The organism is Pseudomonas sp. 22490 (genome assembly GCF_052044465.1).
In the GTDB taxonomy this organism is placed as follows: Bacteria; Pseudomonadota; Gammaproteobacteria; order Pseudomonadales; family Pseudomonadaceae; genus Pseudomonas; species Pseudomonas aeruginosa.
The window spans coordinates 57672-113166 of sequence record NZ_JBQENS010000003.1 but is presented as its reverse complement, the minus strand read 5'-3'; the positions used below and the strand labels follow the sequence as shown (position 1 = coordinate 113166).

Genomic DNA, 55495 nt, shown 5'->3' with positions numbered 1-55495 from the left:
TCGACCATGGCGTCGGCCGCTACCTGGGCCTGATCACCCTCGAGGTGGACAACCAGCAGGCGGAATTCCTCATGCTGCAATACGCCGAGGACGCCAAGCTCTACGTGCCGGTCGCCAACCTGCACCTGATCGCCCGCTACACCGGCGCCGACGACGCCCTGGCGCCGTTGCACCGGCTCGGCTCGGAAACCTGGCAGAAGGCCAAGCGCAAGGCCGCCGAGCAGGTCCGCGACGTCGCCGCCGAGCTGCTCGACATCTACGCCCGCCGCGCCGCCCGCGAAGGCTTCGCGTTCAAGGATCCGCAGGCCGACTACGCGACCTTCTCGGCCGGCTTCCCGTTCGAGGAGACGCCGGACCAGCAAAGCGCCATCGAGGCGGTGGTCGCCGATATGCTCGCGCCCAGGCCCATGGACCGCCTGGTCTGCGGCGACGTCGGCTTCGGCAAGACCGAAGTGGCGATGCGCGCGGCGTTCGTCGCCGTGCATAGCGGCAAGCAGGTGGCGGTGCTGGTGCCCACCACCCTGCTCGCCCAGCAGCACTACAACAGCTTCCGCGACCGCTTTGCCGACTGGCCGGTGAGCGTCGAGGTGATGAGCCGCTTCAAGAGCGCCAAGGAAGTCGAGAACGCTGCGCGGCTACTGGCCGAAGGCAAGATCGACATCCTCATCGGGACCCACAAGCTGCTCCAGGAAGACGTGAAGTTCGCCAACCTGGGGTTGGTCGTGATCGACGAGGAACACCGCTTCGGGGTGCGCCAGAAGGAGCAGCTCAAGGCCCTGCGCAGCGAAGTGGACATCCTCACCCTCACCGCCACGCCGATCCCGCGGACCCTGAACATGGCCGTCTCCGGCATGCGCGACCTGTCCATCATCGCCACGCCACCGGCGCGCCGCCTGTCGGTGCGCACCTTCGTCATGGAGCAGCAGAACGCGGTGATCAAGGAAGCGCTGCTCCGCGAACTGCTGCGCGGCGGCCAGGTGTACTACCTGCACAACGAAGTGAAGACCATCGAGAAGTGCGCCCGCGACCTCGCCGAACTGGTCCCGGAGGCGCGCATCGGCATCGGCCACGGACAGATGCACGAGCGCGAGCTGGAACAGGTGATGAGCGACTTCTACCACAAGCGCTTCAACGTGCTGGTGGCCTCGACCATCATCGAGACCGGCATCGACGTGCCCAGCGCCAACACCATCCTCATCGAGCGCGCCGACAAGTTCGGCCTGGCCCAGTTGCACCAGTTGCGCGGCCGCGTCGGTCGCAGCCACCACCAGGCCTACGCCTACCTGCTGACACCGCCGCGCCGTCAGATGACCCCGGACGCCGAGAAACGCCTGGAAGCCATCGCCAACGCCCAGGACCTGGGCGCCGGCTTCGTCCTCGCCACCCACGACCTGGAGATCCGCGGCGCCGGCGAGTTGCTCGGCGACGGCCAGAGCGGGCAGATCCAGGCGGTCGGCTTCACCCTCTACATGGAAATGCTCGAACGGGCGGTGAAGGCCATCCGCAAGGGCGAGCAACCGAACCTCGAGCAGCCACTGGGCGGCGGGCCGGAGGTCAACCTGCGGGTGCCTGCGCTGATCCCCGAGGATTACCTGCCCGACGTGCATGCCCGGCTGATCCTCTACAAGCGCATCGCCAACGCCCCTGACGAGGAAGGTTTGCGCGAGTTGCAGGTGGAGATGATCGACCGCTTCGGGCTCCTGCCCGATCCGGCGAAGAACCTGATGCGCCTGACCCTTCTGAAACTGCAGGCGGAAAAACTTGGAATACTCAAGGTCGATGCCGGACCGCAGGGCGGTCGTATAGAATTCGCCGCCGATACCCAGGTCGACCCGCTGGTATTGATCAAGCTGATCCAGGGCCAACCGAACCGCTACAAGTTCGAAGGCGCAACCCTGTTCCGCTTCCAGGTGCCCATGGAACGACCGGAAGAACGCTTCAATACCCTGGAGGCGCTGTTCGAGCGCCTGACACCGCAAACCACCTAAGGATTAGCCTATGCGCTTGTTCCGTTGCCTTGCCCTGCTGCTCTCACTGGCCGCCCCCGCGGCATTCGCCGGCGGTCCCTACCAGGTGGAACTGGTGGTGTTCCGCCAGGCCGGCGATGCCGTGCCGTCCAGCCAGCCGGCCCCGGACGACTGGGCCACCGGCGCACAGCCGCTGGCCAGCGACGCCCTGCGCGCCACCGCGCTCGACAACCAGCTCGCCAAGCTCAGCCAGGACAACGGCTACACCGTGCTGCTGCACAAGGCCTGGCGCCAGGACATCGGCGAGACCCCGGTGAAGATCGCCCTCAGCGAAGGCCAGGAACAGGATCATCATTTCCCGGTGGAAGGTACGCTGACCCTCAGCCAGGTGCGCTTCGTCGACATGGAGGCCGATTTCTGGGTCAATCGCTTCGGCGACGACGGTTTCCTCGCCGGCAGCCAGCACATCAGGCAGGGCACGCGGCTGAAGAATGGCGAACTGACCTATCTCGACCATCCGAGCCTGGGCATCCTGATCAAGGTGGTGCCGGTCGGCGCCCGTCCCGCCGCCCCCAATCCCATGGAAATGGAAGAACAGCAGGCACCGGCGGACGCGCCCCCCGTCGAAGGCGGCTTCGACGCCGCACCTCCTGCGCAATAGCGAAAAAGGCCGCAATAGCGGCCTTTTTTTCGTTGCGATGGCCGCCTAGCCGGCCAGGACCCGCGCCAGCACCTCGCGCACCTTGCCGATGCCATCGTGCAACGCCTGTTCGATTTCGGCCATGGTGATGATCCCCGCCGACTTGCCCGCCGCGGGATTGACCACCAGCGCCAGGCAGGCGTAGGGCAGGTCCAGCTCGCGGGCCAGTGCCGCCTCGGGCATGCCGGTCATGCCGACGATATCGTTGCCGTCCCGCTCCAACCGGGCGATTTCCGCCACCGTTTCCAGGCGCGGCCCTTGGGTGCAGGCGTAGACCCCATGGCTGCTGTGCGCCAGCCCCAACGCACGCAACGCCTCGATCAGGCGCTGGCGCAACGGCTCGTCATAGGGGTGGCTGAAGTCGATATGGGTGACATGCTCGATATCGCCGGCGAAATAGGTGTGCTCGCGTCCCGAGGTGTAGTCGATCAACTGGTGCGGCACGCACAGGTGCCCCGTTCCCATCGCCGCATGGATGCCACCCACCGCGTTGACCGCGATCACCGCCTCGGCACCCGCCTGCTTCAGCGCCCAGAGATTGGCCCGGTAGTTCACCTGGTGCGGCGGGAAGCGGTGCGGATGACCGTGACGTGCCAGGAACAGCACCTCGCGCCCGGCGTAGCGGCCACGCTGGAGCGGCGCGGACGGCGCGCCATACGGCGTTTCGATCGGCAGGGACTCGCTCAGCGTCAGCCCTTCCAGCTGGGTCAGGCCGGTTCCTCCGATAATCGCGTAGACACTCATCGACAGCTCCCTCAATCAATCAGTTGCGCGGCGCGCAACGCGGACAGTGCTTCCAGCCAGCGCGGCTGCTGGCGATAGTCGGTATTCGCGTAGCCCTTGCCACGCATGCGTTGCAGACGCGACGGCGGGGTCACCTTCAGGCGTTGCAGGGCAGCCAGGGCCAGCTCGGCGGAAGCCCGGTCGTTGCACACCAGGCCCATGTCGCAGCCCGCGGCCAGGGCGGCCTCGATGCGGCTGGCGGCGTCGCCGACCACATGGGCGCCGGCCATCGACAGGTCGTCGCTGAATATCACCCCGTCGAACTTCAGCTCGCCGCGCAGGATCTCCTGCAACCAGCGCCGGGAAAAGCCGGCGGGCTGCGGGTCGACCTGCGGATAGATGACATGGGCCGGCATCAGCGCGTCGAGCTGTCCGGCCAGGCGGGCGAACGGAACCAGGTCGCTGCGCCGGATTTCCTCGAGACTGCGCGCGTCTTCGGGAATCGCCACATGGGAATCGGCCTCGGCCCAGCCGTGACCGGGAAAATGCTTGCCGGTGGCGGCCATCCCGGCGGCATGCATGCCGCGAATGAAAGCACCGGCAAGCAGCGCGGCACGCTCCGGGTCGCCCTCGAAGGCGCGGCTACCGACCACGGCGCTGCGCTGGTGGTCGAGATCCAGCACCGGCGCGAAACTCAGGTCGAGGCCGACCGCCTGCACCTCGGTCGCCATCAGCCAGCCACAATGCTCGGCCAGCTCTTCGGCATTGGGGTTGTCGGCGATCGCGCGCATCGCCGGCAGGCGCACGAAGCCCTGGCGCAGGCGCTGCACGCGCCCTCCTTCCTGGTCGACGGCCAGCAACAGGTCGGGACGGATGGCGCGAATGGCCGCACACAGCTCGCGAACCTGGGCAGGATGCTCGATGTTGCGAGCGAAGATGATCAGCCCGCCCACCTCGGGGTGGCGCAGGATTTGGCGGTCCTCGGCGGTCAGCCAGGTGCCGCCGATGTCGAGCATCAGAGAGCCTTGCATGAAGAGTCCTATGGCCTGGAAATCAGCGAAGCCCGCCGTCACGGGCCTCAGACAGCGCACACTGTACTGCACCCGGCAGAAAGACTTAAGTCCCGGGGCGGTACCGCGCGCCTGCCAATGGAGCCGGCCCGGCGCATGGAGTTCCGCCCGGAGCACAGAGAAAGGAGAAAGGAAAACGGCGCCCTGGGGCGCCGTCTGCGATCAGGCCTTGGCGGGCGTCTTGTTCCGCGGGCGCAGTTGCGCCCCGGCCAGCAGCGGATCGTCGATGCCGCTCTCGGCGCGCATGCCGGCAGCGAAGAACGGCACCATCAGGTGCATCACCTGCTCGGTGGAAGTGTTCACGCCGAAATCGGTTTCCGCCATCGCCCGCAGGGCCTTGATCCCCGACATGCTGAAGGCGGCCGCGCCGAGCATGAAGTGCACGCGCCAGAACAGCTCGATGGGCGGCAGCTTCGGCGCAGCCTCGTTGACCAGCAGCATGTAGCGCCGGAAGACCTTGCCGTAGACCTCCTCCAGGTACTTGCGCAGGTGCCCCTGGCTCTGGCTGAAGGCCAGGCCGAGCAAGCGCATGAAGATCGACAGGTCGTTGCCGCTGCGCGGCTTCACCGCCATCGCCTGGGACACCAGCAGGTGCAGGAGGTCCTCCAGGGTGGCGTGCTGGGCCTCGGGCTTGGCCTGGCGACGATCCAGCTCCTTTTCCAGGCTGGCGCAGAATGGCCCGAGGAAGCGCGAGAACACCGCCTGGATCAGCGCCTTCTTCGAACCGAAGTGATAATTCACCGCCGCCAGGTTGACCCCGGCCTTGCTGGTGATCAGACGCAACGAGGTTTCGGCGAAGCCTTTTTCCGCGAACAGCTGTTCCGCCGCATCGAGAATGCGTTCGACGGTTTCCGACTGGGCCATGGTTTCTCCGCCTGACAAACACTTGTTTGAAACATACGTTTCAGCCACATCCCTTGTCAAGCGGCAGATGACGCACCAGTCAGGAAAATTACAGAGAAGTCCCGAAAAACGGAAGCAAGACACTGGCCAACTTCATCGTGACGCAGGACGAAATGTCATGCGGAAAATCATTGCCACGCCCCGCTCACTGTATATAATCCCAGTCACTGGATAAAAACACAGAGCGACGACATGCAGAAGCTGACGCCCCGCCAAGCCGAGATCCTCTCCTTCATCAAGCGCTGCCTGGAAGACCACGGCTTTCCGCCGACCCGGGCGGAAATCGCCCAGGAACTCGGCTTCAAGTCGCCGAACGCCGCCGAGGAGCACCTCAAGGCGCTGGCACGCAAGGGCGCCATCGAAATGACTCCGGGCGCCTCTCGCGGCATCCGCATTCCCGGCTTCGAACCGCATGCCGCCAACGACGATGAGGGCCTGCCGGTGATCGGACGGGTCGCCGCCGGCGCACCGATCCTCGCCGAACAGAACATCGAGGAATCCTGCCGGATCAATCCCGCCTTCTTCAATCCTCGCGCCGACTACCTGTTGCGCGTGCGCGGCATGAGCATGAAGGACATCGGCATCCTCGACGGCGACCTGCTGGCCGTCCACGTCACCCGCGAAGCGCGCAACGGCCAGGTGGTGGTCGCGCGGATCGGCGAGGAGGTCACGGTGAAACGCTTCAAGCGCGAAGGCAGCAAGGTCTGGCTGCTGGCGGAAAACCCTGAGTTCGCTCCGATCGAAGTCGATCTGAAGGAGCAGGAACTGATCATCGAAGGCTTGAGCGTCGGCGTGATCCGGCGCTGACAGGAGATACCATGCAGACCTCCCACTCGCTGCCCAGCGCCCAGTTGCCACTGTTCCAGGAAGCGTTCTGGGCCAGCAACGGCGCACCCTTGCTCGACGATGTCATCGACAGCCCTTCCAGCGCCTCCATCGAGGAACCCGCTGCCTTTAGCGAACTTTCGCTCAGCGGCCTGCCGGGGCACTGCCTGACCCTGCTCGCACCGATTCTCCGCGAGCTCAGCGAGGAACAGGATGCCCGCTGGCTGACCCTGATCGCTCCGCCGGCGAGCCTGACCCATGAATGGCTGCGCCGCGCCGGCCTGAACCGCGAGCGCATCCTGCTACTGCAGGCGAAGGACAACGCCGCTGCCCTGGCGCTCAGTTGCGAGGCCTTGCGCCTGGGCCGCAGCCACACCGTGGTCAGTTGGCTGGAACCGCTGAGCCGGGCGGCGCGCAAGCAACTGTCCCGCGCCGCCCAACTGGGCCAAGCACAGAGCCTGAATATTCGTCTGGGTTGAAAAAACGGCGGGGGACAGCGTTCAGTGCAGGACGCGGGGGCCTTCGTCGTGTTCCATCTCGCCCTCGGCAAGACGACCGGCCATTTGCACGCCGACATTGAACATGGCCTTGGCCACTTCGACATGCTGGCCTTGCAGGAAATTCTTCGCGTCCCCGGAGAACTCCAGGGTCACCAACGCCTCCTCGTCATCGGCGCGACGCAGCACGATGCGCCCGTCGGGCATTTCTACGATTTCAAGGAAGGATGTTGGCATGACAGACGCTCTCTACGAAGACGCGACATTGTAACAGCCCATCCAGTGCATCCCTAGCCCGCATCCGCCTTCCGGTTCCCCTCTCGCGCCTGTAACGGCGGTTCCAGAGCGCCCGGACGGCATCCGCTAAATTTTTTTGCTGGCAAATCAACCGAGTGGAACGGTAGGAAAATGTCCTACCGCTGATCGGCGAATGACGACGGCGTTACAGCTCCGTCAGGCTCTCGCGAAAACGCAGGACCAATTGCTTCAGCGACTGCCGCCATTCCTCGAGGGTTTCGCGAGAAAGCAAGGGGGCTTCTTCGTCGATACTCACGGCAACGATCAACGGTGTGCTGGGGTCGATCTTCGCTGCCTTGGTCGGTCGCGGCGGCAGGAACAGCTCGGAGTAGGCGCCCAGCAACTGGCCCAGCCAGGTTTCCGGCTGCGACGCCAACTCCACCAGTTCAGCCAGCTCGGGGCTGGGCGCGGCCGCCAGCACTTCGGCATTCAGCAATGCATCCACGCGAGGAGCGGCAGCCTGCGGCAGACGGTAGTAACCGGCGATCTCATGGCATACACCGAGCACTGCGCCATAAAGGTGGAACAGCGCCGACTCGCGCTCCCCCTGGATGATCGCCTGGGCATTCATCGCCCGCTCGGCATCGGCTCGCTTCCAGGCCTCCAGAGCCAACCCGGCGAAATACAGCTTCTGGTTGGTGCGGGTATAAAGCTCTTGGGCCATGCCGGTACTCCCGATTAAAACTGGAAGGAATGCGGAGCGCAGGCCAGGTCAGCGCCCGGCCTTCGCGCAGTATAAGCGCGCCCCATGCAAGCGGGCGCGCCATCCATCAGCGCTTGTCTTCGACCTTCCACTTGCCGCCATCGTAGAAGGCGCGCCAGCCGGTGGGCTTGCCATCGACCTCGGACTGCACGTATTGCTCCTTGGTCTTGCGGCTGAAACGGATCACCGCGGGACGGCCGTCCGGGTCTTTCTGCGGGGCGTCGCAGAGGTAATGGTACTTGGGATCCAGCTCGGCCTTGTGCGGGATGATCTCGCTCACCAACGGCGCGCGGGTCTCGCGGTTCTTCGGGAACTGGCTGGCGGCCAGGAACATGCCCGAAGCGCCGTCGCGCAGCACGTAGATATCGTCCACCTTCTCGCACTTCAATTCAGGCATGCGGATGGCGTCCATCTTCGGCGGCGCCGCCTCGCCATTCTTCAGCAGCTTGCGGGTGTTCTTGCAGGTCGGATTGGTGCAACCGAAGAACTTGCCGAAACGGCCGGTCTTCAACTGCATCTCGCTGCCACACTTGTCGCATTCCAGGCTCGGCCCTTCGTAGCCCTTGATCCGGTACTGGCCTTCCTCGATCTCGTAGCCCGGACAGTCGGGGTTGTTGCCGCAGATATGCAGCTTGTGTTTCTCGTCCAGCAGGTAGGCGTCCATCGCGGTACTGCAGATCGGGCAGCGATGCTTGCCACGCAACACCCGCGACTCGGACTCGCCCTCGTCGTCCGCGGCGATCTCGTCGCCGGGAATCAGGTTGACGGTCGCCTTGCAACGCTCCTTCGGCGGCAGGCTGTAGCCCGAGCAGCCGAGGAACACGCCGGTGGAGGCGGTACGAATCATCATCGGCCGGCCGCACTCGCGGCAGGGAATGTTGGTCAGGGTCGGCTGGTTGGCGCGCATCCCCTTCTCGCTGACTTCGGCCACCTCGAGCTTCTTCTTGAAATCGCCGTAGAACTCGTCGAGCAGGTGCTTCCAGTCGCGCTCGCCCTGGGCCACGTCGTCGAGATGCTCCTCCATCCCGGCGGTGAAACCGTAGTCCATCAGGTTGGCGAAGCTCTCGTTGAGCCGATCGGTGACGATGTCGCCCATCTTCTCCGCATAGAAGCGGCGGTTGTGGGTGGTTACGTAGCCGCGCTCCTGGATGGTGGAGATGATCGCCGCGTAGGTCGAGGGGCGGCCGATACCGCGCTTCTCCAGTTCCTTGACCAGGCTCGCTTCGGAGTAGCGCGCCGGCGGCTTGGTGAAGTGCTGGCTCGGATCGAGCTTGATCAGCTTGAGGTTCTCGCCTTCCTTCATTTCCGGCAGGACGTCGTCCTCGCCCGGCTTGCTCTGCTGCGGCAGTACCCGGGTATAACCGTCGAACTTGAGGATGCGGCCCTTGGCGCGCAGCTCGAAATCGCCGGCGGTGACGCTCACGCTGGTCGAGAGGTATTCGGCCGGGGTCATCTGGCACGCCACGAACTGGCGCCAGATCAGGTCGTACAGGCGCTCGGCGTCACGCTCCATGCCGGACAGCTGGGTCGGCTTGAGGTTGACGTCGGAAGGACGGATCGCCTCGTGCGCTTCCTGGGCGCCCTCCTTGCTCGAGTAGACGTTGGCCTTGCCCGGCAGGTACTTCTGGCCGAACTCGTCCTCGATGAAACCGCGGACCATGCCAATGGCATCGGCCGACAGGTTGGTCGAGTCGGTACGCATGTAGGTGATGTAGCCGGCCTCGTAGAGACGCTGGGCCATCATCATGGTCTTCTTCACCCCGAAGCCCAGGCGGTTGCTCGCCGCCTGCTGCAGGGTGGAAGTGATGAACGGCGCCGAGGGTCGGCTGGAGGTCGGCCGGTCCTCGCGCTTGGCGACGCTATAGGCCGAGGCCTTGAGCTTTTCCAGGGCCGCCATGGCCTGGGCTTCGTTGAGCGGCTTAAAGGCCTCGCCCTTCTCACGGGTAACCTCGAAGCGCACGTTGGCGCCCTTGGCGGTACCGAGGTCGGCATGCACTTCCCAGTACTCTTCCGGGACGAAGGCGCGAATCTCGCGTTCGCGCTCCACCACCAGCTTCACCGCCACCGACTGCACGCGGCCGGCGGACAACCCACGGGCAATCTTCTGCCAGAGCAGCGGCGAGACCATGTAGCCGACCACGCGGTCGAGGAAACGCCGCGCCTGCTGGGCGTTCACCCGGTTGATATCGAGCTCGCCGGGCTGGGAGAAGGCCTCCTGGATGGCCTTCTTGGTGATTTCGTTGAATACCACGCGCTTGTAGCGGCTTTCGTCGCCGCCGATGGCTTCCCGCAGGTGCCAGGCGATGGCCTCCCCTTCGCGGTCCAAGTCGGTCGCGAGATAGACGGTGTCGGCGTCCTTGGCCAGGCGGCGCAGCTCGTCGATGACCTTTTCCTTGCCGGGCAGGATCTCGTACTTGGCCTTCCAGCCATGCTCGGGGTCGACCCCCATGCGCGAGACCAGTTGGCGCCTGGCCTTCTCCTTCGGTGACAGCGCCGGCGCCTCGGAGGCGCTCTTGCGGCCCTTGGCCGCCGGCTCCTTGGAACTCGACGAACCACTGGTGGGCAGGTCACGGATGTGGCCGATGCTCGACTTCACCACGTACTGGCTGCCCAGGTACTTGTTGATGGTCTTGGCCTTGGCCGGGGATTCCACGATGACCAGCGATTTACCCATGGATCGGAAGGTTCCTGCGTCGAAAAGATGAATATAAAGGAGGGAGCGACTAGCGCGGCACCGCTATATATAGTGGCGAACGAGCCAAGGTCAAGCGCGGTCTTCCCCGCCGGGAGCTTTCTGCAAGCCCAGGGGATCGGCCTCGGGACTCACCAGGACGAAGCGCGGCACCCACTCGCCATCGACCTCCACGGCCTCGGTGAACATCTCCAGCGGACGCACCCAGAGACCGAATTCGCCGTACAGCGCCTGGTAGATCACCAGCGCCTCTTCCGTCTCCGAATGCCGCGCGACACCCAGGACCCGGTAGTTCTGTCCCTTGTAATGACGATAGAGCCCAGCCTGCAGGTCCATGTTCCTTACCTTGTCTCGAAAATCGGAAAACAACGGCACAATGCCGACATACAACAGCCCGGTATAGGCACGGATCGCACAATAGGCAAACCCGCGCTCCCGGGGCGTCATTCGCTCGATACAGCCGGAAACGACTGACACTGAAAAACGAAAGCCGGGGCACGAGGCCCCGGCTTTCCCCTTCGACGAACGCTTAGATGCGCTCGAAGACGGTGGTGATACCCTGTCCCAGGCCCACGCACATGGTGGACACGCCAAGGGTACCGCCGTTCTGCTTCATCACGTTCAACAGGGTGCCGGAAATGCGCGCACCGGAGCAACCGAACGGGTGACCCAGGGCGATGGCGCCGCCGTGGAGGTTGACCTTCTCGTCCATCTTGTCGAGCAGCTTGAGGTCCTTCAGCACAGGCAGGGCCTGGGCGGCGAAGGCTTCGTTGAGTTCGACGAAATCGATGTCGGCGATGGTCAGGCCGGCACGCTTGAGCGCCTTGTTGGTCGACGGCACCGGGCCGTAGCCCATGATCGCCGGGTCGACACCCGCCACGGCCATGGAGCGGATCACCGCCATCGGCTGGATGCCCAGGTCCTGGGCGCGCTGGGCCGACATCACGATCATGCAGGAGGCACCGTCGGTGATCTGCGAGGAGGTCCCCGCGGTCACGGTGCCGCCTTTCGGATTGAACGCCGGCTTCAACTCGGCCAGGGTCTCGACGGTGGTTTCCGGACGAATGGTCTCGTCGAAGTCGAAGACTTTCAGGAAACCGTTCTCGTCATACCCTTCCATCGGGATGATCTCGTCCTTGAACTTGCCTTCCTGGGTGGCCTTCCAGGCCAGTTGGTGCGAACGCGCGCCGAACTTGTCCTGCGCCTCACGGCTGATACCGTGCATCTTGCCGAGCATTTCCGCAGTCAGGCCCATCATGCCCGAGGCCTTGGCGGCGTACAGGGACAGGTGCGGGTTCGGGTCGACGCCATGCATCATGCCGACGTGGCCCATGTGCTCCACGCCGCCGATGACGAATACATCGCCATTGCCGGTCTGGATCGCCTGGGCGGCGGTGTGCAGCGCGCTCATCGACGAACCGCACAGGCGGCTGACGGTCTGCGCGGCGCTGGTGTGCGGGATCTGGGTCATCAGCGACGCCATGCGCGCGATGTTCCAGCCCTGCTCCAGGGTCTGGTTGACGCAGCCCCAGATCACGTCTTCCACTTCGGCCGGGTCGACCTTCGGGTTACGCTCCAGCAGCTTGCTGATCAGGTGCGCCGACATGGTCTCGGCGCGGGTGTTGCGGTGCATGCCACCCTTGGAACGACCCATCGGGGTGCGGCCGAAGTCGACAATGACGACGTCTCTCGGATTCAGGCTCATAAATTCACTCTCGCTCTAGTCGTTCCGCGATTAACCGAAGAATTTCTGACCGTTCTTGGCCATTTCACGCAGCTTCGCGGTCGGGTGGTACAGCGCGCCCAGCTCGGCGTACTTGTCGGCCAGGGCCACGAACTCGGCGACACCGATCGAATCGATGTAGCGCAGAGCACCACCACGGAAGGGCGGGAAGCCGATGCCGTAGATCAGGCCCATATCGGCCTCGGCAGCGGTCTCGACGATGCCGTCTTCCAGGCAACGCACGGTTTCCAGGCACAGCGGGATCATCATGAAGTTGACGATGTCCTCGTCGGTCACTTCGCGCTGCTCGACCACGATCGGCTTGAGCACTTCGTAGGCCTGCGGATCGGTGACCTTCTTCGGCTTGCCGCGCTTGTCGGTCTCGTAGGCGTAGAAGCCCTTGCCGTTCTTCTGGCCCAGGCGGTTGGCCTCGTACATCACGTCGACGGCGGTCTTGCCCTCGACCGCCATGCGGTCCGGGAAGCCCTCGGCCATGACGTCGCGGCCATGGTGGCCGGTGTCGATGCCGACCACGTCGGACAGGTAGGCCGGGCCCATGGGCCAGCCGAACTTCTCCATCACCTTGTCGATGCGCACGAAGTCGACGCCGAAGCTCAGCAGCTTGGCGAAGCCGCCGAAGTACGGGAACAGCACACGGTTGACCAGGAAGCCGGGGCAATCGTTGACCACGATCGGGCTCTTGCCCATCTTCTTGGCGTAGGCGACGGTGGTGGCGATGGCGGTTTCACCGGTCTTCTCGCCACGGATCACTTCCACCAGCGGCATCATGTGCACCGGGTTGAAGAAATGCATGCCGCAGAAGTTTTCCGGACGCTTCAGCGCCTGGGCCAGCAGGCTGATGGAGATGGTCGAGGTGTTGGAGGCGATGATCGCGTCTTCCTTCACCGCGCCTTCCACTTCGGCGAGCACGGCTTGCTTGACCTTGGGGTTCTCGACGACGGCTTCGACGACGATGTCGACGTTGCCGAAGTCGCCATAGGACATGGTCGGACGGATGCCATTGAGCGCCTCGGCCATCTTCGCCGGGGTCAGGCGACCCTTCTCGACGCGCTTGCCGAGCAGCTTGGCGGCCTCGTTCAGGCCCATCTGGATACCCTCTTCGCGGATATCCTTCATCAGGATCGGGGTGCCCTTGAGCGCCGACTGATAGGCGATGCCGCCGCCCATGATGCCGGCGCCGAGCACGGCGGCCAGTTTCACGTCCTTGGCGACTTCGTCGTATTTCTTGGCTTTCTTCTTCAGTTCCTGGTCATTCAGGAACAGGCCGATCAGGCTCTGCGCGACCGAGGTCTTGGCCAGCTTGACGAAGCCGGCGGCTTCGACTTCCAGCGCCTTGTCGCGGCCGAAGTTGGCGGCCTTCTGGATGCTCTTGATGGCTTCCACCGGCGCCGGGTAGTTCGGACCGGCCTGGCCGGCGACGAAGCCCTTGGCGGTTTCGAAGGCCATCATCTGCTCGATTGCATTCAGCTTCAGCTTTTCCAGCTTCGGCTGGCGACGTGCCTTGTGGTCCAGCTCGCCGGCGACGGCGCGCTTGGCCAGGTCGAGAGCAGCGGCCTGCAGTTGCTCGGGAGCGACCACGGCGTCGACGGCGCCGACCTTCAGGGCGTCCTCGGCCTTGTTTTCCTTGCCCGAGGCGATCCACTCGACGGCGTTATCGCAGCCGATCAGGCGCGGCAGGCGGACGGTGCCGCCGAAGCCCGGGTAGATGCCCAGCTTGACTTCCGGCAGGCCGACCTTGGCGGTCGCGCTCATCACGCGGAAGTCCGCGGCCAGGCACATCTCCAGGCCGCCGCCGAGGGCGATGCCGTTGATCGCGGCAACGGTGGGTACGTCCAGGTCTTCGAAGTCGCTGAAGATCTTGTTGGCTTCGAGGTTGCCCGCCATCAGTTCCTCGTCGGGCAGCTGGAAGTTGTCAACGAACTCGGTGATGTCGGCACCAACGATGAACACGTCCTTGCCGCTGGTCACGATCACGCCCTTGACCGATGCATCGGCCTTGATCGCATCGACTGCCGCACGCAACTCACTGAGGGTGAGACGGTTGAACTTGTTGACGGACTCGCCCTTGAGATCGAAATTCAACTCGACGATGCCGCCCTCAAGAGGCTTAACCGTGATGGCTTTACCTTGGTAAATCATCAACTGATCTCCACGCTATTATGGAAGCTTGAACTTACACATCGGACGCCGTGTCGGGACCCTTTCGGCAACCGCCGAGCATAGTCCCAAACCCTTCGGCACACCCGCCGACGCGATAACCGGGTCTCTATTGTCGAGGCCTGCGCGAGGCAAACGCTCGATTCATACGCCCGTTTGACTTGGGTGCGCACACATTCCGGCAAAAGCCGGGAATTGTCAATCAGCCATCCGGAAAACACCTGCCCTCCTCCAGGCCCTCTGCGCAGGGCCATTCAGCCAGCCTCTGTCGGACCATTCAGATGTTCGATGATCGGCGCCGTGGGCGCTTGTCCCGGTGCGGAAAGGCAGGCTAGAGTCGCCGCAGATCGCCATGCATGATCGGCCACGGGCCGTTACAAAAGAACAACAAGAAGGCCTCCAGGGCCACATGGAGATGGAACCCATGATCTGCCGTCCGTTCACTCTTTGTCTGGCCCTGCTCGGCCTGCTGAGCCTCCCCGTCTTCGCGGCAGGGACCGCCGATGACCTGCTCGCCCTGCACCAGATGCGGCTCGCCACGCAGAAATCCCTGAACGCCTTCTTCATGTACGTCGGCCAGGAAGGCGATCAACGCTACGCCAGCCTGATCGAAAGCTCGGCGCAGACGGCGGAAGCCCGCCTGCAGCGACTCGACGGCGTGAACGGCAGCGAATCCCGGCGCCTGCTGGGCCAGCTTCGCGAGCAATGGCGGGACTATGCGCAAGACCTCGACAAGCTGACCGGCGCGGTGCGCAACAAGGGCTACAGCGACCTGCAACCGGTCGCCGACCTGGCACGACGCAACCAGCAACTGATGGACCTCGGCGGCCAGTTGTATCGCAGCCTGCAACGGGAAAACGCCGCCACGGTGCCGACGCTCACCGAGCAGAGCCGCGAACAGAGCCTGCTGATGCAGGACATTGCTCTGGACTATGCCTCGCGCAACGCGTCGGTGGGCGCCAGCTTCTTCGGCGGCGGCGAGGAGCGTCCACTGGATGACCTGGCCAGCCGCTTTTCGGTCAACCTGTTGAAGCTGCAGCAGGCGCCGCAGAACGACGAGGAGATCGCCAGGGCGCTGCGCAGCGTGGCGATCAAGTGGCACTACATCGAGAAGTCCCTGCACAACTACAACCAGAACAGCGTGCCGTTCCTGGTCAACAAGAATGCAGACCGGATCATCGATGGCCTGGAGAAGGTCGCCGCGCTGTATGCCGCGCGCAACCAATGAACCTCGGCGCGCCGCCTCAGGCGCGCTGGCGGAGAAACTCGGCGATGCGCCCGAGGTCGGCGCTATCGCCGCGCTCGCCCCAATACAGGGCAAGGAACTGGGCGGTCGCCTCCACCTTGTAGACATCCCCGGGGAGGCTGCGCAGGGCGTCCAGCAACTCATCGTCCGCGCACGGCTCGCGCCACTGGTTCAGCCACTGGCCCGGGGTATTCTGCCAATAGCACCAGGCCTCCCGGCCGCGTCGGCGCGGGCAGTGGAACTGCGCGCAGGACGTCGGCGGAGCGCTCTCCAGCCAATGCGGCCAATCCTGGCGCGCGAGCTGCATGGCCAGGCCGAGACGGCGCGCCTCGAGGCGCAGGGCCATCTTGCCGCGCTGCCTGTTGGACGGCATCAGCCAGGCCAGGGGACTGAGCATGACAGCCAGCAGCAGGATCACCAGCCAAGTGGTCATAAGGAACGGACACTCGAAAAACGGTTAAGGCATTTGCCTCGATCCGCGCGCGCAGGCACGATCGGTCGCAGTCGCCAAGGGAGGCGCAGTTTACAGGCGAATGCGACCACGGCGGAGCAGCTTTTTGCCCAGCGCAACGGAACAGGTTCCACGCGCGGCGCGAAAGTCCATAATGAAAACACTATCCCCTTCTGGGAGGAGACGTTCATGCCCTATCAACACATTCTGGTCGCCGTCGACCTGACCGACGAATGCGACCCGGTGATGAAGCGTGCGGCGGCCCTGGCCACCAGCAACCAGGCCCGGCTCTCGGTGGTGCATGTGGTCGAGCCCATGGCCATGGCCTTCGGTGGGGACGTGCCGATGGACCTGTCGATGTTGCAGCAGCAGCAGTTCGACCAGGCCCGTGAACGCCTGGATGCCTTCGCCGTACGCTATCCGGACCTCGGCAGCGAGCAGCGCCACCTGGTCTACGGGCAACCGCGCCAGGAAATCCACCGCCTCGCCGCGGAACAGGCCTGCGACCTGATCGTGGTCGGCAGCCACGGTCGCCACGGCCTGGCGCTGCTGCTCGGTTCCACTGCCAACGACGTGCTGCACGGCGCGCCCTGCGACGTGCTCGCGGTGCACCTGAAGAAAGCCTGATCTCTCCCCGCTCGGCCGGGGCCTGCGCCTCAGCCGGGCGTTTCCTCGGCGCTCATCACCAGCGGGCGGATCTTCTGCAACTGGGTTTCCAGCGAATAGCTGATGCTCGACGACAGCGAGAAGAAGGTCAGGAACGCCTTCAGGTTGGAATCGCTGACACAGGTGTCGTGGATTCGCTGCCAGAACGCCTGGTTGACCAGTTGCAACTGCTGGAACAGCCGCACCAGCCCTTTCAGTTCCCAATCGGCATGCCGCCCCTCGCGGAAGTTGAAGTACTGGCGCATCAGGTACAGCGGCACCACCCGCAGCACGAACTCCTGGTTGCTGGCGAACGGCAGGTGCTGCATGGCCATCGGCCTCAGCGGCGCCAGCAGCGGACAGGCGCTGCTGGCCATGATCAAGCCGATCAGCGCGCGCAGTCCTTCCTCCAGGCCCGCCTGCTTGATGTACTCGCGCTCCGGCGTGCGCACGCAGATGCCGGCCTTGCGGAACGCCGGCAGGTTGCGGAAATCCTCGATCACCCCATGCAGGTCGACCGCCGCCGGACAATGGCTGTAGCGTTCGCGATCGAGCGGGCAGTTGCTGCAGCGATTGTGTTCCAGGCGCGTCCAGCGCGGCGCTGCGGCAGCCGCCTGCGGGTCGTAGTGCCGCTCCAGCTCGATGCGATAGTTGAGCTGATGCTGGTCGTCCAGCGTGATGCGGTACTCGATTGCCATGGACTGATCCTTTCTCGGGAGACGGCCGGCCCGTCAATGACGCCAGCCAGAGGGACCGACTGGGGACTGCACCCACCGCCGGCAAGGCCCGCAAGGATCATCGAGATGAGCCGCTATCACATTGATGCAGCTCACTTTTTCGAGATGGATCAGTCTTCCAGTTCGGCCCAGCGCTCGAGCAAGGCATCGAGTTCCTGCTGCAACGCGTCCAGCCGCGCCAGGGTTTCGCGCTGCTCGTCCTGCGGGCGCAGATAGAAATCCTGCTGCGCGATGGTTTCCTGGACACCCGCCAGCTCCGCCTCGACCGCGTCGATCTGCCCGGGCAAAGCCTCCAGCTCGCGCTGCAACTTGTAGCTGAGCTTTTTCTTCGCCGGCGCCTCGCTCGGCGCCGCAGCAGCCGGCGCGGGTTCGGCGGCGGGCGCCAGCGCGGTATTCAGCTCGGCCTTGCCGCTCTTCGACTCGCTCACGCCGAGCAGGCGCGGCGTGCCCCCTTGGCGCAGCCAGTCCTGGTAGCCACCGACGAATTCGCGAACCTTGCCCTCGCCCTCGAAGACCAGGGTGCTGGTCACCACGTTGTCGAGGAAGGCCCGATCGTGGCTGACCATCAGCACGGTGCCCTGGAAGCCGAGCAGGACTTCCTCCAGCAGTTCCAGGGTTTCCACGTCGAGGTCGTTGGTCGGTTCGTCGAGCACCAGCAGGTTGGCCGGCTTGCTGAACAGCTTGGCCAGCAACAGGCGCGCGCGCTCGCCGCCGGACAACGCCTTCACCGGGGTGCGGGCGCGCTGCGGACTGAACAGGAAGTCGCCGAGATAGCTGAGCACATGCCGGTTCTGGCCGTCGATGGTGATGAACTCGCGGCCTTCGGAGATATTGTCGATCACCGTCTGCTCGGGTTCGAGCTGATGGCGCAACTGGTCGAAGTAGGCCACTTCCAGCTTGGTGCCCACCTCGATCTTGCCCGAGGTCGGCTGCAGGTCGCCAAGCAGCAGCTTGAGCAAGGTGGTCTTGCCGGTACCGTTGGCGCCGAGCAGGCCGATACGGTCGCCGCGCTGCAGGACCATGGAGAAGTCGCGTACCAGCGGCTGGCCGCCGGGATGGGCGAAGCTGACGTGCTCCACCACGATCACCTGCTTGCCGGACTTGTCCGCGCTTTCCAGCTGGAAGCTGGCCTTGCCCTGGCGCTCGCGGCGCTCGGCGCGTTCGCGACGCATTTCCTTCAGTGCCCGAACCCGCCCTTCGTTGCGCGTGCGGCGGGCCTTGATGCCCTGGCGGATCCACACTTCTTCCTGGGCCAGGCGCTTGTCGAACAATGCGTTGGCAGCTTCTTCGGCGGCCAGTTGCTGTTCCTTGTGCACCAGGAAACTGGCGTAGTCGCCGTTCCAGTCGATCAGGTGGCCACGATCCAGCTCGAGGATGCGGGTCGCCAGGGATTGCAGGAAGGCGCGGTCGTGGGTAATGAACAGCACCGCGCCGTTGAAGCCCAGCAGCGCTTCCTCGAGCCAGGCGATGGCGCCGATGTCCAGGTGGTTGGTCGGTTCGTCGAGCAGCAGCAGGTCCGGCTCGGCGACCAGCGCCTGGGCCAGCAGCACGCGCCGACGCCAGCCGCCGGAGAGTTCGGCGAGGGTCTTGTCGGCCGGCAACTGCAGGCGGCTGAGGGTGCTGTCCACCAGTTGCTGCAGGCGCCAGCCATCGCGCGCCTCGAGTTCCTGCTGGACCCGCGAGAGGCGCGCCAGGTCGTCGTCGGTATGGATGTTCAGGCTCAGGTGGTGGTACTCGGCGAGCAGCTTGCCAACTTCCGCCAGACCCTCGGCCACCACGTCGAACACTGTCCGTTCGTCGGCACGCGGCAGTTCCTGGGGCAATTCGCCGATCTTCAGCGCCGGTGCGCGCCAGACTTCGCCGTCGTCGGCCTGCTGTTCGCCCTTGACCACCTTGAACAGGCTGGACTTGCCGGTACCGTTGCGCCCGATCACGCAGACCCGCTCGCCACGGCCGATCTGCCACGACACCTTGTCCAGCAAGGGAGTGGTGCCAAAGGCAAGGGATACATCGGTGAACTTGAGCAGGGTCATGGGCGCCTCCGGAAACAGGGCGCGCATTTTACGCCGGATAGGCATCGGATGGCACGGCGCTTTCACCGCCATGCCGCAACGGCTAAGCTTAGGCGAGCCATCCGCCCGGCTTCGGGCGCGCCCCGCGACAGCGGTCGCGCGCCAGTCCCGCGAGCGGTCGAAACGCCCGTAGGCAGCCGTTGCGGACCTGCCGACGTTACCCGACATCACCTGCCCGGATAAGTCATGCGCGGTCGCCTGTTCACTCTCGTTTCCTGCCTTTTGCTCAGTATTTCCTCCGTCGACGCGGTCCACGCCGCTTCCCTGACCGAACAACGCCGTCTCTACGACCAGGCCAAGGCCGCCCTGGCCAAGGGCAACAGCGCGCCCTACATGGCCTCGCGCAGCGCCCTGCGCGATTACCCGCTGGAACCCTACCTGGCCTACGACGAACTGACCCACCGGCTGAAGTCCGCCAGCAACGAGGAGGTCGAGCGCTTCCTCACCGAACACGGCGACCTGCCGCAGATCGGCTGGCTGAAACTGCGCTGGCTGCGCCTGCTGGCCGACCGCGGTGACTGGAAGACCTTCGTCAACTACTACGATCCGAAGCTGAACTTCACCGAACTCGACTGCCTGTATGGCCAGTACCAGCTGGGCCACGGCCAGAAGGCCGAAGGCTACGCCACCAGCGAACGCCTGTGGCTGGTCGGCAAGTCGCAGCCGGCTGCCTGCGACACCCTGTTCGGCCTCTGGCAGGGCGAAGGCCAGCTCACCGAGGAAAAGGTCTGGAAACGCCTCAAGCTGGCCGCCGAAGCGCGCAACTACAGCCTCGCCTCGCACCTCGCGCAGCGCCTGCCGACCCTCGGCAACCAGGGCGCGCTGATGGTCAGCGTGGCGCAGAACCCCGCCCAGCTGAGCCAGACCGGCCGCTTCAGCCAGCGCGACCATGCCACCGCCGACGTGGTCGGTCTCGGCCTGCGCCGCCTGGCGCGGCAGGACCCGGAAAAGGCCCTTAGCCTGCTCGACTACTACAGCTCGGCGCTACCCTTCTCCAGCGACGAGAAGGTCGCCATCGCCCGCGAGATCGGTCTCAGCCTGGCCAAGCGCTTCGATCCGCGCGCACTGCCGCTGATGACCCAGTACGATCCCGGCCTGCGCGACAACACCGTCACCGAATGGCGCACCCGCCTGCTGCTGCGCCTGGGCCGCTGGGACGAAGCCTACGCGCTGACCCGCAAGCTGCCCCAGGATCTTGCCGCCACCAGCCGCTGGCGCTATTGGCAGGCACGCAGCCTGCAACTGGCGCAGCCGAACAGCAAGGAGCCGATCGCGCTGTACCAGAAGCTCGCCGGCGAGCGCGACTTCTACGGCTTCCTCGCCGCCGACCGCCTGAGCGTGCCGTACAAGCTCGGCAACCGTCCTGCGCACATCGACCCGCGCGTCCTGCAACGCGTACGCAACGCCGCCAGTACGCGCCGGGCCATGGAGTTCTTCAACCGTGGCGAAGTGATCAACGCCCGCCGCGAGTGGTACCACGCCGCGCGCCTGTTCGATCGCGACGAGCTGATCGCCCAGGCCAGGCTGGCCTACGACATGCAGTGGTATTTCCCGGCGATCCGCTCGATCAGCCAGGCGCAGTACTGGGACGACCTGGACATCCGCTTCCCGATGGCGCACCGCGCCACCCTGGTGCGCGAAGCGAAGAACCGCGGCCTGCACTCCAGCTGGATCTTCGCCATCACCCGGCAGGAAAGCGCGTTCATGTCCGATGCCCGTTCCGGAGTCGGCGCCACCGGGCTGATGCAGCTGATGCCCGGCACCGCCAAGGAGACCTCGCGCAAGTTCGGCATCCCGCTGGCCTCGACCCAGCAACTGATCGTGCCCGACGTCAACATCCGCCTCGGCGCCGCCTACCTGAGCCAGGTGCATAGCCAGTTCAACGGCAACCGGGTACTCGCCTCGGCCGCCTACAACGCCGGTCCGGGCCGCGTCCGCCAGTGGCTGAAAGATACCCGCCACCTGGCCTTCGACGTGTGGATCGAGACCATTCCGTTCGACGAGACTCGCCAGTACGTGCAGAACGTGCTGTCCTATGCGGTGATCTACGGGCAGAAGCTCAATGCGCCGCAGCCCATCGTCGACTGGCACGAACGCTACTTCGACGATTTCTGACCCCCAACCCGGCCCGGACGCCCGGGCCTTTCCAGTACCTTGAAAAGGACCTCAAGATGAACAAGCCCCTCGCCACCGCCCTGCTCGCCACCTCCAGCCTGCTGCTCGCCGACGGCGCCCTGGCCGCCGACGCCTGCGGTACGCCGCGCAACGCCTTCGACAGCGTGTACTGCCGCAGCGGCGAGTTTTCCCAGGCCGACCGCGAGCTGAACCAGCAGTTCGGCACCCTGCGCAAGCACCTGAACGACGGCCAGAAAGCCCTGCTGAAGAAGAGCCAGATCGCCTGGATCAAGGAGCGCGACGCGGCCTGCAGCGAAAGCAAGGACAACGGTTATTTCGTCAACCTCGACTGCGCCACCGAGAAGACCCGCCAGCGCCTCGACTTCCTCCGCGAACGCGAGCGCGAGTGCCTGAGCACCGGTTGCGTCGACGCCAAGCTCTGATCGCCGGCAAGGGCCGCCCGCCGCAACGGCGGGCGACCGTTCCTCAGTCGAGGATTTCCACCGGCATCCCCACCTCCAGGCTGCCCTGTCCCAGCGCAATCAGGTTCTGCCCGAACAGCACCGCGCCATCCTTTTCCCGGTAGGTCTTCAGGGTCGTCAGCGGCTCGCGGTCCTCGTTGCGCTCGCCGGTCGCCGGATCCAGGGTGGTGAGGATGCAGCGGGAACAGGGCTTGGCCACGACGAACTCGACCGAGCCGATGCGGATGCGTTTCCAGCCGTCCTCGGCGAACGCGGCGCTGCCTTCCACCACCAGGTTGGGACGGAAGCGCAGCATCTCCAACGGCCGGCCGACCCGCTGGCTGAGGTCGTCGAGCGAAGCCTGGCCGATCAGCAGCAGCGGGAAACCGTCGGCGAAATGCACCTTCTGCCCCGGCTCGGCGTAGCCGGTATCGACCTGCCGCGCGCGCGCCTCGGGAATGTGCACCAGGCGCGTCGGGCGGCCGAGGAAGCGCGTCATCCAGTCCGCTGCGGCGTCGCCGGCATCCGGCGCCTGCAAGGTATCGCGCCAGACCGTGACGCCACGCAGGTTGGCGTCGGCTGCCGGTACTTCGAGGCTCAGCTCGGACATCCCCGGCGCATTCAGCCGCAGGACCTCCGGTGCCGCCCAGCGCGCCTGGATACGCCCCAGCTGCGGCAGCAGGCGCTGGGTGAAGAAACGTCCGGTTTCGGTGTCCACCGCCATCCAGCGTCGGTCGCCGACCACGCCCAGCGCATCGAGCGCGACGCGCTCCAGGGACTCGGCGGCGGAAGACTTGATCGGATAGCGGTACAGCGCGGAGAGACGGAACATGGAACCAGCATCCTTGGTGGAAAGATGCTGTTATACGGTGTCGCGGGAAAGGCCGACAAGACACAGACGCCACTCCAGGCAGCGGATCAGTCGGCCCCGCCCTCAGTCCTCGCGCGGCGGCTCGCGCAACAACGGCGAGCCGGCCGGCAAGTGCACGCGCAGCGCGCCCGGGGAAACCGAGAAACGCAGCTTGCGTCCTTCCAGCGGCTCGCCGTCGAGATTGACGTCGAGACCTTCCGCCGCCTCCACTTCCAGCCATGGCACCCGCGCGCGGACGAACAGGCTTTCCACTCCGTTGCCACCGCCGAGCAGGGTGCCCAGGGTACCGACCATGTCCTGCGGCGTCGGCAGGATGCTCACGTCCAGCAGGCCGTCGTCCACTCGCGCTTGCGGACACAGTACGTGCCCGCCGCCGGCCTGGCGCCCGTTACCGATGCCCAGGGCGAGGAACTCGCCTTCCCACTGGAAGTCCGGGGCGCTGAAACGGCCCTGGGCGGCATGCACTTCGGAAAAACGGGTCAACCCGGTCAACAGGTAGGCGGCACCGCCGAGAACCTTCTTCAGGTCCTCCGAGGTATTCGCGGTGACCTTCGAACCGAAGCCGCCAGTGGCCATGTTGAGGAACAGCTTGCCGTTCACCTCGCCCAGGTCGATCGGCCGCGCCGTCTGGTCGAGCAGCGCCAGCGCCGCGGCCGGTTCCAGGGGAATCCCGGCGGCGCGGGCGAAATCGTTGGCGGTGCCCAGCGGCAGGATCGCCAGGCTCGCCTCGCCTCGCCCGCGCGCCAGCGCTTCGGCCACCTCGCGCAGCGTGCCGTCGCCACCGCCCGCGACCAGCGTCGCATAGCCGGCCGCCAGCGCCTCCTCGACGATGCGCCGGGCGTCGCCGTCCTCCCAGGTTACCCGCACCGCCAGCTCCCGCCCGGCCTCGCGCTGTGCCGCGACCGCGGCACGAACCTCTTCGTTGCCCGCCTGCTTGCCGTGCAGGACCAGCAGAACCTTGTCCTTGTCCATCGAACCGAACCCCTCGTCGTGGCCTTGTCTTTGCCTATTGACCGCGTATCCGGGACGGAAGTGCGGCGCCCGGTTCAGGCAGGGTAGCCGGTAATCTCGCGAATGCTGCGGTAGAGCGGGCGCAACTGGCGATACATGCGCAGGTAGACCTCGCCATAGAGCCGCTGGTAGATCTGCCGGGCTTCCGCCTGGGGCAGGAAAACCCGGCCGACGCGGGTCATCCCGGCCACCGCGCTGGCGACGTCCGGATAGAGGCCAAGCCCCACCGCGCAGTCGATCGCCGCACCCAGGCCGGACGCCTCGTAGACATGCGGGCGCTCGGCCGGCAGGCCGAAGATGTCGGCGGTGAGCTGCATCGCCGCGTCGCTCTGCGAGCCGCCGCCGGCCACGCGCAGGCGCACGATCGGCGTGCCCGAACGCTTCTCGATGCGCTCCTTGCCCTGGCGCAGGGCATAGGCCAGGCCCTCGAGGATGGCCCGGTAGATGTGCGCCCGGGTATGCACGTCGCCGAAACCGATCATCGCCCCCTTGGCCTCCAGTCCCGGTTCGCGGATTCCCGGCGACCAGTAGGGTTGCAGGGTCAGGCCCATCGAGCCGGGCGGCACGCCGTTGACCAGTTCGTCGAACAGTTGCTCCGGCTCGACCCCCTGCTCGCGCGCCTGCTGCATCTCGCGCAAGCCGAACTCGCGCTTGAACCAGCTGACCATCCAGTAGCCGCGATAGATCATCACCTCGGTATTGAAATGATCGGGAATCGCCGCCGGATAGGGTGGAATCAGCGGCACGGTTTCCAGGTAGCGGGCGCGAGTGGTGTTGATGGTCGCCGTGGTGCCGTAGGAGAGGCAGGCGATGGTGGGCTCCAGCGCACCTGCGCCGAGCACCTCGCAGGCCTTGTCGGCCCCCGCGGCGATCAACGGCAGGCCTTGCGGAATGCCGGTGTGCCGGCTGGCCTCGGCGCTGATCTCGCCGAGCCGCTCGCCCGGCTTGAACAGCTCCGGCAACTGCTCGCGGCGTACCGCCAGCGCCTGCCATTTCCAGTCGCGCGGCGCGGCCCAGCGCAGGCGCTTGTAGTCGAACGGCAGGTAGGCTACGCAGCACCCCACCGAATCGACGAAACGGCCGGTCAGGCGGTGGCTGAGAAAGCCGGAAAGCAGCAACACCTTGTCGGTCTTCGCGGCGATCTCCGGCTGCTCCTGGGCCACCCAGTTGACCTCGGCCTGGGCGCGGAAATGCTCCACCGCGCCCTCGGCGCCGACCAGCTTGAACAGCCAGCCCCAAGGCCCCCTGATGCGCTCGCGGACCTCCGCCCGGCGCTGGTCGAGCCAGAGGATCGCCGGACGCAACGGCCTGCCCTCGGCATCGACGTGGATCACCGTGCCACGCTGGGTGGTCAGCGACACCCCGCGGATGAGCCCGCGATCGATGTCCACCTGGTCCCAGAGCCGCCGACAGGCCTCGCCGAGCATCGCCCAGTAGTACTCGGGGTCCTGTTCGGCCCAGCCCGGATGCTTCGAGTAGTAGGCCTCCAGCTCCACCTTGCCCTTGCCCAGCAGGTTGCCCTGCAGGTCGAACAGCAGGGCGCGCACGCTCTGGGTGCCATTGTCGATCGCCAGCAGATAGTTCTTGTCGTTCATCTCGTTCTCGTCTCGGCTGGTCAGACGGGCAGGCTGTAGTGCCGGCGCCAGAGGTCCAGATAGGCCTGTTGCTCACGTTCCCAGCGCGGGTCGTCCCAGCCCAGGCGCGCTTGGCAGAGCGCGCGGATACGCGGCAGGTATGCCGCGCCGCCTCCGGGCAACAGCAGGCCGAGGCGGGTGCGGCGCAACAGCAGGTCATCGAGATGCAGCACCATTTCCGCCTCGGCGGCGAACGCCAGTTCGGCCCAGAGCGTTTCGCTGGCACCCACGCAGTCCGTTCCGAGGGTGTCCACCAGCCGCTTGAGGCGGACCAGGTCGCGTCCGTAGCGACCGGCCAGGCGGCGTCGCTGGCCGCTGCCGAGCCCGTCGATGAGCGGGCCTTCGCAGGCGCCGAACACCGCCGCGCCATCGTCCGTGACCGTGCGCCCGAGCAGCGGCGCGCAGGCTTGTAGCACCTCCACCGCCAGCGGCCGGAAGGTGGTCAGCTTGCCGCCGGCCAGGGTCACGCAGCCCGGCTCGCGCCAGAGCACATGCTCGCGTTTCTCGTCGGAAGGCTTGCCGCTGTCGTCGCCGCTGCTGACCACCGGTCGCACGCCGGCCCAGGTCGACAGCACGTCGCGCGCCTCGATGGCAGCGGCGGGAAACTGCTGGGCGCAGGCCGCCAGCAGGTAGTCGAGTTCGGCGCGGCTGATCCGCGCGTCCTCCCCAAGGCCGTCGCGATGGTCGAGATCGGTGGTGCCGACCACCGTCGCGCCCTCCCAGGGGAACACGAACACCGGTCGCCGGTCCGTGGCGTGCATGAAGCTGAAGGCATGGGCCACCGGCAGGCGCCAGGCCGGCAGCAATAGATGGCTGCCGCGCAGCGGGCGGATGTGCTCGCTTCCGCCGGGCTGGCGCAACTCATCGGCCCAGGCCCCGGTGGCCAGCGCCAGGGCGCGGCAGCGAAAGTCGAAAAGCTCGCCGCTCTCGCGGTCCTCGGCGCGCAGGCCGACCACCTGGCCGCCCTCGCGCAGCAATTCGCGCACACGCATGCCGTTGAATGCCTCGCCGCCGTCGTGACGCGCCTCGGCCAGCACCCGCAGCACCAGGCGCGCATCGTCGGTCACCGCATCGAAGAATCGCGTGCCGCCGAGCAGCCGTTGTTCCTTCAGGCCCGGCGCCAGGTAGCGCAACGCGGCGGCGTCGTAGAAACGGTGGTTGCGCCGCCCGGCAAGGGCGTCGTACACGCTCAGCAGGCCGCCGAATAGCCGCGGGCCGGGAAAGCCGCCGCGGTAGTGGGCCATCACGAAGCTCAACGGCTCCACCAGCCCAGGCGCCTCGCCGAGCAGGCGCTGGCGCTCGCGCACCGAGTCGCGGGTCAGCCGCCATTGGCCCTTGGCGATGTAGCGCAGGCCGCCATGGACCATCTTCGACGAGCGGCTCGAGGTGCCCCAGGCGAAGTCCCGCTGCTCCAGCAGCAGGCAGCGCCAGCCGCGCCGCGCGGCTTCGCGGAGGATGCCGGCACCGCTGATGCCGCCGCCGACCACGATCAGGTCCCACTCCTGCCCCGCCAGCGCCGGCAGGCGGCGGCGACGCCACTCCTCGTTCCAGGCTGAAGTCATTCCGCTCAGTCCTGCAGCAGGGTGCCGCGGTTGAGCCGCCCGGCCGGGTCGAAGTGACCGGCCATGGCACGCAGCGCGGCGACGCCCAGTTCGCCCTTCTCGCGGGGCAGGTAGGGTGCGTGGTCCTTGCCGACGCCATGCTGGTGGCTGATGGTGCCACGATTGTCGACGATCGCCTGGCTGGCCGCATGCTTGAGACGCTTCCAGCGCTCCAGCGTCGCCGCATAGCTCGCGGCCGGACGGAACACGTAGGTGGTATAGATGCTCGACCCCTCGCCATAGACATGCGAGAGGTGGGTGAACACATGGACTTTCTCGCCCTCGGCGGCCAGGCCGTCTCGCAGGCTGGCCTCGATCTTCTGCAGCAGGCCGTCGACGTTGCTCCAGTCGGTGGCGGTCTCCAGGGTGTCCACGGCGTAGCCCGCCTGCCACAGGGCCTCGCGCAGGTAGGGGAAGCGGAAGCGGTTCTGCGCCCACTTGCGCCCCAGCAGGGTGCCGGTGAAGACCCCGCCGAAGCGTTTCAGCAAGGCCTTCGCCTGGCTCAGCGACAATCCGTTCTGCCGGCGGTTGCCGGTCACGCCGAAGGTCAGCATGCACTTGCCCTCGCCCGCGCCGCGCAGTGCCAGGTATTTCTCCAGCCAGGCGATCTGTCCGGGATGGCCGGCCAGGGCCAGCTGGGTCATGGTTTCCACGGCGTTGGACAGGCGCAGCATCGACAGCGGCACGCGCGCCTGGGCCAGCTCGCGGGTGGCTTGCAGGGCCTGCTGCCAGTTCGGCAGGAAGACGCTGTAGAAGCGCTCGTCCTCGGCCAGCGGCGAGACCCGCACCTTCACCGAGGAAATGATCCCGAAGCGTCCCTCAGAGCCCAGCACCAGTTCGCGCAGGTCCGGTCCCGCCGCGGATGCCGGGAAGGTAGCGATTTCAAGCGGCCCGGCGAAGGTCTCCAGGGTCCCGCCGGCGAAAAGTTGTTCGATCCGCCCGTAGCGCAGCGACTGCTGGCCACTGGAGCGGCTGGCGACCCAGCCACCGAGGGTCGACAACTCCCAGGACTGCGGGAAATGCCCGAGCGTGTAGCCCAGCGCACGCAACTGGCTCTCCACCTGCGGGCCGGCGGCGCCGGGGCCGAAGGTCGCGACCAGGCTCTCGCGGTCCAGATCGATCAGGCGGTTCATGCGCTCCAGCGAGACCGTCAGTACCGGCCGCCGCGAGGCTTGCGGATTGATATGGCCGGCCACGGAAGTACCGCCGCCATAGGGAATCAGTTGCAGGTCGCGGGAGTCGGCCAGGGCCAGCAACTCGCGGATCTGTTCGGCGGTTTCCGGATAGGCCACGGCGTCCGGGTAGACGCCGAAGTCGCCCTCGCGCATCGCCAGCCAGTCCGGCAGGCTCTGCCCGCGGGCATGCAGCAGACGCTCACGGGGGTCGATGCTGTAGCGCGGATCGGCCTCCAGGCGCGACGCCGGGACCTTCGCCAGCGCCGCCTCCAGGCTGGCGTCCGGCAAGCGTGCGCCCTGCCCGACCAGTTCCGCCAGGAACCCACGGGCGCTGTCCGGCAATTCGACCACGGTGCTTTCTTCGCCCCAGCCATTCCAACGGCGCATGAACCTCTCCCCTCGCTTGTCGCGGCAACCTGTTTATCGGAACCTTTCTGGCTGCCTATACTAGCCAGCCGCCCTCGCCTGTCACTGTCGGATCGAGACACTCCCTGTGACCGATCAAGACAGCCGGCACGCACGCCGGACGGCCTGTTCCACCCGCCACGACAAGAACAACGACCATGCAGACCCTTGGCTCCACCTCGGTTCCGGCCCTGCTGAAATACCTGCGCCATGCCGAACGGCTCGGCCTGGACATCGCCCCTGCCCTGGCCGCCGCCGGCCTCCAGGCCGACCAGCTCAACGACAATCGCCAGCGCCTGCCGGGCGAAGCCCACGAGCGCCTGCTCGGCTATTTCTGCGAGCATTCCGGCGATCCCCTGTTCGGCCTGCATTCGGCGCGTTTCGTCCAGCCCGGCTCCTGGAGCGTGCTCGGCTACATCGCGATGAACTGCGCCACCCTGGGCGAGGCCATGAGCCGCATCACGCCCTACGAGAAGCTGGTCGGCGACATGGGCACCAGCCGCATCGAGGCGGCCGGCGGGCAGGTCCGGCTGATCTGGAACTGCCGCCACCAGACACCCCTGGTACGGCGCCACATGGTCGAGCACGTCCTGGCTTCCTGGGTCCTCTACGCGCGCTGGATCGCCGACCTGGAAGGTTCGCCGGACGAGGTCTGGCTGGAACACGACCTGCCGGACGGAACCCGCGTGGAAGACTACGAGACCTTCTTCGGCTGTCCGGTACGCTTCGCCCAACCCTGTTCGGCGCTGCTGGTACCGCTGGACTACCTGGCGCTGCCGCTGCGCCAGGCCGACGCGACGCTGCTGCGCACTCTGGAGGAACATGCCCTGGCGCTGATGGCCGAGCTGGACGATGACGAGCCGCTGCCGCTGCGGGTGAAGAACGCCCTGCGCCAGCTACTCAAGGACGGCCTGCCGCGCAAGGAACGGGTGGCGGAGAAGTTCGGCATGACCGTACGCACCCTGCAACGCCACCTGCAGCAAGCCGGCAGCAGCTACCAGCAGACCCTCGACGAACTGCGCCGCGAACTGGCCGAGCACTACCTGCTGCATAGCGAGCTGCCGATCCAGGACATCGCCCAGTACCTGGGCTTTACCGAGTCGCGCTCGTTCCATCGCAGTTTCAAGGGTTGGACCGGGCAGACGCCCGGCGAGTACCGGCAACGGCGCAAGGAGCCGGCGGCGCAATGAGAACGGCGGCCATCCGGCCGCCGTCGGCTCAATCGAGCAGTTCGCTCAGCGGAATGAACGCCACGCCCTCGCCTTCCACGAGGGTACGTCCCTCGCGGACCTCCACCAGCCCCTCGGCCCAGGAAGCGCTGCGCAGTACCCCGGAACTCTGGTTCGGATAGAGCACCGCGCGGCCCTGCTCCAGGCGACCACGCAGGTACTCGCGACGCTGCCCCGCCTTGGTCCAGGCAAAGCCGGCCGGTACCTCCACCCGCAGCGGCGCGACCTGCGCCACGCCAAGCCGGCGCAGCAGGTAGGGACGCGCCAGCAGGGCGAAGGTGACCAGGGTCGAAGCCGGATTGCCCGGCAGGCCGATCACCGGGATGCCCTGGAACTGGCCGACGGTCAGCGGCTTGCCGGGTTTTATCGCCAGCTTCCAGAGGGTCAGCTCGCCGGCTTCGCGCAGCGCCATGCCGAGGAAGTCGGCCTCGCCCACCGATACGCCGCCGGTGGACAGGATCAGGTCCACCCCGGCCAACCCGGCCAGGCGCTCGCGGGTACGTGCCAGGTCGTCGGGAAGGATGCCGGCGTCGAGCACGTCGCAGCCCAGGCGTTGCAGCCAATCCTTGAGCAACGGACGGTTGCTGTTGTAGATCTGCCCGGCCTGCAGCGGCTGGCCCGCCTCGACCAGCTCGTCGCCGGTGGACAGCAGCGCCACCCGCGGCTTGCGTCGCACCTCCAGGGCCGCGTAGCCGAGCGAAGCCGCCAACCCCAGTTCGATGGAGCGCAGGCGCGTGCCGGCCGGCAGGACCAGGTCGCCCTGGCGGATTTCCTGGCCACGCGGGCGCACATGCTGGCCCGCGCGCAACGGCTGGGTGAAGCGCACGCGGCCATCGTCGAGCGCTTCGGCGTTTTCCTGCATCTCTACCAGATCGGCGCCTTCGGGCAGCGGCGCACCGGTGAAGATCCGCGCACAGGTACCCGCTTGCAGCGGCTCCGGCGCCTGTCCGGCAAAGATCTTCTGGCTGACCGGCAGTGGCTCGCCGTTCCAGTCGGCGAGGCGCAAGGCATAGCCGTCCATGGCGCTGTTCGGCCACGGCGGCAGGTCCAGGCCGGCCAGCAGGTCGACCGCCAGCACGCGGCCGCCAGCCTGCTCCAGGGGCACCTGCTCACACGTATCGATAGGCGTTTGCGCGGCCAGTTCGAGGAGCCGTTCCAGCGCCGTCTCGACCGGCATCAGCCCCGGATGCTCGCAGCAGCCGCTCACCCGCGGCTCTCGCAGGGCGCCGCCTGTTTCAGGTGCGGGACGAAGTTGCACGGGCGATGACGGGCGTCCAGTTGCTCGACGAGGATGCCTTCCCAGGCAGTGCGGCAGGCGTTGGTGGAGCCCGGCAGGCAGCAGACCAGGGTGCCGTTGGAAAGCCCGGCCAGGGCCCGCGACTGGATGGTGGAGGTACCGATGTCGGCCAGCGAAATCTGCCGGAACAGCTCGCCGAAGCCGTCCACCTGCTTGTCCAGCAGGCAGGCCACCGCTTCCGGGGTGCTGTCGCGGCCGGTGAAACCGGTGCCGCCGGTGATCAGCACGACCTGCACGCTATCCTCGGCGATCCAGGTCGCGACCTGTGCGCGGATCCGGTATAGGTCATCCTTCAGCAGCACGCGAGCGGCCAGGTTGTGCCCGGCCTCGGTCAGGCGGTCGACGAACAACTGGCCTGAAGTATCGGTTTCCAGGGTACGGGTATCGCTGACGGTCAGGACGGCGATGTTCAACGGCACGAATGCCGTTTCGGCCTTGTGGCTCATGGGGTTGGCCCTTGCTTGTGGACGTGATCGCGGTGTTATATCACAGGCCCGACACGGAGACCCCAGATGCCCGATAGCGCCCTGCCCCCCTGCTCCATCCTTCTCCTGGCGGGAGGCCGCGGCCAGCGCATGGGCGGTCGCGACAAGGGCCTGATCGAGTGGCAGGGCCTGCCCCTGATCGCCCACCTGCATCGCCTGGTGCGCCCGCTCACCGATGACCTGATCGTCTCCTGCAACCGCAACCAGGAACGCTATGCGGCCTATGCCGACCGCCTGGTGAGCGACGACAGCCGAGACTTCCCCGGCCCGCTCGCCGGCATCCGCGCCGGCCTGGCGGTGGCCCGGCATCCCTGGCTGCTGGTGCTGCCCTGCGACGCGCCGCGCATCGACCGCGCCTTGCTGGAAACCCTGCTGCAGGCCGCCGGCCGCACACCGGCGCGCCCCTGGATGCTGCGCTGCGGCGGCCAGTGGGAACCGCTGTTCAGCCTGATCCCGACGCACCTGGCCGAAGAGATAGAACACGCCTGGCGCCAGGGCGACCGTAGCCCACGCCACGTCCTGTTGCCGCTTGGCGCGGAGGCCATCGAGCTGGCCGCGGGCGATCCGCGGCTGGCCAACCTGAACACCCCCGAGCTGTTGGCTAATCACCGCGAACTGAAGTAAAACGGAAGGGACGTCGAGTCGAATTTTCTCGAAGGTGGGGGGAACACTCGTTTTTAGGGGGGAACTCTTCCTAGAACTCGTCTGTCAGAAACTCGTAACTTCAAAGTCTGACCGCACAGGAGAACTGCGCAATGATCAAGCGGATGCTACCCGCCCTCCTCCTCGCCGTAGGCCTCGGCGCCCTCGCGGGTTGTTCCAGCCCTACCGTGATCACCCTCAACGACGGACGTGAAATCCAGGCCGTAGACACCCCTTCCTATGACGAGGATTCCGGCTTCTACGAGTTCGAACAGCTCGACGGCAAGCGCGCCCGCGTGAACAAGGACCAGGTCCGCACCGTCAAGGAACTCTGATACCGTCGCGTAACAGGTTTTCCTGAAGACCCCGTCGACTCGAACGAGCGACGGGGTCTTTGCTTTTTCGCCCGGGGAAACCGGGGCTCGAAAAAAAATTCATCTAACCCCTTGTGTACCAAAACTTTTTCTGTAGAATGCGCCCCAACAAAACGGAGCGTAGCGCAGCTTGGTAGCGCGTCTCGTTCGGGACGAGAAGGTCGCTGGTTCGAATCCAGTCGCTCCGACCATATCCCGAAAAACCCGCCTCAACGGCGGGTTTTTTATTGCCTGCGATTCGGCCTTTCTCACAGGGTACGCAGGTAGGCCACCAGGTCGCCCTTCTCTTCCGCGGACAGCTTGCGCTCCAGCACCAGGTTGAAGAACTCCACGGTGTCCTCCAGGGTCAGCAGGCGGTCGTCGTGCAGGTACGGCGGCGAATCCTTGATCCCGCGCAACGGGAAGGTCTTGATCGGCCCGTCGGCGGACGCCATCACGCCATTGACCAGTTTCGGATCGTAGAAGCGCTCCACCTTCAGGTTGTGCATCAGGTTGTCGGTGAAGTAAGGCGGCGCATGGCACCCGGCGCAGGCCGCCTTGCCGTAGAACAGCTTTTCGCCACGCAATTCCTGCTCGCTGGCCTTGCCCGGATCGAGCCGCCCCTCCACATCCAGCTTCGGTGCCGGGGGGAAGTCCAGCAGCGCCTGGAACTCACCCATGAAATGCACTTGACTGCCACGCTCGAGCACGTTCACCCCCTTCTTGGTGGCGATTACCGGATCACCGTCGAAGTAGGCGGCGCGCTGCTCGAACTCGGTGAAGTCCTCGACGGTCTTCAGCGCCCTCTGCGAGCCGAACAACCGCTGGATGTTCACCCCGCGCAGCGTCGGCGTGTCGATGCGGTGGCGGAACGGCTGCGGGCGCACATCGCCGGCCAGGTGGGTAGCGGCATTGGTGTGGCCGTTCGCATGGCAGTCGAAGCAGGCTACGCCGCGGCTCGGATGCTCGCTACGGCGATCGTCGGTGAGGTTGAACTGCTGCTGCGGAAAGGCCGTTAGCAGCAGGCGCAGCCCTTCCAGCTGCTTGGGATTGAGAATCCCGTTGAACAACGCGAAATAGTTGTCGATGGTCACCAGCTTGCCCTTGGACACATCGCCCAGGTCAGGCCGGGTGGTAAGGAACATCGGTGCCGGGAATTCCGGCAGGAAGTGGTCCGGCAGGTCGTAGTCGAGGTCGAAACGAGTCAGATCGCGGCTTTCCTGGCGCTTGATCTCGTCGATGAGGAACTTGGGAAAGACCATCCCGCCTTCGGCATGGTTAGGGTGCGGCAGCGGCAGGAAGCCACCGGGGAACAGCCCCTGCTTGCGGATTTCCTCGGGGCTCAGCCTGGCCAGTTCCTCCCAGCTGGTGCCGGCCGGCAGCTTCACCCGGACCCCTTCCTGCAGCGGCTTGCCGCGCGTCATGCTGGCGCCCTTGGCCGGCCTGTCGCTGAGATCGTAACGCTGCTCGAGAAGCGTCTTGTGGGCCTGTTCGATCGACGGTTTGTTCGCCGTCATGCGCTTCATGATGGTGGCGAAGTCCTCATTGATCACCACCGGCGAATAGCTGGAAGTCTTGCTTGGCTGCTCATCCCCCGCGACCACGGCGGATTGCAGCCCCAGGGCGAGCGGCATGACCCAGAGGGCATGGCGCGTCCAGGCGGGCGTTTTCATCAGGCGTCCTCTTTCGTTATGAGGAAACGCCGAGCCTCGTCGTCCCGACCCCCACACCCCGGCGGTCCGCGACAGCGGACCGAACGACCTGCGACGCGTCCTGCGCCACGCGGGTTCCCGGCTGTTTCCAGTCAGTCCTGAAGGGAACTCAGGGTTTATCCATCGCCCTTAGGCCTAGCCGAACGTAGCCTGCCGAGCCAATAGACTCAGGCTATGAAAACCATTGAGAAACGCCTATGCATCGCTTCGCCAGCATCGCCGAAGCCAGGCACCGCGCGGCATGGGGGAAGGAAGCGGAACGCAGTCCGGTTTGCGCATAGAGCGCGGGGTTACCAGCGGTGCCGCGCTTAGCGCGAATGAATAGGCATCAGCAGCTGAGGAAGGCTGCGACCTGCTCGGCCTCGAACGGCCAGTTCAGCTCGGCGCCATTGTCGCAGCGGCGCAGCACCGGGATCCGCAGGCCATAGTGCTCGACCCAGGCTTCGTCGTCGGCGATGTCCACCAGTTCGACCAGCAGGCCATGTTCGACGAAGGGCATCAGCACCGCCTCCGCGACTTCGCAGAGGTGGCAACCGAGGGTTCCGAAGAGTTGGCATTCCGGGGGCATCGAAAGGACCTGTGCAGTGTTTCGCGGCGATGGTAGCACCCGCGCTCAGATGCCAGCGACCTGCAACAGACTTTCGGCCGCCTGCCGGGCCTCGCGAGCCTGATCCGCCGGCCCATGGATGTGCGCCATCACCAGGGCGCCCTCCATCAGGTATTGCAACTGCCGCGCAAGCAGTGCCGCCGAACGCGCGCCCAGGCGCTCCAGCTGGCGCTGGAAATAGGCTTCAACGAAGGCCTTTTGCTCGGCCGCCTGGCGATGGATCGGATGCGAGCGCTCATGGAACTCGGCGGCGGCATGGATGAAGGCACAGCCACGGAACGCCTCGTCCTGGAGGAACTCCTGCAGACCATCGAACACCGCCAGGATCGCCGCTCGCGGCTGCAACCGTGCCTCGGCTTCGAGCATGCGTTCGGCGGTGCGCTGCCGACGCACCTCCAGGGCGGCCATGATCAGTTCGTCCTTCGAGCGAAAGTGCTTGTACAGCGTCATCTTCGCCACCCCGGATTCGGCCAGGATGCGGTCGATGCCGGTGGCGTGGTAACCCTCGCGATAGAACAGGTCGACGGCGGTGCTGAGCAGTTGCTCGCGTTTGCGGGATGTCATGGAAAGCCTCCTGAGCGGCCCATTATGCGCGACCCTGCCGCCCCCTTGAACCGCTCTGCGTCGCTCCCCGGACGAATACCGACGGAAAAAGGCGAACGCGCGCCTTGAAATATACAGACCTGTCTGTCTAATATCCAGGCACCAATACCCGCCTGGAACCCTCAGATGAAACTGCATGACCTGGATCTCTCCGGCAACGCCTACAAGGTCCGCCTGTTCCTCTCCCTCATCGGCCGCGAGGCGACGCTGCGGCCGGTCGATTTCCTCAACCGCGAGCACAAGACCCAGGCCTTCCTCCGCATGAATCCCCGCGGACAGATCCCGGTGCTGGAAGACGGCGAGCTGCAACTGGGCGACTCCCACGCCATTCTCGTCTATCTGGCACGACGCCATGCCGGTCCCGAGTGGTATCCGCTCGACCCCGTCAGCCAGGGCCGCATCGCCTACTGGCTCAGCTATTCGGCCAACGAGGTGCAGAACGGCCCGGCCAGCGCCCGGCTGATCACTCGCTTCAACCTGCCGCTGGATCGCGAGCAAACCCACCAGCGAGGCCTGGAAGTGCTGCGCCTGGTCGACCGGCACCTGGCCGAGCATCGCTGGCTGGCCCAGGGCGAACAGCCGAGCATCGCCGACGTGGCCCTCTACCCCTACCTGGCCCTCGCCCCCGAAGGCGGCCTGGCGCTGGACCACTACCCGGCGCTGAACGCCTGGATCGCCCGCATCCGCGCGCTGCCCGGCTACATCCCGATGCCCGGCCTGTAGCTCGGCAGGAGGCAGCATGAGCCCGGAACAGAGTCCCTTCCACACCGGCGAACTGGCGATCCAGGAACGCGCCGGCGTTCGCGAACAGGTCGCCGGCTTCGGCAGCCGCGCGATCCGCACCTTCATGCCGGACCAGCACCGGGAGTTCTTCTCCCTGCTATCGCTGTTGCTGGTGGGCAGCCTCGACGCCGACGGCTACCCCAGCGCCTCGGTGCTCTGGGGCCCCCCCGGCTTCGCCCGTTCGCCGGAACCGACCCGCCTGCGCATCGACAACCTGCCGCAAGCGGACGATCCGCTGGCGGCCAATCTCGAGGCTGGCACCCGCCTCGGCATCCTCGGCCTGGAATGGCCGACCCGCCGCCGCAACCGCATGAATGGACGGGTCCTGGCGCGGGACGGAAAGGGTTTCACGGTCGGCGTCGAGCAATCCTTCGGAAACTGTCCCAAGTACATCCAGGCGCGCAGCCATCAGCCCGTCTCCAGGATCGCAAGTCCCGCATTGCAGGGCGAAGGACTCGATCCACGCTGGCTGTCGCTGGTCTCGCGCAGCGATACGCTGTTCATCGCCAGCCAGCATGCCGACCCACTCAGAGGCGGCGTCGACGTCTCCCATCGGGGCGGGCCGCCGGGCTTTCTCCGGCTCGGCGCGGATGGCCGCCTGTGGTTGCCCGACTATGCCGGCAACCGCCTGTTCAATACCCTCGGCAACCTGCTCCAGGATCCTCGCTGCGGCCTGCTGTTCATCGATTTCGACAATGGCGACCTGCTGCACCTGCACGCCGAGGCCGAGCTGTTCTGGCCGGGTTCGCAGCCATCCATCCCCTGGCCCGCCGGCGCCGAGCGCCTGCTGGCGTTGCGCCCCGCAGGCTGGCGCTGGCGGCGTGGCCGCCTGCCGCTGGCATTCGGCGAGCCCCAGCCATCCCCTTTTCTTCCTGCCGGTGAATCTTGATGCCTTTCCTGTATCGCCTTGCCTCGTTGTTGATCGCCCTCCTCGTCCTGCCGGTGCAGGCGGCGGAAATGCGAGTCGCCCTGTTGCGCACCTCGGGAGTGGAAACCCTCGATGCGCTCACCGTCGACGGTGGCTCCTGGGTGCGCCGGGTACCGCTCAGCCATACCGCGGTGCTGATCGAGCACCACGCCGCCACCCTGCTCTTCGACACTGGCCTGGGGCGCGACATCGACGCCCAGTTCCGCGCCGACATGCCTTGGTGGGCAGCGCCGCTGTTCGCTTACCAGAAAGTCGTCCCGGCGCGCGACCAACTGGACGCAGCCGGTATCCGCGTCGATCGCATCCTGCTGTCCCACGCACACTGGGATCACGCCTCGGGCCTGGTCGACTTCCCCGAAGTACCGGTCTGGGCACCCTACGAGGAGATCGCCTTCAGCCGCATCGCCACCCCGCCGGCCGCCTTCCCCAGCCAATTCCGCCATGGCGTGCGCTGGCGACCTTACAGCTTCGATCCGCGGCCGTTCATGGGCTTCGACGAAAGCCTCGACCTGTTTGGCGACGGCCGCCTGGTGCTGGTCCCCCTGCCCGGCCATACGCCCGGCTCGGTCGGTCTGTTCGTCACCCTCGACAGCGGGCGCCGGCTGTTCTTCAGCGGCGACACCAGTTGGCGACTCGAAGGCGTCGAAGGCCCACGGCAGAAATTCTTCGCCGGCCGCGCCCTGGTCGATCGCGATCCCGCGCGCACCCTCGCGCAACTGGCGAAGATCCGCCTGCTGCTCCGCAGCGACCCGCGCCTGAGCGTGATTCCGGCGCACGATGCGCGGGTCCAGGCCGCCCTGGGCTACTTCCCGCACTGGCTGGAATAGCGGGAAAGCCCGTCCTAGACAGGGTTCGTGCCAATTCGCGGCCACCCTCGACTAATGTCTAACAGTGGCCGTCTTCCTGTAGTGCTTAAGTAACCGGGCTGTCACAGGCCGACGTGGCGTCACGCCGCCGCCATCGGCCTGCCCCAAGCGCTCGAGGAGACAATAACAATGAGCATGACCCCGATCGCCCGTGCCGTGGCTTTTGCCGCGCTGGGTTCCAGCATTACCGTCCCAACCCTGGCCCATGCCGAGTTCATCAAGGACAGCAAGGCCAGCATCGAACTCCGCAACTTCTACTTCAACCGTGATTTCCGCCAGGAAGGCGCCAGCCAGTCCAAGGCCGAGGAATGGGCCCAGGGCTTCCTCCTGCGCTACGAGTCCGGCTACACCGAGGGCACCATCGGTTTCGGCGTCGACGCCATCGGCCTGCTCGGGGTGAAGCTCGACTCCAGCCCCGACCGCAGCGGCACCGGCCTGCTCAAGCGCGACCGCGAGACCGGCCGCGCCCAGGACGACTATGGCGAGGCAGGGATCACCGCCAAGCTGCGGGCGTCGAAGAGCACCCTGAAGATCGGCACCCTGACCCCCAAGCTGCCGGTGATCATGCCCAACGACAGCCGCCTGCTGCCACAGACCTTCCAGGGCGGCGCGCTGAACTCCATGGAGATCGACGGCCTGACCCTCGACGCCGGGCGCCTGAAGAAGGTCAACCAGCGCGACTCCTCGGACAACGAGGACATGACCATCACCGGTGGCGGCAAGCGCAACATCGTGGTCCGTTCCGGGCTGACTTCGGACAAGTTCGACTTCGCCGGCGGCAGCTACAAGTGGACCGACAACCTCAGCACCAGCTACCACTACGGCAAGCTCGACAACTTCTACAAGCAGCATTACCTCGGCCTGGTGCACACCCTGCCGATCGCCGACAAGCAGTCGCTGAAATCCGACATCCGCTGGGCGCGCTCCACCGACGACGGTTCCAGCAACGTCGACAACAAGGCGCTCAACGCCATGTTCACCTACAGCCTCGGCTACCACGCCTTCGGCGTCGGCTACCAGAAGATGAGCGGCGACACCGGCTTCGCCTACATCAACGGCGCCGACCCCTACCTGGTGAACTTCATCCAGATCGGCGACTTCGCCAACAAGGACGAGAAATCCTGGCAGGCGCGCTACGACTACAACTTCGCCGGCGTCGGCATTCCCGGCCTGACCTTCATGACCCGCTACGTCAAGGGCGACAACATCGACCTGCTGACCACCTCGGGCGAAGGCAAGGAATGGGAACGCGACATGGACATCGCCTACGTGTTCCAGAGCGGCCCGTTGAAGAACCTCGGGGTGAAGTGGCGCAACGCGACCATGCGCACCAACTACACCAACGACTACGACGAAAATCGCCTGATCGTCAGCTACACGCTGCCGCTCTGGTAACGGCAGGCCCCGCGGATAGCCGCGCTACGGCCATCCGCCCCTCCCCAGAGCCCCGCGGCGGAACGAAGAGGCCACCCTTGGGTGGCCTCTTTCATGGCGGGATGCCTCGCTCGCAGCGTGCAGGACGGATAGCGCCTGGGGCGTTATCCGCCGATACCCCACCGGACCAAGGAAGTCCGCCCCCTCATTCGTGGCTGATCGCGCCGATCTTGTGGATCGACAGGTCCGCGCCGTAGTACTCCTCCTCCTGGCTCAAGCGGATGCCCAGCAGCGCCTTCATCAGCCCATAGACCAACAGGCCGCCGGCGAAAGCCACCGTCACCCCCAGCAGGCTGCCGAGCGCCTGGCTGGCCAGGCTCACCCCGCCGAGCCCACCCAATGCCTGCTGGCCAAAGATGCCGCAGGCAATCCCGCCCCAGACCCCGCAAAGACCGTGCAACGGCCAGACACCGAGGACGTCGTCGATCTTCCAGCGCACCTGGGTCGCGGTGAACGCCCAGACGAACAGGGCCCCCGCCACCAGGCCGGTAGCCAGCGCGCCGATCGGATGCATCAGGTCGGAACCGGCGCACACCGCCACCAACCCGGCCAGCGGACCGTTGTGCAGGAAACCCGGGTCGTTGCGGCCGATCAGCAGCGACGCCATGGTGCCGCCAACCATCGCCAGCAAGGAGTTGACCGCCACCAGCCCGCTGACCCCAGCGAGGGTCTGGGCGCTCATCACGTTGAAGCCGAACCAGCCGATGATCAGGATCCACGACCCCAGTGCCAGGAACGGGATGCTCGACGGCGCCATCGCCACCAGCTTGCCGTCGCGATAGCGGCCGTTGCGGCTGCCCAGCAATAGCACCGCCGCCAATGCCAGCCAGCCGCCCAGCGCATGCACCACCACGGAGCCGGCGAAATCGTGGAAGGGCGCGCCGAACTCCAGCTTCAGCCATTCCTGCAAGCCGAAATTGCCGTTCCACACCAAGCCTTCGAAAAACGGGTACACGAAGGCCACGATCAGCGCCGTGGCGCACAACTGCGGACCGAACCTGGCACGCTCGGCGATGCCGCCGGAGATGATCGCCGGGATTGCCGCGGCGAAGGTCAGCAGGAAGAAGAACTTCACCAGCGCATAGCCACTGTCCACGGTCAGCGCCGCCGCCGGATGGAAGAAAGTCACGCCGTAGGCAATCCAGTAGCCGACGAAGAAATAGGCCAGCGCCGAGATGGCGAAGTCGGACAGAATCTTCGACAGGGCGTTGACCTGGTTCTTCAGGCGCACGGTGCCCACCTCGAGGAAGGCGAAGCCGGCGTGCATCGCCAGCACCATCACCGCTCCGAGCAGGATGAACAGGGTATTGGAGCCGTGGATCAGGACTTGCACCGCACTATTCAGGTTATCCATGGATTGAGGCAGCCTTCGCGCGTAGAGAGAAAGCACCAGAAACGCCCACGCCCGCCCTTCAACGCACCATGACGAAGCAGTAGTCGTCGTGCGAACCGCCGCTTTTCTTCGGCAGACGTTTCGCAAGGTGCCTGAGGCAGCATGGAAAGCTCCCGGACTTTCCTTGATTTTCATTGGGTTGGACGTTCATCCCGAAGTACCCTCCGGGAGCGCCTGGCGCCCTCGCAAGGGGCATTCCGGCCGACGTGCGCACCAAGGAATTGCAAGCGCCATACCAGTTCGCGCCCCGTTGCGAGGCAGCCGGATGGGCGTCATCTCGCCGCAGCCGCGCCGACAGGCACGCTGTGGCAGTCTTTAATGAAAGGAACGCCGGGAGCGACCGGCAACGCGCGGAAATTACCCACCGGTTGAACCTTCCGCCCCGCGCTCGGCTCGAAAAAAACACACCCCATGACCAGAGGAGCTCGTCATGCCCCGCAAGACCACTGCAAACGCTGCAAAGGATGAACTGTTGGCTGAATTCCAGGCACTGGTCGCCGATACCGAGAAACTCCTGCAAAGCACCGCCGACGTGGCGGGCGACCAGGCCGAAGAAATCCGCGGCAAGATCCACGACAGCCTCAAGCGCGCTCGCGATACCTTGCGCGACACCAAGGACTCGCTGAAGGACAACGTCCGCGAACGCAGCCAGGCCGCGGTGGACGCCACCGAGGTGTACGTCGGCGAACACCCCTGGCAGAGCATCGGCATCGCCGCCGGCGTCGGCTTCCTGCTTGGCCTGTTGGTCAGCCGGCGCTGAGCCATGAGCGAAGGAAAGGACCCGGCGGACGGCCGCCCCTCCCTGCGGCGCTTCGGCGCCGCCTTCCTCGGCCTGTTGCACGGTCACGTCGAGCTGTTCGGCATCGAGCTGCAGGAACAGAAGGCCAACACCCTGCGCCTGCTGCTGTTCGCCGGGCTGGCCCTGGTATTCGCCCTGCTCCTGCTGGTCGGCCTGTCGCTGCTGGTGCTGATCGTGTTCTGGGACACCAACCGGCTCGCAGCGGCGCTCGGGTTGTGCCTGTTCTACGTGATCGGCTCGCTGTTCTGCGGCTGGCGCCTGTACCAGTCGATCAACGACGAAAGCTCGCCGTTCAGCGCCACCCTGGAAGAACTGGCCAACGACCGCGAGCGACTGCTGCCATGACAAGGAAACGCGCATGAGCCAACTACCGGTGAACGCGACCGGCCTGTCGCGTCGCGAATTGCGCAAGGCGGTGATCCGCCTGCGCCTGGAAATGCAGCGCCAGCAATTGCGCCGCGAAAGCCAACTGCTGGTGCAACCCTTCCGCCAGGCCCAGGGGCTGGGCCACAACCTCAGCCAGCAACTGTTCGGCGGTGGCAATGCGGCGCTCTGGGGCGCCGGCGGAGCCGCACTGCTGGGCGTACTGCTTGGCAAGGGCGGACGCTGGCAGCGTCTGCTGCGCCTGGGCGTCGCCCTGGCCCCGCTGTTGCTCGGCCTGCGCAAGCAGAAAGGCCGTTGAAGGATGCGCCGACCGGCAACGGTCGGCGCCCTCCGTTTCCCCAACGCGACGATTGAGCTTGCCAAGGCAAACCGTTAGCGTGTCCGCATCGCCTCAGCGCATCCCTGGAATTCCCGATGGACTGGCAGACCCTGCTCACCCGCGAACGGCTCGGAAAGCCGGTACACAGCAACGATGAACTGGGCCGCAGCGCCTTCCACAAGGACCATGACCGGATCATCTTCTCCGGCGCGTTTCGCCGCCTCGGACGCAAGACCCAGGTCCATCCGGTCTCCAGCAACGATCACATCCACACCCGCCTGACCCACTCCCTGGAAGTCGCCTGCGTCGGCCGCTCGCTGGGCATGCGGGTCGGCGAGATCCTCCGCGAGGAACTACCCGAGTGGTGCGACCCCAGCGACCTCGGGGTCATCGTCCAGTCGGCCTGCCTGGCCCACGACATCGGCAACCCACCATTCGGGCACTCCGGCGAAGACGCGATCCGCAACTGGTTCCAGCAAGCCGCCGGACGTGGCTGGCTGGACGAGATGAGCGACGCCGAGCGTTCCGACTTTCTCCACTTCGAAGGCAACGCCCAGGGCTTCCGGGTCCTCACCCAACTGGAATACCACCAGTTCGACGGCGGCACGCGGTTGACCTACGCAACCCTGGGTACCTACCTGAAGTACCCCTGGACCTCGCGCCACGCCGAAGCGCTGGGCTACAAGAAGCACAAGTTCGGCTGCTACCAGAGCGAACTGCCGCTGCTCGAGCAGATCACCCATAAGCTCGGCATGCCGCAACTCGACGACGAGCGCTGGGCTCGCCATCCGCTGGTCTACCTGATGGAAGCGGCGGACGACATCTGCTATGGCCTGATCGACCTCGAAGACGGCCTGGAAATGGAGCTGCTCGAATACAGCGAGGTCGAGGCGCTGTTGCTCGGCCTGGTCGGCGACGACCTGCCCGACACCTATCGCCAACTCGGCCCCAGGGACTCCCGCCGGCGCAAGCTGGCGATCCTCCGCGGCAAGGCCATCGAGCACCTGACCAATGCCGCCGCCCGTGCCTTCGTCGACCAGCAGCAGGCCCTGCTCGCCGGGCAGCTTGCCGGCGACCTGGTGGAACACATGCATGGCCCGGCCAAGCTCTGCGTGCAGCGGGCCAAGGCCATCGCCCGGGAAAAGATCTTCCAGGACAAGCGCAAGACCCTCCACGAGATCGGCGCCTACACCACTCTGGAGATCCTCCTCAACGCCTTCTGTGGCGCCGCGCTGGAGCAATACGGCGGGCATACGCCGTCGTTCAAGAACCGGCGCATCCTCGACCTGCTCGGACGCAACGCGCCCGACCCGCAGTGGCCGCTGTACCGCGCCTTCCTCCAGGTGATCGATTTCATCGCCGGCATGACCGACAGCTACGCCACGGAAATGGCCCGGGAAATGACCGGACGCTCGAGCCCCTCCTGAAAGGAAGGGCTCATACCGCAGCGGCCGCCAACTGCTCCTGGAGTTCCTCCTGCAACGCCTCCAGGGCCAGCCGGAGTCTTTCGCCAGGCGCCTGCAGGCACTCCCCGTCGCCACTTCGCCGGCAGGCGTCCTCCAGGGCCTCGCAGGCCTCCAGCAGGGTACGCGCCCCGATCATCCGTGCGGCGCCCTTGATGCGGTGGGCATGCTCGGCGAGCCGGGTCCTGTCGCTCTCGCGCAGGAGGATGGCAAGGCGCTGGAGGTCCTGACGGTTGCTGCCTAGCAGGGTCTCCAGCAGTTCGCGCAGCCGTTCCGGGCGGCCGCCGCCGAGGCTGCTGAGAGCGGCTGCATCATAGAGCCCCCGGGGCTGCGCGGCGTCGCGTCCGAAAGAGGTCGCGAGGTAGTTGCGCAGGGTCTCCAGGCCGAGCGGCTTGAACAGGCAATCATCCATGCCCGCGTCGCGGCAGCGCTGTACCTCGTCCGGCTCGGCGTCGGCGGTATAGCCGAGGATCAGGATCGGCGCGCGTCGCTCGCACCGTTCCTGGATGCGTATCCTGCGTGCCAGCTGATAGCCGTTCAGGCGCGGCATGTTGCAGTCGCTGATCAGCACCTCGAAGCGCTCGTCGGCCCAGAGCTCCAGCGCCACCTGGCCATCGTCCGCTTCCGCCACCCGGTGGCCGAGAAACTCCAGTTGCTGGCGCAGCAGTACCCGGTTGGGCGGATAGTCGTCGGCGATGAGGATATGCAGGCGGCGAGACGGCTCCATGGATGCTGCCAGCGGGTCCTGGCCGGATTCAGGCATTTTCGGCCCGCACTGGCGCAAGAGCAGGTCGAGCGACACCCGGGTGCCTTTGCCCGGCTCGCTGTGCATCTCGACATCGCCGCCCATGAGGTCCACCAACTTCCGACAGATCGCCAGCCCAAGACCGGTCCCGCCCTGCACCGTGCGTCCCTTGGCCACCTGGATGAAAGGCTGGAACAGGCGCGCCTGGTCCGCCGGAGCGATACCGATACCGGAATCCTCCACGTCCACCCGGACGATCGCCCTCCCCTCGTCCAGGCTCCTTTCCTGGAGACGGATCGTCACCTGTCCCCGCTCGGTGAACTTGATCGCATTGCTCACCAGGTTGGAGAGCACCTGCTTGAAGCGCAGGGGATCGATCAGCACGTCCCGTCCCGGGGCATCGTCCAGCTCCACAACGAGCCTCAGGCCTTTCTGCCGGGCCAGGCCTTCGAACATGCGGCGCACCGACTCCACGACATGGCGCAGGCGAACCCGCTCGGGCGTGAGGGTCAGGTGACCGGACTCGATCTTGGCGACGTCGAGGATGTCGCCGATGAGCAGTTGCAGCGACCCCGCTGCCTCGTAGGCGACCTCCAGCGAGGCGCGCTCGCGCTGCTCCGGCGCCAGGCGCTGCAGGACCAGTTCGAGGATGCCGATGACCGCATTCATCGGCGTACGGATCTCGTGGCTCATGGTCGCCAGGAAGACGCTCTTCGCCCGATTCGCCTCGTCCGCCTGGCGCATCGCCTCGCGCAACTGGCGGGCCAGGCGCTCCCGTTCGGTGATGTCGATCCAGCCGTTCATCAGGCCGAGCACCCGGCCCTGGCGATCCCTGTAGGGCGTGACCCAATGGTGGATCTCCAGCAATTGCCCGCCGATGCGCACCGCCATGTCGGTGAAGCTCGCCGTTCCTCCCCGAGCCACCGCCAGGCACTGCTGGTGCATGAGCCGTGCCTTGCTGCCCTCGACCCAGTCGGAATCGGTCAACAGGGTGCCGCGGGCCTGCTCACGGGTCATCCGCAGGCTTTCCAGGTAATTGCGGTTGCAGGCCAGCAGGCGACCGTCGAGCGTGCGGATGCTCACCGGGTAGGGAATCCCGTCGACCAGCGCCTGCTTCAATGCCAGGCGGCCGCTCAGGTCGGCTTCGGTACGTTGCCAACGCCTGAGCCTGAGCTGCAGGACGGTATTCCAGCCCAGGCATCCGACGCAGACCAGGCAGGCCACCAGCAGGCCGAGCACCAGGCTGGAAGGGGATGGCGAGCTCAGCCCGTCGGCAGCCTGGCGTAGCGGCGCTTCGTCGACCACATCGGCGTCCCCCGGACGATCCGGAGCGGGAATCCGGAGCATGGAAGAATATTCGCCAGCCGTCGCCCTCGCCGGAACGGCATATCCCGCCATGCAGGCGAATATGAGAAGCAGGCCGAGCATGCACGCACTGCGTTTCTGGAACTTCATTCGGTTCCGGCCCTTAGATAAGCGTATTGCGTTTGGCGAACTCGATGAGATCCACCAGCGAGCCGGCGTTCAACTTCAACAACAAGCGCGCCTTGTAAGTGCTGACGGTCTTGTTGCTGATAAACATCTGCTCGGATATCTGCTTGTTCGAATAACCCTGGCTGAGGTATTGCAATACCGATACTTCGCGATCGGACAGGCGTCCGAGCAATTCCACATCGTCGGAATAGGCGCCCTGTTGCACAGGACGCATGGCCGAGCTGGGAAAGTAACTGTATCCCGAGGCGACCGCATTCACCGCCGTCACCAGTTCGGCCAGTCCGCCCTGCTTGCAGACGAACCCGGCGGCGCCCGCCTGCATGCTGCGCAGGGCGAAGAGCGAGGCGCTCTGGCCGGTCAGGACGAGGATCTTCAGGGGCAACGCCAGCACCATCAGGCGGCTGATGACCTCGAGGCCGTCCAGCCTGGGAATGCCGATATCGAGGATGACCAGGTCCGGCTTCAGCTCCCGCCCGAGGCTGATGGCATCCACGCCATTATCGGTATCGCCGACGATCTGGTGCCCTTCGGCTTCCAGCAACATCTTCATGGCCATGCGAATCACGGGATGATCGTCGACTATCAGGATACGGCTCATTGTCTGATTTCCTTGCCAATAAAAATTCAGAAAAAATTCTCCTGAGCAAGATATAGACGGGAGCCATATTGTCGAGATACTCGATGGCAACTCATATACTTTAAGGAATATTCTCACGGAAACTTAATTTATTTCTTACGGCGAATTCAAAACCTCGTATATTGCCAAGCAATTGGCCTGGTTATCTGCATGAAAAACACCCGCATATATACGCGCCTTCCCGGCTCGTTATCTGCCAGAGCGAGTTGAATAGTTCGTCAGGGGTTTCGGAGTATTGCTATCCGCATGTACGGCCACAAGCCGCCGACATGCCTTGGCAGGGCAAAGGGAAGCACGACGGGCGCCGGGCCAGATAGCGCCGGAGCAGGATCGAAAGGGAGGGAAGACGCGACCGCCATCCTCGGGCGGGATGGCGGCGCTATCGCTTAGAGCTTCGGCAGGACAGGCTGTTCCGGGTACCAGGCGTCGACCAACGCGCCGACCTCGACGCTGGCCAGTTCCGGTTGCTGCTTCAACCAGGCCTCGATCAGGGCCCGCTGCTCTTCATTGACCGAGCCACGGCGCGCCAGGCAGACGAAACCGAATTCGTCGCAGCCGCCATAGGTCAGTTCGTTGGCTTCGATCGCCTGATCGATGAAGCGCAACATGAAAGCGTTCACCGCATCGGCATCCACGCCTTCCTTGTAGTGGAAGTTCAATTCGAAACCCAGCTCCTGGAATTCATCGACGCACAATTTCTTGCGCAGGCGGCGGGAACGATTAGTAGCCATGGCGGCATCTCCTGGATTGACGCTCCATTGGCGGAGCCTCGCATTACAGACAGTAGCCGACGCCGCTGGAGCCGCGGACGAACCCCGGCAAGCTCCGCGCGGCGCGGCCGGATTGCCGGCGCACTCTACCAGTTCCGACCATTCGGCGATATGACGGCGAACTCCGCGAAACTCCAGCGCATCGTTATCCGCCTTGCGGCATAATGAGCAAGACGGCCTCTTCGCGTGATGTCCGTCTCTTTTTTCAGGTTCGCTTCGTTTTTCATCTTCATTTCATTTTCTACCCTCCGTCTTCAAGGGTTCTTCATTAATGTTCAAGTCGCTGCGTACTCTTGCCTTCGCCACGCTCCTGCCTTTCGCCCTTCCCACCCTCGCCCAGGTCAACGCCACCCTGCCGGCCAACGTGCAGAAAGCCCTGCAGACCAACAAGCTGACCGGCAACGATCTGTCGCTGGTGCTGATTCCGCTCGACGGCCCGGGCAACCCCACCTACTACAACGCCGACGTATCGGTGAACCCGGCCTCGACCATGAAGCTGTTCACCACCTATGCCGCCCTGGAAATGCTCGGCCCGACCTACCAGTGGAAGACCGAGTTCTACACCGACGGCCAGCTCAAGAACGGAGTGCTCAACGGCAACCTCTACCTCAAGGGCGGCGGCGATCCGAAACTGAACATGGAGAAGCTCTGGCTGCTGATGCGCGACCTGCGCGCCAATGGCGTGACCAAGGTCACAGGTGACCTGGTACTCGACCGCAGCTACTTCAACATCCCGCAGTTGCCGGTATTCAACGACGACGGCGGCGACGACACCAAGCCGTTCCTGGTCGGTCCGGACTCGCTGCTGGTCAACCTGAAGAGCGTGCGCATGGTGGTGCGCACCGACGGCAACAAGGTCAACGTGCAGATGGACCCGCCGCTGGCCAACGTACGCATCGACAACCAGGTGAAGATGACCGCGCCGGCCACCTGCCCAGCCTGGCCGAAGCTGCGCTTCAGCCCGGTGACCCAGTTCGACGGCACCACCCTGCTGGCCACCGGACAGATTCCCCAGGGCTGTAGCGCGCAGACCTACATGTCGCTGCTCGACCACCCCGGCTACACCGCCGGCGCGGTGCGCGGCATCTGGCAGGAACTGGGCGGCAGCATCCTAGGCAAGGACCGCCAGGGCAGCGTACCGCGCAACGCCACGCTGATCGCCAAGGCCTTCTCGCCAGACCTGGTCGAGATCATCCGCGACATCAACAAATACAGTAACAACACCATGGCCCGGCAGTTGTTCCTCTCCATCGGCGCGCAGTTCCGCAACAGCGCCGACGGCGACGACGCCCAGGCCGCGCAGCGGGTGGTGCGGCAGTGGCTGGCGCGCAAGGGCATCACCGCGCCGCGCCTGGTGATGGAGAACGGCTCGGGACTGTCGCGCCAGGAACGGGTTAGCGCCCGTGAGATGGCGGCGATGCTGCAAGCCGCCTGGCACAGCCCCTATGCAGCGGAGTACATCTCCTCGCTGCCGCTGGCCGGCCTCGACGGCACCATGCGCAAACGCCTGCGGCGCACCGCACTGGTCGGCGAGGCGCACGTGAAGACCGGCACCCTCAACACCGTGCGCGCCCTCGCCGGCTTCAGCCGCGACGCCAGCGGCCACAACTGGGTGGTGGTGGCGATCCTCAACAGCCCGCGGCCGTGGGGCGCTTCGGCGATCCTCGACCAGGTACTGCTGAGCCTGCACGCGCGGAAATAAGGCGCAGTACGAAAAAAAGGCCGCCAGCGGTTGCCCGCCGGCGGCCTTTTGCATGAATGCCGCTCGCCTCAGCGAACGGTGATTCTCCAGGCCCGATGGATCTTCGGATTACGCGCGAAATCCGGATCGAGGGTTTCGCCAGTGATCTCTTCGACCGCATAGCGGGCCTGCACGCTCTCGTCCAGTTCGAACTTGCGGAAGTTGTTGGAGAAATACAGCACCCCGCCCGGCGCCAGCCGCGCCATGGCCAGGTCGAGCAGTTCGACGTGGTCGCGCTGCACGTCGAACACGCCTTCCATGCGCTTGGAGTTGGAGAAGGTCGGCGGGTCGATGAAGATCAGTTCGTACTGGCCATCGTCTTCCCGCAACCACTCCATCACGTCGCCGTGCACCAGGCGCTGCTTGTCGGAAAAGCCGTTGAGCGACAGGTTGCGGCGCGCCCAGTCCAGGTAGGTCTTCGACAGGTCGACGCTGGTGGTGCTGCGCGCGCCGCCCCTGGCCGCATGTACGGTGGCCGTGGCGGTATAGCAGAACAGGTTGAGGAAGCGCTTACCGGCCGCCTCCTTCTGGATGCGCAGGCGCATCGGCCGGTGATCAAGGAACAGCCCGGTATCCAGGTAATCGGTCAGGTTCACCAGCAGGCGCACATCGCCCTCACCCACCTCGAGGAACTTGCCCTCGCTGCTCTGCCGTTCGTACTGCTTCTTGCCGGCCTGGCGCTCGCGGCGCTTGACCACCACTCGCTCCTGGGCAACGCCCAGGGTCTGCGGAATCGCCGCCAGGGCGTCGAACAGGCGCGCCTGGGCTTTTGCCGGATCGATCGACTTGGGCGCGGCGTACTCCTGGACGTGAACCCAATCGCCGTAGATATCCACCGCCAGGGCATACTCCGGCATGTCGGCGTCATACAGGCGATAGCACTCGATCTTGTCGCGGCGCGCCCATTTGCCCAGTTGCCGGAGGTTCTTCTGCAGGCGATTGGCGAACATCTGCCCGCCCTCGCTCAGCCGTGCCGGCTCGCTCGGCGCCCGCGCCAGGCCTTCGTCGTTGCGTTCGCCACGCTCGCCGGTGACGAACTGGCGCGGCTCGACCTGGATCATCAGCAGCTTGCAGGCCAGCGCGCCGTTCCAGAACGCGTATTGCTTATGGCTGCGGATGCCCATGCGCTTGCCCAGTTCCGGCGCCCCGGTAAACACCCCGGCGCTCCAGCCGATGCAGCTCTGGCGCAGGCGCTCGCCGAGGTTCTGGTAGAGATACAGCAGGCTGGCTTCGTCGCCGAGACGCTCGCCATAGGGCGGGTTGCAGATCACCAGGCCGGTCTGGCCCTTGTCCGGGCGCGGCTCGAAAGTCGCCAGTTCGCCCTGGTAGATCTTCACCCAGTCGGCCACTCCGGCACGCTCGATATTGTTGCGCGCCGGCTGGATCAGGCGCGGGTCGGCCTCGTAGCCGCGAATCCACAACGGCGGCCTGGCCAGGCCGGTCGCCGCGCGCTGCTGGGCTTCCTCGTGGAGCTTGCGCCACAGCGCCGGCACGTGACCTAGCCAATTGCTGAAGCCCCAGCGCTCGCGCCTGAGGTTCGGCGCGATATCGGCAGCCATCAGCGCCGCCTCGACCAGGAAGGTGCCGACGCCGCACATCGGGTCGGCCAGGGCACCGCCCTCGGCGGCGATCTTCGGCCAGCCGGCACGGATCAACACCGCCGCCGCCAGGTTCTCCTTCAGCGGCGCGGCGCCCTGCTGCAGACGATAGCCGCGCTGGTGCAGGCTATGCCCGGAGAGGTCCAAGGAGAGGGTCGCCTGGCCGCGGTCGAGGTGCAGGTGGACGCGCACGTCCGGATTGACCTTGTCCACCGACGGGCGTCGGCCGGAGCGCTCGCGCAGGTTGTCGACGATCGCATCCTTGACCTTCAGCGCCCCGAAATGGGTGTTGTCGATGGCCGAGCCCTTGCCGCTGAACTCCACCGCCAGCGTGCCGCCGGCGTCCAGGTGGTCTTCCCAGTTCACCGCGTGGACCGCCATGTACATGGACTCGGCGTTCTCCACCGGGAATCGCGCCAGCACCAGCAAGACCCGGTTGGCCAGGCGCGACCACAGGCAGAGGCGATAGGCCACCTCCAGGCTGCCCTGCCCGCGCACCGCCGACACCTGGGCGCGCGCCTCGTCCAGGCCGAGCCCCTGCGCCTCTTCGAGGAGCAGGCTTTCCAGGCCTTTCGGGCAGGTCAGAAACAATTCGTAAACATCAGCCATATCGCCTTCCCGGGCCGTAGCCCTTGTCAGTGGAAGCACCCTCATGGGCACTTCTTTGGCACCAGGTGCCGTGGTTCGATTGCCGGAACGCTCCCGGCGTTGCTCGCTGCGACCCCGAGTCGCAGTCTGGGCGACCCTTCGTCGGAATGCGAGGAAATCTCAATTGGTGGGGGTGCAAATCGTTATAAGGCGCAACCCCGCGACCCTACGGCGTTAGCGCCGGAAACCAGGCGTCATGAGCCTGCAACATATGGCCCTATCGACGAAAGCGTTAAGTCTTTATGACAAATCGGTCATTCACACGCCTGAACGCTTTGGTTAGAACTCCAGTTAATCCGCCACCGCAACGGTGTCGGGCGAGGGTCGTCACGCCGGCAACGACCCCTTTCGGCGAAAGCTTCGCCAGGCCTCCCCTGGGGGCCAACGGGACATAACAGTCAACAAGTGAGGGCAACACCCTATGAGAAGACTTAAGCGTGATCCGTTGGAAAGAGCCTTCTTGCGTGGTTATCAGAACGGCATAACCGGTAAATCTCGTGATCTTTGTCCGTTCACCCATCCTACGACGCGGCAGTCCTGGCTCAACGGCTGGCGCGAGGGCCGTGGCGACAACTGGGACGGCCTCACTGGCACGGCCGGCTTACAACGTCTCAATCAACTCCAGCACGTGTAAGCGACAACACGGATAGCACCGATTTCCCCAAGGCACGCCCCATCCGGGCGGCGGGCGCAAGCCCAAGGGCTCCGCAAGGAGCCCTTTTCAATTCCGCCGCGGCAAAGCGGCGATGGCATCCACCGCTTCGCGGATCAACGCCGGTCCCTTGTAGATGAAACCCGAATAGATCTGCACCAGGCTCGCCCCGGCGGCGATCTTCTCCGCCGCGTGCGCGCCCTCGGTGATACCGCCGGCGGCGATGATCGGCAGCCGTCCGCCCAGCTCGCCGGCCAGCACCTTCACCGTGTGCGTGCTCTTCTCCCGCACCGGCGCGCCGGACAGGCCACCCGCCTCGTCGCCATGCGGCAGGCCTTCCACGCCTTCGCGGCCGAGAGTGGTATTGGTCGCGATCACCGCGTCCATCCCCGCCTCGACCAGCGCCGCGGCGACCAGCGCGGTCTCTTCGTCGGTCATGTCCGGGGCGATCTTGATCGCCAGCGGTACCCGCCGGCCATGCCGCAGCGCCAGCGCTTCCTGGCGCTGGCGCAGTGCCTCCAGCAGTTGCTTGAGCGAATCGCCGAACTGCAGGCTGCGCAGGCCGGGCGTGTTCGGCGAGCTGACGTTGACGGTGACGTAGCTGGCGTCGGCGTAGACCTTGTCCAGGCAGATCAGGTAGTCGTCGACCGCGCGCTCCACCGGGGTATCGAAGTTCTTGCCGATGTTGATCCCCAGCACGCCGCGATACTTCGCTGCACGCACCCGCGCCAGCAGGTGGTCGACGCCGTGGTTGTTGAAACCCATGCGATTGATGATCGCGTTGGCTTGCGGCAGGCGGAACAGGCGCGGCCTGGGATTGCCCGGCTGCGGTCGCGGAGTGACGGTGCCGATCTCGATGAAGCCGAAACCGAGCTGGCCGAACCCGTCGATGGCGTCGCCGTTCTTGTCCAGGCCCGCGGCCAGCCCCACCGGGTTGGGAAACTCCAGGCCCAGCACAGAGACCGGCAGACTGGCCGGCTTGGGCGTCAGCAGGCGGTTCAGGCCCAGGCGGCCGCCGGCCCCGATCAGGTCGATGGACAGTTCGTGGGAGGTTTCCGGGGACAGTTTGAACAGCAGCTGGCGGGCCAGGGTGTACATGGTCGGGTATCGGTCGGCAGAATGAAGGGTGCCGATTATAGCCGTCGAGCGCCCGCTCAGGCGAGGCGTTGCAGCGCCAGCAGGCGGCCATCCTCGCTGAAATCGAGGCGGAACGTGCCATGCACGCCATCGTGGCCGATGAACGGACGCAGGTGATGGGCCGGCAGGTTCACCCGGCGACCGTCGCGGCTGCGCAGCAGGACCCGATTGGCCCTGCCGCCGTAGATGGCCTGCAGGCGTTCGCCGGACAGGGCGATATCCATGATGAGACTGGGCATGGAGCCCCCCGCTTGAATGAACCACGACAGCTTGCCACAAACCACGCGGTTGAATGTCACGCCCGAACCTGTGCTTCAATGGACGGACCGTCGCCGTCCCCTCCCACCCCTTTCCGCGTCGGTCGCCGAGCCCGAGGAGCCCTCCGTCGATCATGAGTTCCAACTCGCGTAGCAACAGCACCTTCACCGGTCGCCTTTCCGCACTCGCCAACCGCCTGCGCCTGGGTGCCGCGCGAAGCGATGGCCGGGAGCTGCGCGAACGGGCGGCCGCCCTCGAGCTGCCGTTCCAGCCATTGCGACGGCCGGAGCCGAGCGTCTGGTGGCAGGCCGGACCGCCCCTGCACACCCTGGTCGACCTGCCGCGCGGCGCGCTGTCCGGCCCGGTCCAGGAAGACAAGGCGGAAGCCCACGCGGTCCTCAAGCGCCTGGTGCGGGTCAGCCACTCCACCCTGGAGTCGGTCGACCTGAAGACCATCGAAGGCGTATGCAGCCGCGAGATCCTCGTCCAGGCACCTTGCCCACGCCTGGAAGACCTGGCCACGGCCGAGGTCTGCCGGGGCGTACGGATCATCAGCTACAAGGATTTCGTCAAGGCCCTGAGCCTGGCCCTGCCGCGTTTCACCAACGGCGACAGCATCCGCCTGCGCCAGGCCGCCTGGCACGGCGAGCGCCTGTTCTGGGCGGGCGAACGTCAGGCCTGCGCCTTCGCCGCGGCGATCGTCTACGCCCGCCGCCGCGAACTGGAACTGAAGCTGCCGGCACACCTGGAACGCTACGAACTGGAGCCCGGCGCGCTGGACGAACTGGAACAGCGCTACCACATGCTGCGGATTCCGACCCAGGCCTGGTCCGAGCCGACCTTCATGAGCCTGCTGCTGGATACCGGCCTGCCCTATGCGCGACTCGCCCTGTTCACCCCGGAAACCCCGGAGTGCCTGTTGCTGCCCCGCAACGACGAACGCGCCGATGCCCTCGGCGAAGGTCTGCGGGCGGCTGGCGCGGCAGACGTGGTGAAGTATCTGAAGCAACTGTAGGCAACCGGCCAGGACTGGCCAGCTCGCGCCCTGACGTGCATCCTCCAGCAGACCCACACAGGAGCGATCGCATGTCCCTACCCCGCCTCAGTCTCTGTCTCGCCCTCGCCTGCGGGCCGGCGCTGGCCAGCCAGGCGCCGGTCTACGGCGAACGCCTGGAAGGCTTCGACTACGCCTATCCGGTGCATTATCTGGACTTCACCTCCCAGGGCCAGCCGCTGAGCATGGCCTACCTCGACGTCGCGCCGAAGAAAGCCAACGGCCGCACCATCCTGCTCATGCACGGCAAGAATTTCTGCGCCGGGACCTGGGAGCGCACCATCGACGTGCTCGCCGACGCCGGCTACCGGGTGATCGCCGTCGACCAGGTCGGCTTCTGCAAGTCGAGCAAGCCGGCCCATTACCAGTACAGCTTCCAGCAACTGGCAGCCAACACCCACGCCCTGCTGGAACGGCTCGGCGTCGCCCGGGCCAGCGTGATCGGCCATTCCATGGGCGGCATGCTCGCTACCCGCTACGCCCTGCTCTACCCGCGGCAGGTCGAACGACTGGTGCTGGTCAACCCCATCGGCCTGGAGGACTGGAAGGCCCTGGGCGTGCCCTGGCGCAGTGTCGACGACTGGTACAGGCGCGACTTGCAGACCAGCGCCGAAGGCATTCGCCAATACCAGCAAGCCACCTACTACGCCGGCGAATGGCGCCCCGAGTTCGATCGCTGGGTACAGATGCAGGCCGGCATGTATCGCGGCAAGGGGCGCGAGTCGGTGGCCTGGAACTCGGCGCTGACCTACGACATGATCT

52 protein-coding genes and 1 tRNA gene (2 of these 53 only partly in view) are annotated in these 55495 nt (G+C 65.8%); 24 read left to right on the top strand and 29 right to left on the bottom strand.

Annotated elements, in window-relative coordinates; translation table 11 throughout:
- Window positions 1–1988 carry the 3' portion of a transcription-repair coupling factor gene (gene mfd, locus ACTJJX_RS04550; protein ID WP_003113980.1) on the top strand. The gene continues 1459 nt to the left of window position 1, outside the view, so 1988 of the gene's 3447 nt are visible here — the last part of the coding sequence; its start codon lies beyond the left edge, outside the window; its stop codon occupies window positions 1986–1988.
- 10 nt (window positions 1989–1998) lie between these two features.
- Window positions 1999–2628 (top strand): CsiV family protein, encoded by a 630-nt coding sequence (locus ACTJJX_RS04545; protein ID WP_003091190.1) that lies wholly within the window; start codon window positions 1999–2001, stop codon window positions 2626–2628.
- Between the two features lie 45 nt (window positions 2629–2673).
- Here the strand turns inward: ACTJJX_RS04545 and ACTJJX_RS04540 are convergent, their stop codons facing one another.
- From ACTJJX_RS04540 to psrA, 3 genes are all read right to left on the bottom strand, one after another.
- Window positions 2674–3411, bottom strand: a complete 738-nt coding sequence (locus ACTJJX_RS04540) for an S-methyl-5'-thioinosine phosphorylase (protein ID WP_003091193.1) — start codon at window positions 3409–3411, stop codon at window positions 2674–2676.
- A gap of 11 nt (window positions 3412–3422) precedes the next feature.
- The gene (gene nagZ / locus ACTJJX_RS04535) at window positions 3423–4421 is read right to left on the bottom strand and encodes a beta-N-acetylhexosaminidase (RefSeq protein WP_003118092.1); all 999 of its coding nucleotides are present in this window, start codon (window positions 4419–4421) and stop codon (window positions 3423–3425) included.
- 201 nt (window positions 4422–4622) lie between these two features.
- Window positions 4623–5324: a transcriptional regulator PsrA gene (gene psrA / locus ACTJJX_RS04530; protein ID WP_003091195.1), complete on the bottom strand. Its 702-nt coding sequence runs from the start codon at window positions 5322–5324 to the stop codon at window positions 4623–4625.
- Window positions 5325–5555: 231 nt separating this feature from the next.
- Here psrA and lexA point away from each other — a divergent pair, with 231 nt between their 5' ends.
- Together lexA and sulA are read left to right on the top strand one after the other, a co-directional pair.
- Complete coding sequence (gene lexA, locus ACTJJX_RS04525; protein WP_003091196.1) at window positions 5556–6170, top strand: transcriptional repressor LexA; 615 nt, start codon at window positions 5556–5558, stop codon at window positions 6168–6170.
- A gap of 11 nt (window positions 6171–6181) precedes the next feature.
- Window positions 6182–6667 (top strand): SOS-induced cell division inhibitor SulA, encoded by a 486-nt coding sequence (gene sulA, locus ACTJJX_RS04520; protein WP_003091197.1) that lies wholly within the window; start codon window positions 6182–6184, stop codon window positions 6665–6667.
- 21 nt (window positions 6668–6688) lie between these two features.
- Here the strand turns inward: sulA and ACTJJX_RS04515 are convergent, their stop codons facing one another.
- The 6 genes from ACTJJX_RS04515 to fadB all read right to left on the bottom strand — a co-directional run bounded on the left by ACTJJX_RS04515 (window position 6689) and on the right by fadB (window position 14260).
- Window positions 6689–6922 carry a hypothetical protein gene (locus ACTJJX_RS04515; protein ID WP_003109483.1) on the bottom strand — a complete coding sequence of 78 codons (234 nt, stop codon included), beginning with the start codon at window positions 6920–6922 and terminating at the stop codon, window positions 6689–6691.
- Between the two features lie 205 nt (window positions 6923–7127).
- Window positions 7128–7646, bottom strand: coding sequence for a DUF6586 family protein (locus ACTJJX_RS04510; protein ID WP_003113979.1), 519 nt, complete (start codon window positions 7644–7646; stop codon window positions 7128–7130).
- Window positions 7647–7752: 106 nt separating this feature from the next.
- Window positions 7753–10359 (bottom strand): type I DNA topoisomerase, encoded by a 2607-nt coding sequence (topA, locus tag ACTJJX_RS04505; RefSeq protein WP_003091201.1) that lies wholly within the window; start codon window positions 10357–10359, stop codon window positions 7753–7755.
- Window positions 10360–10449: 90 nt separating this feature from the next.
- On the bottom strand, window positions 10450–10713 hold the full coding sequence (locus tag ACTJJX_RS04500) for a DUF1653 domain-containing protein (RefSeq protein WP_003109484.1): 264 nt from the start codon (window positions 10711–10713) through the stop codon (window positions 10450–10452).
- A gap of 193 nt (window positions 10714–10906) precedes the next feature.
- Window positions 10907–12082, bottom strand: coding sequence for an acetyl-CoA C-acyltransferase FadA (gene fadA / locus ACTJJX_RS04495; RefSeq protein ID WP_003113978.1), 1176 nt, complete (start codon window positions 12080–12082; stop codon window positions 10907–10909).
- Between the two features lie 30 nt (window positions 12083–12112).
- Entirely contained in the window at window positions 12113–14260 is a 2148-nt protein-coding gene (fadB, locus tag ACTJJX_RS04490) for a fatty acid oxidation complex subunit alpha FadB (RefSeq protein WP_003091204.1), read from the bottom strand.
- Between the two features lie 427 nt (window positions 14261–14687).
- On the opposite strand from fadB, the gene ACTJJX_RS04485 reads away from it, so the two are divergent.
- Entirely contained in the window at window positions 14688–15506 is an 819-nt protein-coding gene (locus ACTJJX_RS04485; RefSeq protein ID WP_016852663.1) for a hypothetical protein, read from the top strand.
- A 16-nt stretch (window positions 15507–15522) separates the two neighbouring features.
- Here ACTJJX_RS04485 and ACTJJX_RS04480 read toward each other — a convergent pair whose 3' ends face one another.
- Window positions 15523–15957, bottom strand: coding sequence for a hypothetical protein (locus ACTJJX_RS04480; RefSeq protein ID WP_003109487.1), 435 nt, complete (start codon window positions 15955–15957; stop codon window positions 15523–15525).
- A gap of 207 nt (window positions 15958–16164) precedes the next feature.
- Between ACTJJX_RS04480 and ACTJJX_RS04475 the strand changes: the two genes are divergently transcribed.
- Entirely contained in the window at window positions 16165–16602 is a 438-nt protein-coding gene (locus tag ACTJJX_RS04475; RefSeq protein ID WP_003091210.1) for a universal stress protein, read from the top strand.
- Between the two features lie 29 nt (window positions 16603–16631).
- On the opposite strand, the gene ACTJJX_RS04470 is transcribed toward ACTJJX_RS04475, so the two are convergent.
- Together ACTJJX_RS04470 and ACTJJX_RS04465 are read right to left on the bottom strand one after the other, a co-directional pair.
- Window positions 16632–17318 carry a DUF6901 family protein gene (locus ACTJJX_RS04470; protein ID WP_003118097.1) on the bottom strand — a complete coding sequence of 229 codons (687 nt, stop codon included), beginning with the start codon at window positions 17316–17318 and terminating at the stop codon, window positions 16632–16634.
- Between the two features lie 149 nt (window positions 17319–17467).
- Window positions 17468–19390 (bottom strand): ATP-binding cassette domain-containing protein, encoded by a 1923-nt coding sequence (locus ACTJJX_RS04465; RefSeq protein ID WP_003091215.1) that lies wholly within the window; start codon window positions 19388–19390, stop codon window positions 17468–17470.
- A gap of 225 nt (window positions 19391–19615) precedes the next feature.
- Here ACTJJX_RS04465 and slt point away from each other — a divergent pair, with 225 nt between their 5' ends.
- Window positions 19616–21544 carry a lytic transglycosylase Slt gene (gene slt / locus ACTJJX_RS04460; RefSeq protein WP_016253193.1) on the top strand — a complete coding sequence of 643 codons (1929 nt, stop codon included), beginning with the start codon at window positions 19616–19618 and terminating at the stop codon, window positions 21542–21544.
- Window positions 21545–21600: 56 nt separating this feature from the next.
- Window positions 21601–21987, top strand: coding sequence for a lysozyme inhibitor LprI family protein (locus tag ACTJJX_RS04455; protein ID WP_003118100.1), 387 nt, complete (start codon window positions 21601–21603; stop codon window positions 21985–21987).
- Window positions 21988–22030: 43 nt separating this feature from the next.
- Here ACTJJX_RS04455 and ACTJJX_RS04450 read toward each other — a convergent pair whose 3' ends face one another.
- The 5 genes from ACTJJX_RS04450 to ACTJJX_RS04430 form a co-directional block, all read right to left on the bottom strand.
- Window positions 22031–22837, bottom strand: coding sequence for an MOSC domain-containing protein (locus tag ACTJJX_RS04450; protein ID WP_016852662.1), 807 nt, complete (start codon window positions 22835–22837; stop codon window positions 22031–22033).
- 102 nt (window positions 22838–22939) lie between these two features.
- Complete coding sequence (yegS, locus tag ACTJJX_RS04445; RefSeq protein ID WP_003091230.1) at window positions 22940–23848, bottom strand: lipid kinase YegS; 909 nt, start codon at window positions 23846–23848, stop codon at window positions 22940–22942.
- A 74-nt stretch (window positions 23849–23922) separates the two neighbouring features.
- Window positions 23923–25482: an FGGY-family carbohydrate kinase gene (locus ACTJJX_RS04440; protein ID WP_003109491.1), complete on the bottom strand. Its 1560-nt coding sequence runs from the start codon at window positions 25480–25482 to the stop codon at window positions 23923–23925.
- Between the two features lie 20 nt (window positions 25483–25502).
- Window positions 25503–27083, bottom strand: a complete 1581-nt coding sequence (locus ACTJJX_RS04435) for a glycerol-3-phosphate dehydrogenase/oxidase (protein ID WP_003113972.1) — start codon at window positions 27081–27083, stop codon at window positions 25503–25505.
- A gap of 5 nt (window positions 27084–27088) precedes the next feature.
- Window positions 27089–28684 carry an FAD-binding oxidoreductase gene (locus ACTJJX_RS04430; protein ID WP_003113971.1) on the bottom strand — a complete coding sequence of 532 codons (1596 nt, stop codon included), beginning with the start codon at window positions 28682–28684 and terminating at the stop codon, window positions 27089–27091.
- 176 nt (window positions 28685–28860) lie between these two features.
- Between ACTJJX_RS04430 and gliR the strand changes: the two genes are divergently transcribed.
- Window positions 28861–29892, top strand: coding sequence for an AraC family transcriptional regulator GliR (gliR, locus tag ACTJJX_RS04425; RefSeq protein ID WP_003116474.1), 1032 nt, complete (start codon window positions 28861–28863; stop codon window positions 29890–29892).
- Between the two features lie 28 nt (window positions 29893–29920).
- On the opposite strand, the gene ACTJJX_RS04420 is transcribed toward gliR, so the two are convergent.
- Window positions 29921–31138, bottom strand: coding sequence for a molybdopterin molybdotransferase MoeA (locus ACTJJX_RS04420; RefSeq protein ID WP_003122464.1), 1218 nt, complete (start codon window positions 31136–31138; stop codon window positions 29921–29923).
- Window positions 31135–31674, bottom strand: coding sequence for a molybdenum cofactor biosynthesis protein B (gene moaB / locus ACTJJX_RS04415; RefSeq protein WP_003091240.1), 540 nt, complete (start codon window positions 31672–31674; stop codon window positions 31135–31137). Before moaB ends, ACTJJX_RS04420 begins: the two co-directional genes overlap by 4 nt.
- Before the next feature lie 66 nt (window positions 31675–31740).
- Between moaB and mobA the strand changes: the two genes are divergently transcribed.
- The 3 genes from mobA (at window position 31741) to ACTJJX_RS04400 (ending at window position 32920) form a co-directional block, all read left to right on the top strand.
- Window positions 31741–32337 carry a molybdenum cofactor guanylyltransferase MobA gene (gene mobA / locus ACTJJX_RS04410; RefSeq protein WP_003109495.1) on the top strand — a complete coding sequence of 199 codons (597 nt, stop codon included), beginning with the start codon at window positions 31741–31743 and terminating at the stop codon, window positions 32335–32337.
- A gap of 131 nt (window positions 32338–32468) precedes the next feature.
- Window positions 32469–32690 (top strand): YgdI/YgdR family lipoprotein, encoded by a 222-nt coding sequence (locus tag ACTJJX_RS04405; protein ID WP_003091247.1) that lies wholly within the window; start codon window positions 32469–32471, stop codon window positions 32688–32690.
- Window positions 32691–32843: 153 nt separating this feature from the next.
- Window positions 32844–32920, top strand: a tRNA-Pro gene (locus ACTJJX_RS04400).
- Window positions 32921–32977: 57 nt separating this feature from the next.
- On the opposite strand, the gene ACTJJX_RS04395 is transcribed toward ACTJJX_RS04400, so the two are convergent.
- The 3 genes from ACTJJX_RS04395 to ACTJJX_RS04385 all read right to left on the bottom strand — a co-directional run bounded on the left by ACTJJX_RS04395 (window position 32978) and on the right by ACTJJX_RS04385 (window position 35591).
- A complete protein-coding gene (locus ACTJJX_RS04395; protein ID WP_003452495.1) occupies window positions 32978–34381 on the bottom strand; it encodes a cytochrome-c peroxidase in 1404 nt (467 codons plus the stop codon).
- A gap of 367 nt (window positions 34382–34748) precedes the next feature.
- Window positions 34749–34988, bottom strand: coding sequence for a glutaredoxin family protein (locus ACTJJX_RS04390; protein WP_003113967.1), 240 nt, complete (start codon window positions 34986–34988; stop codon window positions 34749–34751).
- Window positions 34989–35033: 45 nt separating this feature from the next.
- Window positions 35034–35591, bottom strand: coding sequence for a TetR/AcrR family transcriptional regulator (locus tag ACTJJX_RS04385; protein ID WP_003103255.1), 558 nt, complete (start codon window positions 35589–35591; stop codon window positions 35034–35036).
- 165 nt (window positions 35592–35756) lie between these two features.
- On the opposite strand from ACTJJX_RS04385, the gene ACTJJX_RS04380 reads away from it, so the two are divergent.
- The 4 genes from ACTJJX_RS04380 (at window position 35757) to opdQ (ending at window position 39602) form a co-directional block, all read left to right on the top strand.
- On the top strand, window positions 35757–36353 hold the full coding sequence (locus ACTJJX_RS04380; protein ID WP_003116471.1) for a glutathione S-transferase family protein: 597 nt from the start codon (window positions 35757–35759) through the stop codon (window positions 36351–36353).
- Window positions 36354–36369: 16 nt separating this feature from the next.
- Window positions 36370–37302, top strand: coding sequence for a pyridoxamine 5'-phosphate oxidase family protein (locus ACTJJX_RS04375; protein WP_016852661.1), 933 nt, complete (start codon window positions 36370–36372; stop codon window positions 37300–37302).
- Window positions 37302–38168 (top strand): MBL fold metallo-hydrolase, encoded by an 867-nt coding sequence (locus ACTJJX_RS04370; protein ID WP_003116469.1) that lies wholly within the window; start codon window positions 37302–37304, stop codon window positions 38166–38168. The genes ACTJJX_RS04375 and ACTJJX_RS04370 overlap by 1 nt, the downstream gene beginning before the upstream one ends.
- A gap of 168 nt (window positions 38169–38336) precedes the next feature.
- A complete protein-coding gene (gene opdQ / locus ACTJJX_RS04365; RefSeq protein WP_003091257.1) occupies window positions 38337–39602 on the top strand; it encodes a porin OpdQ in 1266 nt (421 codons plus the stop codon).
- A 184-nt stretch (window positions 39603–39786) separates the two neighbouring features.
- Here the strand turns inward: opdQ and ACTJJX_RS04360 are convergent, their stop codons facing one another.
- On the bottom strand, window positions 39787–40995 hold the full coding sequence (locus ACTJJX_RS04360) for an ammonium transporter (protein ID WP_003091258.1): 1209 nt from the start codon (window positions 40993–40995) through the stop codon (window positions 39787–39789).
- Between the two features lie 469 nt (window positions 40996–41464).
- Between ACTJJX_RS04360 and ACTJJX_RS04355 the strand changes: the two genes are divergently transcribed.
- From ACTJJX_RS04355 to ACTJJX_RS04340, 4 genes are all read left to right on the top strand, one after another.
- Entirely contained in the window at window positions 41465–41794 is a 330-nt protein-coding gene (locus ACTJJX_RS04355) for a DUF883 family protein (RefSeq protein WP_003091262.1), read from the top strand.
- Between the two features lie 3 nt (window positions 41795–41797).
- On the top strand, window positions 41798–42178 hold the full coding sequence (locus ACTJJX_RS04350) for a phage holin family protein (protein WP_003091263.1): 381 nt from the start codon (window positions 41798–41800) through the stop codon (window positions 42176–42178).
- A gap of 13 nt (window positions 42179–42191) precedes the next feature.
- Window positions 42192–42515 (top strand): hypothetical protein, encoded by a 324-nt coding sequence (locus ACTJJX_RS04345; protein ID WP_003103249.1) that lies wholly within the window; start codon window positions 42192–42194, stop codon window positions 42513–42515.
- A 116-nt stretch (window positions 42516–42631) separates the two neighbouring features.
- On the top strand, window positions 42632–43963 hold the full coding sequence (locus ACTJJX_RS04340; RefSeq protein ID WP_003091265.1) for a deoxyguanosinetriphosphate triphosphohydrolase: 1332 nt from the start codon (window positions 42632–42634) through the stop codon (window positions 43961–43963).
- 10 nt (window positions 43964–43973) lie between these two features.
- Here ACTJJX_RS04340 and ACTJJX_RS04335 read toward each other — a convergent pair whose 3' ends face one another.
- The 3 genes from ACTJJX_RS04335 to ACTJJX_RS04325 all read right to left on the bottom strand — a co-directional run bounded on the left by ACTJJX_RS04335 (window position 43974) and on the right by ACTJJX_RS04325 (window position 47606).
- Entirely contained in the window at window positions 43974–46199 is a 2226-nt protein-coding gene (locus tag ACTJJX_RS04335; RefSeq protein ID WP_016852660.1) for an ATP-binding protein, read from the bottom strand.
- A gap of 13 nt (window positions 46200–46212) precedes the next feature.
- Window positions 46213–46836, bottom strand: a complete 624-nt coding sequence (locus ACTJJX_RS04330) for a response regulator transcription factor (RefSeq protein ID WP_003091268.1) — start codon at window positions 46834–46836, stop codon at window positions 46213–46215.
- Between the two features lie 425 nt (window positions 46837–47261).
- Entirely contained in the window at window positions 47262–47606 is a 345-nt protein-coding gene (locus ACTJJX_RS04325; RefSeq protein WP_003091271.1) for a YggL family protein, read from the bottom strand.
- Window positions 47607–47916: 310 nt separating this feature from the next.
- On the opposite strand from ACTJJX_RS04325, the gene dacB reads away from it, so the two are divergent.
- Window positions 47917–49347 carry a D-alanyl-D-alanine carboxypeptidase/D-alanyl-D-alanine endopeptidase gene (dacB, locus tag ACTJJX_RS04320; RefSeq protein ID WP_003091272.1) on the top strand — a complete coding sequence of 477 codons (1431 nt, stop codon included), beginning with the start codon at window positions 47917–47919 and terminating at the stop codon, window positions 49345–49347.
- A 68-nt stretch (window positions 49348–49415) separates the two neighbouring features.
- On the opposite strand, the gene rlmKL is transcribed toward dacB, so the two are convergent.
- Window positions 49416–51593 carry a bifunctional 23S rRNA (guanine(2069)-N(7))-methyltransferase RlmK/23S rRNA (guanine(2445)-N(2))-methyltransferase RlmL gene (rlmKL, locus tag ACTJJX_RS04315; RefSeq protein ID WP_440781894.1) on the bottom strand — a complete coding sequence of 726 codons (2178 nt, stop codon included), beginning with the start codon at window positions 51591–51593 and terminating at the stop codon, window positions 49416–49418.
- Between the two features lie 460 nt (window positions 51594–52053).
- On the opposite strand from rlmKL, the gene rmf reads away from it, so the two are divergent.
- Window positions 52054–52266: a ribosome modulation factor gene (gene rmf / locus ACTJJX_RS04310; RefSeq protein WP_003103238.1), complete on the top strand. Its 213-nt coding sequence runs from the start codon at window positions 52054–52056 to the stop codon at window positions 52264–52266.
- Window positions 52267–52353: 87 nt separating this feature from the next.
- Here rmf and ACTJJX_RS04305 read toward each other — a convergent pair whose 3' ends face one another.
- Complete coding sequence (locus ACTJJX_RS04305) at window positions 52354–53382, bottom strand: quinone-dependent dihydroorotate dehydrogenase (RefSeq protein WP_003103236.1); 1029 nt, start codon at window positions 53380–53382, stop codon at window positions 52354–52356.
- A 56-nt stretch (window positions 53383–53438) separates the two neighbouring features.
- Window positions 53439–53660, bottom strand: coding sequence for a DUF2835 domain-containing protein (locus ACTJJX_RS04300; RefSeq protein WP_003103227.1), 222 nt, complete (start codon window positions 53658–53660; stop codon window positions 53439–53441).
- Between the two features lie 152 nt (window positions 53661–53812).
- Between ACTJJX_RS04300 and ACTJJX_RS04295 the strand changes: the two genes are divergently transcribed.
- The gene (locus ACTJJX_RS04295) at window positions 53813–54694 is read left to right on the top strand and encodes a DUF6685 family protein (protein WP_003091277.1); all 882 of its coding nucleotides are present in this window, start codon (window positions 53813–53815) and stop codon (window positions 54692–54694) included.
- A gap of 71 nt (window positions 54695–54765) precedes the next feature.
- Window positions 54766–55495 carry the 5' portion of an alpha/beta fold hydrolase gene (locus ACTJJX_RS04290; RefSeq protein ID WP_003091278.1) on the top strand. The gene runs 272 nt beyond the window's last position, so only the first 730 of its 1002 coding nucleotides appear in the window; its start codon is at window positions 54766–54768; the stop codon falls past the right edge of the window.

Bases quoted from the DNA above. Each gene is read 5' to 3' on its own strand.
- ACTJJX_RS04545 (WP_003091190.1), top strand. From the start codon at position 1,999: ATGCGCTTGTTCCGTTGCCTTGCCCTGCTGCTCTCACTGGCCGCCCCC.
- ACTJJX_RS04540 (WP_003091193.1), bottom strand. From the start codon at position 3,411: ATGAGTGTCTACGCGATTATCGGAGGAACCGGCCTGACCCAGCTGGAA.
- nagZ (WP_003118092.1), bottom strand. From the start codon at position 4,421: ATGCAAGGCTCTCTGATGCTCGACATCGGCGGCACCTGGCTGACCGCC.
- psrA (WP_003091195.1), bottom strand. From the start codon at position 5,324: ATGGCCCAGTCGGAAACCGTCGAACGCATTCTCGATGCGGCGGAACAG.
- lexA (WP_003091196.1), top strand. From the start codon at position 5,556: ATGCAGAAGCTGACGCCCCGCCAAGCCGAGATCCTCTCCTTCATCAAG.
- sulA (WP_003091197.1), top strand. From the start codon at position 6,182: ATGCAGACCTCCCACTCGCTGCCCAGCGCCCAGTTGCCACTGTTCCAG.
- ACTJJX_RS04515 (WP_003109483.1), bottom strand. From the start codon at position 6,922: ATGCCAACATCCTTCCTTGAAATCGTAGAAATGCCCGACGGGCGCATC.
- ACTJJX_RS04510 (WP_003113979.1), bottom strand. From the start codon at position 7,646: ATGGCCCAAGAGCTTTATACCCGCACCAACCAGAAGCTGTATTTCGCC.
- topA (WP_003091201.1), bottom strand. From the start codon at position 10,359: ATGGGTAAATCGCTGGTCATCGTGGAATCCCCGGCCAAGGCCAAGACC.
- ACTJJX_RS04500 (WP_003109484.1), bottom strand. From the start codon at position 10,713: ATGGACCTGCAGGCTGGGCTCTATCGTCATTACAAGGGACAGAACTAC.
- fadA (WP_003113978.1), bottom strand. From the start codon at position 12,082: ATGAGCCTGAATCCGAGAGACGTCGTCATTGTCGACTTCGGCCGCACC.
- fadB (WP_003091204.1), bottom strand. From the start codon at position 14,260: ATGATTTACCAAGGTAAAGCCATCACGGTTAAGCCTCTTGAGGGCGGC.
- ACTJJX_RS04485 (WP_016852663.1), top strand. From the start codon at position 14,688: ATGGAGATGGAACCCATGATCTGCCGTCCGTTCACTCTTTGTCTGGCC.
- ACTJJX_RS04480 (WP_003109487.1), bottom strand. From the start codon at position 15,957: ATGACCACTTGGCTGGTGATCCTGCTGCTGGCTGTCATGCTCAGTCCC.
- ACTJJX_RS04475 (WP_003091210.1), top strand. From the start codon at position 16,165: ATGCCCTATCAACACATTCTGGTCGCCGTCGACCTGACCGACGAATGC.
- ACTJJX_RS04470 (WP_003118097.1), bottom strand. From the start codon at position 17,318: ATGGCAATCGAGTACCGCATCACGCTGGACGACCAGCATCAGCTCAAC.
- ACTJJX_RS04465 (WP_003091215.1), bottom strand. From the start codon at position 19,390: ATGACCCTGCTCAAGTTCACCGATGTATCCCTTGCCTTTGGCACCACT.
- slt (WP_016253193.1), top strand. From the start codon at position 19,616: ATGCGCGGTCGCCTGTTCACTCTCGTTTCCTGCCTTTTGCTCAGTATT.
- ACTJJX_RS04455 (WP_003118100.1), top strand. From the start codon at position 21,601: ATGAACAAGCCCCTCGCCACCGCCCTGCTCGCCACCTCCAGCCTGCTG.
- ACTJJX_RS04450 (WP_016852662.1), bottom strand. From the start codon at position 22,837: ATGTTCCGTCTCTCCGCGCTGTACCGCTATCCGATCAAGTCTTCCGCC.
- yegS (WP_003091230.1), bottom strand. From the start codon at position 23,848: ATGGACAAGGACAAGGTTCTGCTGGTCCTGCACGGCAAGCAGGCGGGC.
- ACTJJX_RS04440 (WP_003109491.1), bottom strand. From the start codon at position 25,482: ATGAACGACAAGAACTATCTGCTGGCGATCGACAATGGCACCCAGAGC.
- ACTJJX_RS04435 (WP_003113972.1), bottom strand. From the start codon at position 27,083: ATGACTTCAGCCTGGAACGAGGAGTGGCGTCGCCGCCGCCTGCCGGCG.
- ACTJJX_RS04430 (WP_003113971.1), bottom strand. From the start codon at position 28,684: ATGCGCCGTTGGAATGGCTGGGGCGAAGAAAGCACCGTGGTCGAATTG.
- gliR (WP_003116474.1), top strand. From the start codon at position 28,861: ATGCAGACCCTTGGCTCCACCTCGGTTCCGGCCCTGCTGAAATACCTG.
- moaB (WP_003091240.1), bottom strand. From the start codon at position 31,674: ATGAGCCACAAGGCCGAAACGGCATTCGTGCCGTTGAACATCGCCGTC.
- mobA (WP_003109495.1), top strand. From the start codon at position 31,741: ATGCCCGATAGCGCCCTGCCCCCCTGCTCCATCCTTCTCCTGGCGGGA.
- ACTJJX_RS04405 (WP_003091247.1), top strand. From the start codon at position 32,469: ATGATCAAGCGGATGCTACCCGCCCTCCTCCTCGCCGTAGGCCTCGGC.
- ACTJJX_RS04395 (WP_003452495.1), bottom strand. From the start codon at position 34,381: ATGAAAACGCCCGCCTGGACGCGCCATGCCCTCTGGGTCATGCCGCTC.
- ACTJJX_RS04390 (WP_003113967.1), bottom strand. From the start codon at position 34,988: ATGCCCCCGGAATGCCAACTCTTCGGAACCCTCGGTTGCCACCTCTGC.
- ACTJJX_RS04385 (WP_003103255.1), bottom strand. From the start codon at position 35,591: ATGACATCCCGCAAACGCGAGCAACTGCTCAGCACCGCCGTCGACCTG.
- ACTJJX_RS04380 (WP_003116471.1), top strand. From the start codon at position 35,757: ATGAAACTGCATGACCTGGATCTCTCCGGCAACGCCTACAAGGTCCGC.
- ACTJJX_RS04375 (WP_016852661.1), top strand. From the start codon at position 36,370: ATGAGCCCGGAACAGAGTCCCTTCCACACCGGCGAACTGGCGATCCAG.
- ACTJJX_RS04370 (WP_003116469.1), top strand. From the start codon at position 37,302: ATGCCTTTCCTGTATCGCCTTGCCTCGTTGTTGATCGCCCTCCTCGTC.
- opdQ (WP_003091257.1), top strand. From the start codon at position 38,337: ATGAGCATGACCCCGATCGCCCGTGCCGTGGCTTTTGCCGCGCTGGGT.
- ACTJJX_RS04360 (WP_003091258.1), bottom strand. From the start codon at position 40,995: ATGGATAACCTGAATAGTGCGGTGCAAGTCCTGATCCACGGCTCCAAT.
- ACTJJX_RS04355 (WP_003091262.1), top strand. From the start codon at position 41,465: ATGCCCCGCAAGACCACTGCAAACGCTGCAAAGGATGAACTGTTGGCT.
- ACTJJX_RS04350 (WP_003091263.1), top strand. From the start codon at position 41,798: ATGAGCGAAGGAAAGGACCCGGCGGACGGCCGCCCCTCCCTGCGGCGC.
- ACTJJX_RS04345 (WP_003103249.1), top strand. From the start codon at position 42,192: ATGAGCCAACTACCGGTGAACGCGACCGGCCTGTCGCGTCGCGAATTG.
- ACTJJX_RS04340 (WP_003091265.1), top strand. From the start codon at position 42,632: ATGGACTGGCAGACCCTGCTCACCCGCGAACGGCTCGGAAAGCCGGTA.
- ACTJJX_RS04335 (WP_016852660.1), bottom strand. From the start codon at position 46,199: ATGAAGTTCCAGAAACGCAGTGCGTGCATGCTCGGCCTGCTTCTCATA.
- ACTJJX_RS04330 (WP_003091268.1), bottom strand. From the start codon at position 46,836: ATGAGCCGTATCCTGATAGTCGACGATCATCCCGTGATTCGCATGGCC.
- ACTJJX_RS04325 (WP_003091271.1), bottom strand. From the start codon at position 47,606: ATGGCTACTAATCGTTCCCGCCGCCTGCGCAAGAAATTGTGCGTCGAT.
- dacB (WP_003091272.1), top strand. From the start codon at position 47,917: ATGTTCAAGTCGCTGCGTACTCTTGCCTTCGCCACGCTCCTGCCTTTC.
- rlmKL (WP_440781894.1), bottom strand. From the start codon at position 51,593: ATGGCTGATGTTTACGAATTGTTTCTGACCTGCCCGAAAGGCCTGGAA.
- rmf (WP_003103238.1), top strand. From the start codon at position 52,054: ATGAGAAGACTTAAGCGTGATCCGTTGGAAAGAGCCTTCTTGCGTGGT.
- ACTJJX_RS04305 (WP_003103236.1), bottom strand. From the start codon at position 53,382: ATGTACACCCTGGCCCGCCAGCTGCTGTTCAAACTGTCCCCGGAAACC.
- ACTJJX_RS04300 (WP_003103227.1), bottom strand. From the start codon at position 53,660: ATGCCCAGTCTCATCATGGATATCGCCCTGTCCGGCGAACGCCTGCAG.
- ACTJJX_RS04295 (WP_003091277.1), top strand. From the start codon at position 53,813: ATGAGTTCCAACTCGCGTAGCAACAGCACCTTCACCGGTCGCCTTTCC.